Source organism: Paenibacillus gallinarum (assembly GCF_014836635.1).
Lineage (GTDB): Bacteria > Bacillota > Bacilli > Paenibacillales > Paenibacillaceae > Paenibacillus > Paenibacillus gallinarum.
Map to the genome: position 1 here is coordinate 57672 of NZ_JACSQL010000004.1, position 57671 is coordinate 115342.

The window sequence follows — 57671 nt, forward strand, 5'->3', positions numbered from 1 at the left end:
TTACGATCTTCCGTAACCGACATTGCCGCAATAATGACATCAATTTGTCCATCCTTTAACAGGGGGATTTGTGTGCTGGAAGTAACCTCTTTTAATTCTACTTTTGTTTCATCCCCGAGAATTTTTTTAGCGAGTGTTCTTGCCATGTCAATATCGAGCCCTTCTACCTTGCCCGATTTAGAATCTTTTAGTCCGAACAGGCGCGTATCGAATCGAACCCCAGCAATTACTTTCCCGCGCTCTTGAATAACTTCGATAGTGTCAAATACTTCTGCTGGATCAACAGTTTCATCAGATAAATCCGAGTTATTGCATCCTGAGAGAAGTATGGTAAAAGAAGAAAGCAGGAACAAGAACAGCAATTTTGTCGCTATTTTGTTCATTACCATGAAACTCAGCTCCTTATGTTTAGGCTGGATACTCAGAAAATAAGCCGGCTTAGGAACCGGCGGAATAATTTTTGTGTTTAAAAAGGTACATAATCCAAATAGGAAATATATAGTAAATACAACTAAGATAATACAACACCTTTTGGGATCAGAGCAATGCTTATGTCAAGTAAGATCAAACATAGATGGTTGCTCCCTTTCGTTTATAAGTGGGAATATTCAGGGATGAGTTATGAACGAATTCATATAGGGTAATTTGTAACAAGTGAAACTGTTTAGCAGAAAGAAGGGGAACAAATGATTAAAATTGTACTGGTTCGCCATGGTCAAAGTGAATGGAATTTGGAGAATCGTTTTACAGGCTGGACCGATGTCGATTTGTCGGAAGCCGGGCTTGAAGAGGCGAGGCAGGCAGGACTCATTCTGAAGCAAAATGGGTATGTATTTGATGAAGCATATACATCATATCTCAAGCGCGCGATTCGCACATTAGGAATTATTCTTCATGAAATGGATATGATGTGGATCCCTGTCTATAAGACATGGAAACTGAATGAACGGCACTATGGAGCTTTACAAGGACTTAATAAAGCAGAAACAGCCGTAAAGTATGGAGAGAAGCAGGTATTATCCTGGCGTCGATCTATTGATGTGCGTCCTCCTGAGCTTTCCCTGGATGATCCTAGATATGAAGCCTCCCTTCCACAGTACCGAGCGATGAAGGAAGGAGAATATCCGCGCACCGAAAATTTACTTGATACCGAGGAGCGGGTGCTGGATTACTGGAAGGAACGGATTACACCAGGTCTCAGCTCGGGCAAGCATATTATTATTGCAGCTCATGGAAATACGCTGCGTTCTTTAATTCAGCATTTAGATCACCTTGAAGGAGATAGTCTTATCGATCTGAATATTCCAACCGGAATACCGCTGGTTTATGAACTGGATGAAGAGCTAAAGCCAATTCGTCATTACTATCTGGGTATGGAAGGACCTCTCCCAGCGGGAATTATTCCAAAACATATAAGTAAAGAGAGTACAACGAAAGGACCTCCAGCATAATAATGAGGTTCTTTTAAAAGTGGACAAGGTAGAGCGGACCATATAAAATGGAGCTTATCCTATTTTTATTCATGATATAAATCAGGGTAGGATCATATAGAATGGAGGGACTTACATGAACCGTTATTTGTTCGAATATGAACTAATATCTACTGGATTCATAAGTGAATTCAGCTGGGTTGCCGAATCAGAAGAGAAGGCAAGAGATGCGATTCGTGATCGGATTGCCGACCTCGAATTTACGGAAATAGAAGATGTAATTGTAGGGAATCTCCTGAAAATAATGGATGCCTCAGGCCATATTGAAGAGTGTGAAAGTTGTGCTTCTTAAGTCTTTATAACATGATTAAAGAGGAGGCTCTCTATAGAGGTCTCCTCTTTTGATATTTATCCTATTTTATCGTATTTATTTTTCATTCTTTTCTTGTTCATGTTGTTCTACTATTTCATGGATTTCAGACTCTAAGGCCTGAACCGTGTTTTTATCGAGGTTCTGCAATGGTTGTGGATGAAACCACTGTATCTCCCCATTATGTACCAAACCTTTGTAATCCTCACCTTGTACATGAATACATATTTTATGACGCTCATGCGGAGTATCCTCAAATACAGGTGTGATTTCTATATCCTGAATATCATTTAAAACGAGATAATGCTGCATAAAGGAATGTACTGTTGCTTCAATACGTTCTACTGTACTTTCATCAAGTAATTGTATAGGGCTAGGGTTAAGCCATTGAATTTCTTCATTATGATAATGTCCTTTGAATTCTTGTTCTTTCACCTTAAAAGTGAATGCCAGACGCTCATGCAAACGGTTTTCGAATACTTTCTCTACCTCAAAATCTTCAATTTTATTATCAGGCATAATAATATTCCCCTCTCAATGAAAATTCATGTAATCACTTAACACCAAATGCTGATCAACGAATCGCCGTGAATCAGATAATTAGGATGGAATAGAAAATAAAAATCTTGTTCACCAATACGTTTATTTCTTCATGTCTCACTTGCTTACAAATTCATATTACCTTTGCTAAATGAGAATAAAGAAAGAGCAACATTAGAATTTAATGAGAAAAGAAGGAAAGTCTTCTTAAGAATTCTTTCTTGAGCTTATTATAGGGTTCCCCCCTTCGCACGTCTAGTGAAAGCGTTGTCTTTTTGGATAAATCGTACTTTACATACATAAAAGAAGATGGGGACTGAGGGCTAAAGTAGGATTATTAATTTCGTATAGAGCTGAAAGTAACATCGTTTTAGTGAGCTTGAATATAGCAGGTTTGGAATATAACGATTGTGGTGATAAGATGAATACTAACCTTAGCATATCGTGGAATATTTTGAGTAAATAATGTCAGTAAATGAAAGTTAAGATATATATACAAAGGAGTCTAGAAATATGGTTAAACAGACAAAAAAAGCAGCAACATGGTCCTTGGTCATTATGGGAGCGGGGTTTGCTGCCTCCTTGCCTTTTCATGGAAGCATAACCGGGAAGATTTTCATTGGGGCGTTTGAAGCGGGCCTCGTGGGGGGATTGGCAGACTGGTTTGCAGTCACCGCATTATTTCGCCATCCTCTCGGTTTAAAGATCCCGCACACTGCACTGCTTCCCAAAAATCGGGATAAGATGACTGATGGCTTGGTATCCGCTGTAGAGAATAATTTACTGAACAAAGAAAGTATCTCCGCTAAAATATCAGGGATGCCGATCAGTGAAATGATCCTTGAAATGGCCGAGAAAGAACTGCATTCAAAGGGAACGAAGGATGCAATTGATATTCTCGCTAAACGGATTGTAGCTACGCTGCCTCTTGAACGTATTGCTCCACTCGTGGCAAACGAAATGAAACGTCAGATGGGACAAGTGGACGTATCTTCATTGCTAGCCAAAGCAGAACAGCAGATTACCAGCAAAGGCTACGATAAAATTGCACTTGATTACGGACTGGACCAAGCTGAAGCATGGCTTATGAAACCGGAAGCATTATATACACTTGGCGAAGTCGGTATGAAGGCTCTGAACTCGGTGCAAGTGAACGGGCTTATGCAATTTGCCATGAATGCACTTATGGGTTATCTCAATGAAGAGCGTCTTGGCGGAATTCTTCAGCGTTTCTTATACGAACAGGTTCAGGATCTGAAATATGAGGGACATCCCAATCGTCATCAGGTATTAGCCGGTATACGGGGACAGCTGGTCAGACTGGCTCATTCAGACAAAGTGGTCTCAGGGCTGAGTGATTGGAAAGACTCGCTTCTTGAAAATTGGGATGCGGAGATGACCGTGTTACATAAAATGCAGGAGCTACGCGATCAGGCACTTGTATATATGGAAGATGGAAAATATGTATCAGAGCACGTTCTCCCTATCATTGAATCCCTTATTTCCGAAGTGAAGGCTAATGATGAATGGATACAGCGTATTAATCAGAAAATCGTAAACAGTGTCACAAACCTAGTAGAACGCAACCATTCCAAAATCGGAACACTGGTAAGAGAAAATGTAGATCGAATGGATAATGAAACGTTGATCGAAATGATCGAAGATAAGGTGGGACAGGATCTGCAGTGGATTCGGATTAATGGGGCAGTTACCGGATTCTTGATTGGTGTTGTACTCACCGTTCTTCAAATCCTTCTTGTATGAGGAAGGGGCTCATATAATGCGCCTATGGCATGAAGACTTAATTGGAAAACTTCCCAGAGCTCAGCTGCTCGGTCAGCATCGTGAGTGCTGTGCGCTCCGCGGAAAAGGCTGGGGGAAGAAGCACGCTACCGTAAATTATGTTTTTGAATATCACCCCATGAAATTAGTTAGATATCATCTGCTAATTATTGAAGAAATGAAAAACCGGGGGTACAACGTCGATATTCTATGGGAAGACCCGCTGTATCGTGGAAAGCAGAGCGAGCGATGGGAAGAAGAATTCATTGCTTCACTTGATGAATATGGCCGTTACGACGAACATGACGATGCCTATATGGAAGAATGTACGCAGAACCTGGCTTCAAAAGGGATTCATATTATTATAGCGGAAAAGGATCAAGGATCGGCTATATAGATAACAATAAAGAAAGCAGATCTCATCGAATGGTAGAGGTCTGCTTTTGTTGTATTCTTTTATGAGTTATCGGGGGAAATCTCGTTCCACTAGTCCTTGTTCGATGGCATAACGGGTAAGCTGAACCCGATTCTCAAGTTGTAGTTTTTGTAAAATGTTTTTCAAATGATTTTTAACGGTTTGATCGGATATCCCAAGTGCATCGGCTATTTCTCGGTTCGTTTTTCCAGAAGCCACCCAGTTCAATATTTCTCTTTCTCTATTTGTTAAGGGTGGGCGGTTATCGTCCGTTTTCATCGTTTTGGGGAATTCCTGCAGAATCTGATAGGCAAGTTCCTGACTGAACGGGGCTTCATCGCATACAGTGGCTCTTAGGTATTCCAGCCAGGTCGAGGAAGAGAGATTCTTAAATAGGTAGCCTTGAGCGCCTTGTTTAAGTGCTTCGAACAGATGGGTCACATCATCCGAGACGGTTACCATCACGATGATGACATAGGGATAGCGCTGCTTGATCAGCCTCGTTGCCTCCAAACCGTCCATACCGGGCATTCTGATATCCATCAGAATTAAGTCAGGCATCCATTCCTCAGTAAGCCGGAGTGCTTCTTCACCGCTGGTAGCCTTCCCTACAATTTCAAATGAGGGGTCCTCAGATAAAATAGCCTCGATCGCTGCCCGCGCATGAGCAGAGTCATCTACGATGAGTACTCGTGTATTGTTCATGAATCAGGTCCTCCTTTCATTATGGTCATACACGTCCCGCCATGTTCTTGGTTATAAAAAGCAAAATCCCAGCCCATTTCAGCGGCCCGATCTTTCGTAATCCGGAGGCCATATCGGTCCGGTCTACCCCAAGGGTCACCTTTATACCCTAATCCGTCATCCATAATGGATACGGCCCACGATGCCTTATTTCCTTGGCCCGTAATTTGAATAAAACCTGCGTTGGCATGTTTGCGGACATTGAGAACGGCTTCCCTAATACAAGCGATCAGTTCAATTTGTTCTTTCGTGGTTAAGTCCTCATCGGGTATATTCCAGCTGATCTTGGATTCCAGACGACTGGTGTAAATCAGATCCTCAATCTGTCTAAGCATCTGCTGAGGGTGTGCAGGAAGATCACCGGGATCGGGCGGAATCTTGAGCTGAGCAATGGCTTGTCTCACATAATGATGAATCTCATGCACTGTTTTTCTTGCATCTCGCAGTTCACCTTGATGAGCAGAACCAGACAAATTGCGGTCCGCTTTATCCATTTGTACTGATAATAAAAATAAAGATTGTGCAATCCCATCATGCAATTCTCTTGCCATTTGTTCTCTAGCCTCAAGAGCAGACTTTGCTGCTTTTTCTTTCTCTAACTCTGCCTGAGCACGTTCCATGACCTGAAATAATTTATTTAACAGGGTTACGCTGACCAGATAAATAATGAAAGGTGTCAGCCAATTGCCAGCCTCCATTGAGAGATAGGGCATAAGAAACTGATGTCTAATGTATTCCCATAAACCGACCGTAATCGTTGGGATGATAAGAATCATCCATTTAATATGTTTATAGCTCATGAGCAGCTGCACTCCTTATCACAGGGGAAATCAAAGTAAAAACACTAACTATTTTTATTATACCTTCTAATTGAAGGAAAGGGATTAGTTTCAGCCATCGGAGAAGGGGTAAATAGAAACATGGTGCGTGATTTCAAGTATATGGAAGGATGTGTATGAAAAAAAGGCGGTAGGGGAGAGTCAACCTTGCTCACTTCCCGTTATGCTGTATTCTTACGCAGAATGCAATTTTCCTTTGTACCCCGTCCTTCTGTATACTTATGGTAATATCGATGTTGCTAATAACGAGGTGCTTTAAACCAAAGTTCTTCTCATCTCAGCAGCTATGAGCGTTACTAAATTAGAGTAATTAAAAGGAGTGTATGTAGAAACATGAGTCTAGCAGTGTTGGAACGTCGCAGTGAACTACTGAAGAAAAATATTGAACAATTGCTAATTCGGGAAAATCAAAAGGGCATTACAAGACAGCAAAGCATGTTTTTACAACAAATGATTAAAGAACTCTATCAAACTTCACATGAGTTGAACACGGAAAGACGCTAAGCTAAATACCTACTAATACAAAAGGAACCCGGGTCCATCGACTTCTGGCGATTGCAGAAGCTGATGGATCCGGGTTCTATTCTTTTTATACCATATAAGGAGCGGTCTCTTCCTGCAAAGTTAGATCGTTTTTTGGTGACTGGCCAAGGATATAGGCAATAAAGATCTCGACTAGCTCTGGATCAAACTGAGTCCCGGCACAAGCTCGAAGCTCAATAATACCTTCTTGCAGTGTTTTTGTTTTCTGGTAAGGCCGTTCTGTAGTCATGGCATCAAAAGAATCAAGAACGGTGAGCATCCGGCATAGTTTAGGGATTTCTTTCCCTTTCAGTCCATGAGGATAACCTTTACCATCAAATCGTTCGTGATGAAGCTCGATATAAGGGATTAAATCTCTAAAACGTGGATCGGTAAGTGCAATTTTCTTTCCCCAGGTAACATGTTGTTTGATGGTCTCCCACTCTTCAGGAGTAAGTTTTCCTTCTTTATTCAAAACGCCCCACGGAATCTCAAGTTTCCCGATGTCATGAATCAGTGCACCAAGAACAAATTCTCTTTTTTCTTCTTTGTCTAATGATAGAATATTGCTCATATCTAATGCATATTTGTACACTCTTTTTGAGTGCTTGAATGTATCTATATCTTTGTACATAAATAAATTGAGTTGTTGCTCGATGTAATTTACTTCATGAGACAAATCTAGTTCGTCTTCCATTATTAAGTCACAGCCATAAGTATGTACGGTGTTTTTTCCTTGTTTCTTAGCGTAGTACAGTGCTTTATCGGCATGGTCTACAAGTTGCGATTTATCATATAGGTCTATACTGTACTGAGCGATTCCAGCTGAAAAAGATAAGCATTTATGTGGAAAAACTTCTACACCATCAAAAGGAGTATCGTTTAGTTTTTTTCTCATCTTATCAACAAAATGTCGAGCCTTTTCGTAGTCATATCCCGGCATAAGAAGAGTGAACTCTTCACCACCATAACGGGAAGCCACAATTGATGTGTCTTTTGTTTCTTCTTTCAACATAGAACCAAGAAAACTGATGAGCAGGTCACCTTTTAAATGACCGAAGCTGTCATTGTATTTTTTAAAATCATCAATATCGATCATGGCTAGTGAAAGAGGCCTGTCATTAACTTTAGCTTCTATAATATGATAATCAAGCGAACTTTCAAAAAAACTATGATTATAGAGTGCGGTCCGCTGATCAATATTAGAACGATTCAGTATCTGATGATACATAGAGAATAATAGACGGAAAGCATGCGATAACATAATACCCAAACTAAGAAATAGAATGAGACCGAGTGTTCCATTGTTTACGATTAAGACACATAACACAAGAGAGAGGATTAACATGCATAGGTATACAAGTACGGTATCCTTAACAAATCCTTTTAAGGTGTTTATTAGATCCTTACGGTATAAAAGATAATAGTATAGAAAAAGTCCGAGAGTGTTAACTATAAAATATACAGCAAGAGAGACGATGTATGAGGTTAAGTTAAGTGAATCTACAGTGCCAAGACTGCCACCCAGTAATAGAAAGACCTTATAACAAAGAGAAATCATAATAGAATAAAGGGCAAAGTTGGTACATTGTTTCCACCATGGTATGCCTCTCTTATAGATTGCGTATAACAAGGAGCAAATCAGTAGTACGGACAGAGTAAATTGACTTCCGTAGATAAAGACACATGCTAGATAAATGGAAGAATCAAAAGACATTAAATTTCCTTCTGGAGGAAGCCGGAACATAAGGCTGTTCAGTATTAAAGTAGCTCCCACCATAACGTAGAGCTGAACCCACTGCTCGCTGGAATAATGAAAAAAAGCCCATCCATTGATGTTTTGGAAGGTCAAAAACCCACCTAAGCATAGAATAACGATATACCACATACTAACATCTAATTTCTTGATTTTTGAATAGAGATTTGTCATGAGACTAATTTCTCCTATATCTTCGTCTTATTGTATTATTTTATCATGACATTAATCATTTTCATTATATAAATAAAAAAACAGGCTTATTCGCCTGTTTTAGTAGTGAACTGCTTGTCTAGTTATTAGCCAAGGGAGAAACCAGAAGTAAGTGCAACAACAACAGAAGCTACGATAACCGCATTCATGATGATGCGAGCAATGTTAGTATTTTTCATAGTATGTATCCTCCTTAAAAATTAGTTAGATGTATGTAAACTAGGTGCGAGATCTTGATTTTCATTATCCTTTTTTGGAACCATGATACTCTGAATGTACAAGAAAATGCCAAGGTTCATAACGACATCTCCGATACTAATGACCTGAGTTCGTGGATAAGGATTAGAGAGAGGAATAATATCCCCAAGAAACGACAATCTTGTAGAGGCATCCAGCATATAGTGCTTGTACACTGCATCGCCGCTAGATAGGAGTTCTGTATAATATGGCCCCAATACTTGTGCTGCATCGAGTGATACAGGCATCCGGCCGCCATTGACAGCCATCACAAGAAAATTGAGAAAAACACCGATGAGAATGATCGTAAAGCCTTTATTCTGTCGATTCATCCATAGAAACGCCATACCAATAACGTAAATGGACATAAAGAAATATCCTGAAGCAGGTGCTAACCAGGAGGCATCTCCTTGGAAGCGGAAAATAAGAAACTGAATGAGTAGAAGGATCGGAAAGATAAGTCCGCCCTTTAACTTAATCTGACCAAACTGCATGAGACCATTCTTTAGACCGCCTCTAAACAATCCGACGAGAAGTCCAAGAATTATACCATCATAGACCATGTGTTAATCTCCGTATATCATATTTTTTCCAGTCAGATAGATATATTCGACTAGTAGATACAAATTCCTTCTTTTTTTCAAAATTTTTTTAGTTAATTTGTCTGATACTAAAATTAATGTTTGCATGTTAAGGAACTAATAAAGAATTACTAAGGAGTTACTCAAATCCACCTTGTAAATAGTTATAAAAAGGTACATCGACCCACAGTTTATAACTAGATATATCGGCATCCGGGGCGAGTTTTTTAAGAGTAGCGGATACTTTTCCTGCATTTTCTTTCAAAGTAAACGATTGAGCATAGTAATTTCCTTTAGCTATTTTGTTATTTACGATGACTTCATAGTTCGAAAGTGCAGTTGTTGAGTAGTATAGCGGCTGCCACCAAGATCCATACAGAAGATCCTTCTGTTCGTCACTATTTTTCTTGGCATAAGTAAGCACTATATTATTGAATCGGTTTTTATCATCAGTATTGTTAAATTCTAGTTCAAGATCGTATTCCTTCGCATAAGCAATGTAGTTGCCATTTGCTATTTGCTCTACTTTATAATTGTCGGTTTCCTTTGGCTCGCCCCACTCTTTTAAATAGATGAATGCCGATGTTTTGGGCTCAAGCTGAATGTCGGCCTGAATCCCTTCGCTGCGCAAAAGTCCGATTAACTGCTTCGCATGCTTAATGTCATCATGACCATACGTAAGTTTTAATGAATCTATAAAATTAGAGTTAAACCTAGCATCTTTCAGGTTATAACCAGTAACTTCATTGTTCTCCAGTGCTTCATTTACGATTGCACGAAGATCGGGGGCAGAGATCAAATCTGATGTGTTATAAGCATCGCTAAGCTTGGAATAGATGTCTGCATCGCTGGATTTACCAATGCTATGTTTATAATTTCCGTTTAATTCGAGTACTTGTCCAAGTAGAGCCGCTGCATATTCACTCGAAGCTTGTTTGGCTGTTACTGTTTCTTTATATAAGGAAGATGGGAGGAGACCTGTATCCACCGCGGCAGCAATCTCGGAGCCGGCTTTACCTTGAATGCGAGAAGGTGAAAACCCCAGTTTTTTAAGAGAAGCTTCTACTTTAGCTGATGGATAAGTATAGCTAAGTTCCTGGATTCCTGCTGCTTTCACTGCAATGTACAGCGCTGTCACTGGAGTGAGTTTCGCATCCGCATGAACTGTAGTTGTTGTGATGATCCCGGCTTTGTAGAGTTTGGCCGCTGATGGATAGAGCGGATCAGAGGAATCGATATCTGTAAACACAGGGTTGTCGCTCTCTACATTTATAGGAAGGACTTTTGCCACCGCTTCGATAAAATCGCCCTTTGTTGGTTCTGTTCCAAACGCAATCCCGTACTTGTTACTGAGAAATTGCACATAACCTTCGATCGTGTCTGCTCCAGCATACTGACTTACCGTAGATGTGGATGCTGCCTTGGTGACTGGGATGGAAGCGAAGACGGATGTAGAGGGAAGTATCGAAAGAGCTACACTTGCTGCAACGACCGTTTGTAATAGAACTTTTTTCATAAGACCACTCCTCAAGTTGGGTTAAATACGTTATAATCCTACTAAACCTACCATTTATGTATGTTTAATCTTCTAAATTTAGGGATCATCTTACCACTAGGTTCAGAATGGTGTCAATTAAACATTCGCATTAAATTGAATAACTCCAGTATTAATTTACAATTTTTAACGATATACATAGTAAAACCCGAAAGATTTATTGACATACATCGACAACGTTCGTATTATTGAAATATGAAAATAGGAAAAGGGGATTAGGTCACTATGAAAAGAGCTCTTTCGTTTGTGTTGATTATTTCAATGCTTTCCATTTTATTAGCTGCCTGCGGCAGTGATAGCAGTGGAGATAAAGATGGGTCTGAAGGCGCATCCGCTTCTGAGCAAGATTCAAAAAAAGCAGTTCTTGTACTTCCTGAAAAAATTGGTGTCAATCCTTTCTTCGTACAGATGGATGAAGGTTTCAAAAAAGCAGGGGAAGAATTCGGGATCGAAGTAAAGACGATCGAATCGACAGACCCGGCAGCATTTGAACAAAATCTTCGTGCTGCTGTAGCAGAGGATTATGACCTTATCATGACGGCTACCTTCCAAGCGGAGGATGCTCTTACCAAAGTGGCTGCTGAAAATCCACAAAAGTCCTTTGCCATCGTAGATACGGTTATTGATCTGCCTAATGTTCGAAGTGTTGGATTTAAAGAATATGAAGGTGCTTACCTTCTTGGGGCAGCAGCGGGCCTCGCAACCAAAACAAATATTGTCGGCATGATTGCCGCTCAAGATATTCCTTTGATTAAGAAGTACACAGAAGGATTTAGAGAAGGACTTACTTCGGTTAACCCGGATGCTAAATTCTTAATTAACTATGCAGGTGGATTTAATGACGTTGCCAAAGCAAAAGAACTGGCGATTGTTCAAGCGGATCAAGGAGCTGACTTTATTGCTGGAGCTTCTGCAGTAGGTGACCTTGGTGTATTTGAAGCAGCGAAAGAAAAAGGCTTCTACACTTCCGGTCAAGATACAGATCGTACGGTAGAAGACCCAGAACATATTGTTCTTTCACAACTTAAATCAACAGACTCCGTTGCTTATGAAGAGTTGAAGGCTTTTGCAAATGGATCGTTTGAGTTCGGCTATGTAAGTTATGGTCTGAAAGAAGACGGCGTGGGACTTACTTTTGTAACCAGAGATAGTGAATCCCCGCTTAGTCCATTCATTGGTCAAGAAGTGGTTGATAAAGTGAAAGCAATCAGAGATCAGATTGTATCTGGGGAGATTGTAGTCACTGATCCGCTTCAAAGTAACTAAGTAATGATGATTTTCTGATCAACTTACAAACGTAAGAAGTGCTTTACTACAGCTATGTTAGAGCTCGGATTAATTGTTAGTTCTTCAAGATTTGGCCGGCTGCCCAACACAGGTAGTCGGTTTTTTCTTCATTAAGAGGAGAAGGGGGAAGGATACGCGTGCTGTTAGAAATGAGTGGAATAACAAAAAAGTATGGAACACTTACAGCAAATAGAGAAGTTAACTTTGACTTAAAAGCAGGCGAGGTACATGCACTTGTTGGGGAGAACGGTGCAGGGAAAACCACGCTGATGCGTATTCTCTACGGGATGGAAGAACCGACCTCAGGAAGTATTCGGGTAAACGGCAAGGAAGTGAGTTTTTCAACTCCTTCTCAAGCTATCGCCAATGGGATCGGCATGGTCCATCAACATTTTATGTTATTCCCGTCCTTTACGATTGCTGAGAATATTGTGATCGGTCGTGAACCATCGAAAGCTGGCGGTGTCTTTGATCGAAATGCAGCTGCAAAAATCGTCATGGAACTCGGAGAAAAATATGGCATGCCGGTGGACCCTGGGAAAAAAGTGGGTGATTGCTCTCTTGGTATGCAGCAGCGCGTTGAAATTTTGAAAGTATTGTACCAGGGTGCAGATATCATTATTCTCGATGAGCCTTCTGCCGTGCTTACTCCGCTGGAAGTAAAGGAGCTTCTCATCAACGTTCGTGCTCTAACGAAGCTTGGTAAAAGTTTTATCCTTATCACGCATAAATTGCAGGAAGTCATGGAGGTGTCTGACCGCATCACGGTACTTCGAGATGGGGTGGTGACGGGAACACTAGAGGCAAAAGATACAGATGTTGAACAGCTATCAAGACTTATGGTAGGAAGAGAATTGGTGCGCATGGTGAAAAAGCCTTTTCAGCCTGGGGATGCAGTGCTTGAGATCGAAGGAGTATCGATTAAAGGTTCCAAAGAACAAACATCACTTCGAGATATTAACCTCACGGTTCACGCAGGTGAAGTCATCGGAGTTGCAGGGATCTCCGGAAACGGACAATCGGAGCTGATCCAAGCGATTGCCGGACTCAGACCGGTTAGTGAAGGATCAATTCGCTTAGCAGGTCAAGAAATCACCCGGCTGTCTGTCCGCAAAATCAGGGAAACAGGCCTTGCCCATATACCGGAAGACCGCTATATGTGGGGAGCTGCGAAAGATGCAACTGTTCTTGACAATGGAATGATGGGTCACCATCATAGTCTGCAGAACAAATGGGTTATATCCTCTCGTAAGGTACGCAAGAAAGTAGAAGAATGGATTCAGCGCTTTGGAGTAAAGACAGGTTCTGTAGAGACAAAAGCACAGTATCTCTCCGGAGGAAACCTGCAAAAGTTGATTGCTGCTCGGGAATTTGCTCATGAAGCTCCGTTCCTCATCGCTGCTGAACCGACCCGCGGAGTTGATATTGGGGCAATGGAGACGATTCATAAGGAACTGCTCCATCAGCGGGATCAAGGGGCTGCGATCTTACTTGTATCTTCCGAGTTGTCCGAAATATTGCAACTCTCCGATCGGGTTGTTGTCATGTACGAGGGGGAAATCGCAGGGGAGCTTGTTACTGAGAATGCGACCGAAGAGAGTATCAGCTTACTGATGGCAGGAGGGAAACAAGAGGCATGAGCATGTTGAAAAATAATTTGAAAAGTTTAATCCAGCCGCTGCTTGCCGTAATGATCGGCCTGCTTGCTGGAGCAGTTGCCATCCTGATTGTAGGCGGTAATGTATTTGAGACTTACGGAGAAATGTGGAAAGGTGCCTTTGGCAGTTTCTACTTCTTCACTAATACATTGTCACGAGCCACACCGATCATTCTGATTGGACTTGGGGTTGCCCTTGCTTTTAAAGCCGGATTTTTTAATATGGGGGCTGAAGGGCAAATGCTGCTGGGGGCTTTAGCTTCAGCACTTACTGCGCTCTACTTGCCAGGTCCTGGCTGGTTTGTCACGATTGTTTCCATTCTTGCCGGTGCGATTGTCGGCGGAATCTGGTCTCTTTTTGCAGGCTGGCTGGATGCCAGGTTCGGTATGAACTTATTGATTACCACACTGCTGCTTAATTACATAGCTACTTTATTTGCTGGATATATGGTTGCGTATCCACTCAAGGATACAACGGGATCCGCGGCAATGGCACAAACGCCTATGGTTGATCAAAGTATATGGCTGCCAAAACTGTTCCAAGGCATGGGTCTTCATGCAGGATTTATTATTGCAATCATTGCTGCCGTCGTCATTTACTTCTTTATGCAAAAAACAGTACCGGGGTATGAGATTCGGATGCTCGGAAGTAATCCTTCCTTTGCTGCTTTTGGCGGTGTAAAAAGAATACGAATGATGATGTTGTCCATGGTTGTCAGCGGTGCGCTGGCGGGTATCGCAGGTGCTGGAGAAGTTCTAGGTACCCAGTATCGGTATATTGACGGATCACTGAGCAGTGCGAGTTATGCATGGAGCGGAATTATGGCGACTTTACTTGCTGGATCACATCCGCTCGGTACGGCTTTCTCTGCGATCCTACTATCCGCTCTTCAAACCGGATCTATGGGTGTGGAACGGAATACCGAGGTGCCGCTCGAGGTAGGAAGTGTAATTCAGGCAGTACTAACTCTTTTTGTATCTGCGAGAATCGGCTATAGCTTCTTAAAACGGAGAAAGGGGAACAAAACAAATGGAACAGCTTCTTGATGCAGCCTTATTTAATGCAACCTTGCGTTCGATTACACCGATCTTGCTTGCTGCGCTCGGAGCAGCGTTATGTTCCCGCGTTGGTTTATTTAATGTAGGTTTGGAAGGACTCGTTTTGATTGGATCCTTTTCTTCTATAGTAGGCAATTATTTATTTCATAACGTTGTACTCGCTATTATCTTTGCCATTCTCATTGTCTCGTTCTTCTCGCTCGTGTTTGCTTATGTCAGTATTAATCTAAAAGCAAATGAGATCGTTGTCGGTTTGTCCATCAACTTTCTGGCAGCGGGACTGACGACCTTTTCTTTACGAGCTATTTTTGATGTCAAAGGTGCTTACTACGATAAGGATATGATTGGTTTGCCAAAATGGGATATTCCGTTCATTCAAGATATTCCTTGGCTTGGTGATGTTATATCCGGTCATACACCGCTTGTTTATTTCGCTATCATTCTTGTTTTCATTCTCCATTTCTATTTATTTAAAACGGTATCCGGCTTTCGGCTGCGTTCCGTTGGGGAGAATCCGATTGCTGCGCAAAGTCTCGGTATTCCCGTTCGTCGCACCCAATACCTTGCTGTACTGATGTGCGGCGTCCTCTGTGCACTTGCCGGCGCACAGTTGTCACTTGGACAAGTGACAATGTTTACAGAAGGAATGACCGCAGGACGTGGATTTATCGCTCTTGTTGCTACAATGCTGGGTCAATCTAGTCCAATCCTTGTAATGGCATCAAGTATATTGTTTGGTTTTATGGAGGCACTGGGGATTCGCCTGCAAGGCTTCTCGCTTCCATCCCATTTTACCAATATGCTTCCTTATGTGATTACACTCGTAGCGATGTTCTTCTTCAAGAACAAGAGTTATGCTGAGGATGCACAGAAAGCGGGCGGAAGTTCGAGGTAACAAGCACAGGAAGGAGCAACACCATATGAAAAGCAAAGCAAAACGTCTAAAAGGAACGAAATCACCGAAGGTAAATATTGATGAATCTTTAGCTCATCGTCTGCCGCCGGGACAGGTCCTGACCGAGAAATTCCCTATACTGCATGAGGGAGAAGTTCCGGAGTATGACATGAGTACGTGGGATTTGCGTGTATACGGGGAAGTGGAGGAAGAAGTGAGCTTCTCTTATGAAGACCTTTTACAGCTTCCGATGACAAACACGGTGAGTGATATTCACTGTGTTACTCGCTGGTCTAAATTTGATACGGCCTGGGAAGGCATCCGGTTTACTGACTTTATGAAGCATTTCAAAATCAAACCGGAAGCAAAATACGTTATGATTCACGCAGATCAAGATTATGAGACGAATCTGCCGATTGAAGCACTCCTGCGGGATGATGTGCTACTCGCTTTTAAATATGATGGCAAAGATTTAACACCAAAGCACGGTTGGCCGCTGCGCCTTGTGGTTCCTGAGTTTTATTTCTGGAAGAGTGCCAAGTGGATTCGCGGCTTTGAGTTTATGACAGAAGATCGTCATGGATTCTGGGAACGGAACGGATTTCATAATACAGCTGATCCATTTCAGGAGCAGCGTTTCTCAGATGAGGAACTGCCGATTCCAGAAGATGAGTGGATGAAGAAGGAGTTTGATTAATATGTTACTGCCCATTTTACAGATTCATTCCGAGGATATGCCGCCCTACGCAATTGTATGTGGAGATCCATTCCGTGCAGAAAAAATAGCCGATAAGCTGACCGGAGCAAGAGAACTTGCATTCAGCCGGGAATACCGTACATTTGTGGGGGAGTATGAAGGCGTTCCTATCGCTGTAGTAAGTCATGGAGTGGGTTGCCCAGGAGCAGCGGTTTGTTTTGAAGAACTGATTCGCGCCGGCGTGACAACCCTGATTCGAGTAGGAACGGCGGGTTCTTATACTGCGGATGTACCTGCAGGCAGTCTTGTGGTAAGTACAGCGGCGATTCGCACAGATGGTCTTACAAGACAGCTTGTACCGGATGGTTTCCCTGCGGTAGCAGATCACGAGGTAACACACGCTCTATATAGCGCTGCTACTGCGATGAAAGGTGTGGTTCGAAAAGGGATGACCGTCACCGTAGATGCTTTCTTTAACGGAGTTGAGGAAATTCCACATAAAAAATTCAAACAGGCAGGTGCGCTTGCCGCAGAGATGGAAATAGCCGCTTTGTTTGTTATCAGTTCTCTTCGGGGTGCGCGGGCGGGAGCGATTGTAGCGATTGACGGTTTTGCCGACCAAGATCTTGCTGCCGAGTATGATCCGCATACGAATGTGGTGAGTGATGCGGTAGAGCGTGAGATGGAAGCTGCGCTGAAAGCGATGGTAACTCTTGCTCAGCAAGATACGGAAACCGAAAATGTCCATTAGTAGTAGATGAAATTTAGCCAGTAGAGATTACCGGCTTAGAGTATAGATAAGAGGGGCATTGGAATGAATACAATTCCGATGCCCCTCTTTTTTTATTTTATATGAATAAAATAGTCCGATTTCCCCTGCAGCAGATCGGCCTGTTCCCCATGGTATGTATCAGCAAGCAAAGCAGCAACATCACAAAGATATGATTTAAAGATCTGCAATACTACAATTTATCATCTATTTCTTCAATAAAAGAGTTTAGAATAAGGATTTGATCCTCTAGGCTCTTTTTATGTTGAAGCAAAATAGCGTTCGTATCTATACTTTCATATTCTAAGTTTATATTTGAGATATTTTCTCTTATATCTTGAATAGGCATTCCCAGCCGTCTAAAACACTTTACTAGTTTCAAGATTTCAATGTCTTTATCATCAAATACACGAACTCCGTTTGTATTTCTTTTTAATGTAGGTAATAACTTTATTTTTTCATAGTACCTAATTGAGCTTGCTGGTATTTGGGAATACTCGCTAGCCTTCTGAATTGAATACATAATTCCCTCCTTGACTTAAAGTAAGGTTTAACCAATACAATCATATTATCATACAAATAGGAGTGAACATAATGGCAAATATTTTAGTTGTTGTAACCAATGTATCCAAATACCCAGATCTAGAGCGTGCAACGGGATTATGGTTAGGGGAAGCAGTTCATTTCGCGGATAAAATGGAGAAGGAAGGACATAAAATCGATTATGTTAGTCCTAACGGAGGCTATACTTCTATCGATCCACATAGTTTAGAGAAAGACTCAATGACGGAACTAGACTGGAAATATTATCAAAACAATCATTTCTTAAATAAGTTAGGAACGACTCTAGCTGCAGAAGATATTAATCCGGAAGATTATGATGTTATCTACTATACAGGTGGACATGGCGTAATGTGGGATTTCCCTGATAATGAAAAATTGCAAAACGTTGCTATGAAAATATATGAAAATGGTGGCATTGTATCCGCAGTGTGCCATGGCTCTATTGGTTTAGTGAACATTAAAAATGAGGCTGGAGAGTATTTAATTGCCAATAAAAAAGTTACAGGCTTTGCTAATAGTGAAGAAAGAGCTATCGAATTGGACAAAGTAGTTCCGTTTCTAACAGAAGATGAACTTGTTAAAAGAGGGGCTAATTATGTAAAAGGAAATGACTGGGCACCATTCGTTGTGGTCGATGGTCATCTTGTAACTGGGCAAAATCCAGCTTCGGGTGGAGAAGTCGCAGAAGAAGTAATTAAATTGTTGAATTCAAAACGTTAATGAATACTAGGGACCTTCTTTGGGAGCCAAGTATGGTAAATAGAAGGCATTGGGAATATTATTCCCAATGCCTTTTGTCATTTTCATTTCTTTTCAGTAATACCATTTCAAGTTGGTCACGCAAGTGGATGATTGTTTCGTTAGCATGATTGTCACCCTTTTTTTGTTGTAACGGCATATGACCTTTGTCAATTTGCTTAGAGAATGTCTCAATTCCTAAAGAAGCTACTCCTTAGGAGGAGGAGTTGTATGATCTACTTTGTAATCTAGATAAGCGCCTGAACCTTTTATTATCGTTGTATCTGCCAAGCGAACGTCAAACTCCCAATGTAAAAGTTGATTTTCCGGTGTCATGGTAATCGTAGTTGGATGTAATTTCGTATCTAACTTGTGCTGAATCGTTAACGATGAAGTGATTTGAATGGCCAGCAACATGATGATGACAATGAGGGGCATTATATGATATGTAAATGATAATTTCGATAAATAAAGAATGAAGCCAAGTAATAATACGAATATTATAATAGCTTCCATACTTTCAGGAATCACATCTAGCTCAATTTCATCGCTAGTAATCGGATATAATAAGTTAATTCCGTTTCCTAGATAATCAATAAGATGGTGGCTCATAAAAACCGTTAACATACTGATCCATAACCCTTTTAGCAGGTTAATTCTTAACAAAGAGTATAAGAGCAAAGCAAATAGTAATCCTATCAAAGGTATCAAGATGATGCTGTGCAGCCATAGATCGCCAAAGAATTTGGTTACATCAGGTATGATTCCAATGATGCCTCCCGACAGGATAATAATTACTTTTTCTTTGTTATTCGTAGGTTTAAAAAAGAGGGTATAGAGATAAGACCCTATAATGATATGCATGAAAGTATGAATGAACATATAAGTACCTCACATTAGATTTTTTATATAGATAAGCAGCGTGTGTAACTTGTGATTTTTTTATAAATATAGAATAACTTCTATTATATGTAAATAAAAAGCGTGTTTTATATAATTCGATTCATCGTTGACATACCCCATGGGGGTATAATACAATAGCTTTAGAGAGACGAAGGAGGTCATGGGAATGGAAGAGTCCAAGGTAGACCATACTCCCAATGAGGAACTAACGAATAAAACGGTGGATTGTTGTTCGCGACAAGGGGCTCTTGCAGTCAGCGCATGTCATGATGCTCATTCGCCTCAAGGCAACGACGGACCAAGACATAGTCATCACTCAGACGAGATGAAGAATATTCTTACTTCACGTCTGAATCGGATTGAAGGACAGGTTCGAGGAATCAAGGGTATGATCGAACGCGATACGTATTGTGATGATGTACTTACGCAGATTGCAGCAGTACAATCTGCACTGAATGGGGTTGGCAAGCTTTTGCTGGAAGGTCATATGAAGAGTTGTGTTATTGAACGCATCCAGGCCGGAGACTCCGAAGTGATTGATGAACTGCTGGTTACGGTTAAGAAGTTAATGAAGTAATGCGATTTATAAACTGTTTTTTGTCTAATGTATAGCTCTACACCAACCTTAAGGAGGAAAACATTATGAGTAACGTAACATTGAATGTAAAAGGAATGTCTTGTGGCCACTGTGTAAAAGCAGTAGAAGGTGCTCTTGAAAGTGTTGGCGCGAAAGGGAATGTGGATCTTGATGCAGGTAAGGTAAGTATCGAATACGACGAGCAAAAAGTGACAGTAGATCAAATGAAACAAGCGATTGAAGATCAAGGGTATGACGTAGTTTAATTGACTTTGAAAATGAACATAGTAAAGAAACGCTCAGGCATCTAATGTTGATCGTTTCTGCTCTATTTTTATCATCATATAAAGAGCAGTCAGATAAAGGCTGCTTTTTTTACCTCACGTATATACCCCTGAGGGGTATAAAGGAGATGGATTGTAATGAATGAATCGTCAGAAGCAAATCGCACGAATAATAAAAAAACCAAACTGAATATAACGGGCATGACTTGTGCTGCATGTGCGACCCGAATTGAGAAAGGGCTATCGCGCATGGAAGGGGTTAAGGAAGCGAATGTGAATCTGGCGCTGGAACAAGCGTCGGTTACATATGACCCGGCAGCCGTTGGTGTAAATGATCTGAAGAATAAAATCGATTCCCTAGGATACGGAACTGCTGTCGAGAGTGTGGATCTGAACATCACGGGAATGACCTGTGCCGCCTGTGCAACCCGGATTGAAAAAGGACTTAGCCGAATGCCTGGGGTTACGAAGGCGAACGTGAACTTGGCGCTAGAAACAGCACATATTGAATATGCTTCCGGTACAGCAAGCTCTTCTGATTTTGTGAAAAAGGTGGAGCAGCTAGGCTATGGCGCTCTTCCGCAGCAAGCGAAGGAAGATATAGCAGATCTTCGTCAGAAAGAGCTGGAGCGTAAAAAATGGAAGTGGATCATTTCTGCAATCCTGTCCATCCCATTACTGTGGGCCATGGTAGGTCATTTCTCGTTCACCTCATGGATATATGTACCTGATCTGTTCATGAATCCTTGGTTCCAGTGGATTCTTGCAACGCCAATCCAGTTTGTGATTGGGTGGCAATTTTATAGAGGTGCCTATGGTGCTCTTCGAAACAAGAGTGCCAATATGGACGTTCTCGTCGCTCTCGGAACCTCGGCAGCGTACTTCTACAGCCTTTATTTGAGTATTGCGTGGACAATAGAGGGCGGACATCATGGTGCTGAGCTGTACTATGAGACAAGTGCCATCTTAATTACCCTCGTTCTCGTCGGAAAATGGTTCGAGAGTGTTGCAAAAGGCCGTTCATCTCAGGCAATCCGCAGTTTGATGGAACTAGCGCCTAGAACAGCTCTTGTCATACGTGACGGGGAAGAGAAGACGATTCCAGCATCAGAGGTGGTTGCGGGCGATTTATTTATCGTTAAACCCGGGGAGAAGTTTCCGGTTGATGGAGTCGTTGAGAAAGGTTCCTCTTCAGTGGATGAGTCGATGCTGAGCGGGGAGAGTCTTCCTGTTGATAAGAAACCAGGGGACAATGTATCTGGTGCTACTATTAACAAAAACGGTGCTCTCACTGTTCGGGCAACAAAAGTCGGAGCGGATACAGCTCTAGCTCAAATTATTAAAGTGGTGGAAGAAGCGCAAGGCTCAAAGGCACCAATTCAACGGATTGCTGACCTTATTTCCGGTATTTTTGTACCGATTGTCGTTGCTATTGCGGTGCTAACCTTTGCGGTTTGGTTCTTCTTCGTTGAACAAGGACAATTTGCTAATGCTCTTGAAAAAGCCATTGCGGTACTCGTTATTGCATGTCCGTGTGCGCTTGGTCTGGCTACGCCAACTTCCATTATGGCTGGTTCAGGCAGAGCGGCTGAATATGGGATTTTGTTTAAAGGTGGAGAACATTTAGAGCATGCACAAGAAATAGAGATTGTTGTGCTCGACAAAACAGGAACGGTAACGGAAGGAAAACCACAATTAACAGATGTTATGACTCGCGATGATCTAGCGGAAGAGGAACTGCTATCCCTTGTTGCCGCTGCCGAGAACGCTTCGGAGCATCCGCTAGCACAGGCGATCGTGCAGGGAATTGGGGCTAAAGGCATTCGTTTTCCAGAAGCAGAACATTTTGAGAATATTCCTGGCTACGGGGTAAAAGCTAAGGTTAATGGTAAAGAGCTGCTTATCGGAACACGCCGATTATTAGAACAGCATCAAGTTGATAGTAGGATGGCAGACCAAGGTATGCAGCAACTAGAGGAAAAAGGAAAAACAGCAATGCTGGTGTCTATCGATGGTAAGTGGGCAGGAACCGTTGCTGTCGCTGATACGATTAAACCAACTTCCCGTGCTGCTGTGCAGCGTCTAAAAGAAATGGGTATTGAAGTGGTTATGATGACAGGTGATAACAAGCGGACTGCAGAAGCGGTTGCTAAGGAAGCGGGTATTGATCATGTACTGGCTGAAGTACTTCCCGAAGGCAAAGCAGAAGAAGTAAAAAAACTTCAGCAGACGGGTAAAAAAGTAGCGATGGCGGGTGACGGCATCAATGATGCACCTGCCCTTGTTACGGCAGATACAGGCATGGCGATGGGAACAGGAACTGATGTAGCGATGGAAGCAGCGGATGTTACGCTAATGCGCGGTGATCTGAACAGCATCCCTGATGCAATTATGATGAGTCGCCGTACGATGGGGAATATCAAACAAAATCTGTTCTGGGCTCTCGGTTATAATGTGATTGGCATTCCTATTGCGGCAATTGGACTGCTTGCTCCATGGCTTGCGGGAGCGGCAATGGCACTAAGTTCGGTATCGGTTGTACTGAATGCACTGCGGTTACAGCGAGTGAAGCTATAAGCCAGTGGAAGCTATAACTGAGTACCGAGGTAGAGGCTTAATGATGATGGAACAGTGAGATTCTTAGGATGTAGAAAAAAGATATCCTGGCTGGCTTTTTGAGCGAGTGCAGGATATCTTTTTTTGTTATAGGATGTATGAAATAATGAGTCTTAACAGGAAAGAACGGAGGAGATCATATGGTATCAGCACAATCCAAATCCTATCTATCGTTTATCCGATCGCTTCCGATCAAGGATCAGTACTCAAAACAAGATTTATTAGTAGAGGAACTATTAATAGCAAGGGAAGGGCAAGTAGAAATGTATTATGCTCCCCATAATGAGTACATTAATCAGCATGCGAAGATTGTGATCGTAGGCATAACGCCTGGCTGGACGCAGATGGAACTTGCTTATCAAGCGGCTGTACAGGCTTTCCATAGAGGGGAGACAGATGAAGAAGCATGTAAGGCAGCGAAAATTGCTGCCCGGTTCGCTGGATCGATGCGTACAAATATTATCAGCATGCTTGAAGAATTGGAGTTACCCCATTATTTTGGTATCGAAAAAGCAAGTGACTTATTTGACGCAAAGACTACTCTTTTACATACAACGTCCTTACTGCGATACCCGGTTTTTCTCGATAAACAGAACTACAACGGACATTTGCCACCATTAACGAATAATGAATTTTTGTATAAAAAAGCAACTGAATCCTTTCCACAAGAAATAAGCATGCTGGACGGGCCCCTGATTATTCCGTTAGGGAAGTCAGTTGAGAAGGTGCTACGTCAGCTGGTTCATCAAAACAAGATCCAAGCTGGGAATTTTTTATGGGGATTTCCTCATCCTTCAGGTGCGAATGGACATCGACACAAGCAGTTCGAAACCGCAAAGCCTGAAATGATACGAACGCTTCGTTATCTTCAAATGAAGTAAAGTATCGCCCATACAGTTTATCCAGAGCTACGATATGTAAGTGAGCAAGTGCTGAATAAACATCCGATGAGCAAGCGTTGTTTCTAAGCCTGCGGATTGAACCATACTGAATTCTCTTTCCATCTGGTGCTCTTTTAAATGGATTTGAGCTACTTCTCTGTACTTGATTTCTTTTTGTACAATCCATTCTGACAACAAAGCAATCCCAAGACCGGAGACAACTGCTTCTTTCACACCTTGGCTGCTGCAAAAGGAATAAGTCTGTTTAACACGAAGCCCCTGCTCCGCAATGAACTGATCGCTGAAAGCCCGTGTCCCTGAACCGGATTCCCTGAGCACCCATATTTGGTCTTGAAGCTGCTTAGGTTCGATTACACGTTCTCTTGCCAGTGGATGATCAGAAGGGGCGATTAAAATCATTTGGTCTTTCATAAAAGGGGTAACCGTAGACCATTCCGCAGCACTCACTTTTCCTTCTACTAGGCCAATATCCAAAATACCTTCGCGAATTCCTCGCATAATTTCTTCTGTATTTCGAATCGTTACTTCGATGTTGACATGGGGATATTGTTTCGCATAATCCGCAATCATGCCGGGGAGAATATACTCACCAATCGTAAAGCTGGCACCTAGCCGAATCTGACCAGTGACTTCGTGTTGAAGAAGCCGGATGGACTGTTTTGCTCCATCATACAGGTGCATCATTTGTTTTGCGTGCTTATACAGAATTTCTCCTGCTTCTGTTAAGCGGACCTGTTTCGAAGAACGATGAAGCAGCTTAGCTCCCATCTCATTCTCCAAATTACGGATGTGAAGACTGACTCCAGGCTGAGATAGGTTAAGCGATTCAGCTGCTTTAGAGAAGTGACGCAGCTCTGCAACAGTAACGAATACCCGTAAAGTATCTGTAATCATCATTATTCTCCTTTGATAATTGTTTTGCTATGAGACATGAGAGAAGTCGATCGTTCGTTATTTCAATCATAAGTATTTGTAATGATTGGCATAGCATATCGGTATTTCACTCGCGAAACACGATCAACTATAGTAAAGACATGAGAACACGCAGAAGTCATCTAGGTTAAACAAGGAGTGTTTGAAAATGAGCAAATCTATGGCTGCACCCCAAAGAGGGCCGAATAAACAAGGCTTCTTCCTAGGGATTGGTATTACACTTGCTATCGCGCTTGTCGCAAGATTTTTAGCAATGCTTCCTTTTTTAAGTATTATGGGCCAGCTTGTACTTGCGATCTTGCTGGGGATGATTTACAGGGCATTCTTCCCTATTCCTGAGAACGCCTCAGGCGGCATATCATTCTCCAGTAAAAAGCTGCTTCGATACGGAATTATTCTGTTGGGAGTAAGACTTAACTTGGCAGACGTAATTGAAGCGGGACCGAAAGTACTGGCCATCGCCATTATCAATATTATTTTTGCTATCGTGGTGGTCTATGTACTGACGAGAGTATTCAAAGTAGATCAGAAGCTGGGTATTCTAACGGCTTGCGGTACAGCCATCTGCGGGGCAGCTGCGGTGGTCGCTATTTCTCCACAGTTAAAGGCAAGTGATGAAGATACAGCCATAAGCGCGGCAACGGTCGCAATCCTTGGCACCATTTTCACTTTACTCTATACGCTATTGTACCCTGTACTTGGATTAACTGCATCTGGATACGGCATCTTCTCTGGTGCAACGCTTCACGAAATCGCTCATGTCATTGCCGCAGCAGATCCGGGCGGACAAAGTGCAGTCGATCTGGCGGTTATCGTTAAATTGTCCCGCGTTGCTATGCTTGTTCCGATTGCTATCGTGATTGGGATGTGGAGTGCTCGTAAGGAGCGCATTGAACATGGCGGCAGCGCAAAAATGAGTGTTCGTGATATCCCTATTCCTTGGTTCATTGTTGGTTTCTTGGTTATGAGCGGTATAAATACACTGGGTATTATCCCACCTGCTATGGTTTCTGGTATCATTACGATTTCTTATCTTTTGATTGGTATGGCGATGGCCGGTCTTGGACTCGGTGTTCAGTTTTCTACATTTAGAAAAAAAGGACTACCTTCGTTTATTGCAGGCGGTATCGGTTCGATTCTGTTATCCCTTCTTGGTTTTGCACTCGTACATTTATTCGGACTTGCATAAGGTAAAAGACAAAAGCCCTTGGGAATCATTGATCCTCAAGGGCTTTTATATTCTCTATAAATTCATCATAAGGTATCTCTTCCATAGCTGAAGAATTCGGTGCAGATCCGATGGAAGACACAAGATTATCTGCTGAAACCACGTATACATTCTGGGTTTCTCCTGCTAGATTATACGTATCTAATTTTTCTGTTTTCTTCAAAAAAAGCACGACTCTATCTTCTGCCTCAAAGGGAAGATCGGTCAGATTTACTGTCTCACTTCGGTTAATTTTCAGTGCACTTGGCACCTCATTTACATGAGAGATCATGATTTTCTCTACATCACCTTGCAGACCAAGTCCATCCCGATTTGGATTTGTTATTTTCAGCTCCGCAATCAGATCCGCTTCTTTAATCAAATCTTGTAACCAAAGTTCCTGGTCCGAAAATCTCAATTTGGATTGCTCCTCTTTAGATGACGAATCCGCTATCTCCTCATGTTGTTTAGCGTTTCTATTCGTTTCCTTCTGAGTCATGGAGTAGGCCTCGCTATCCGTTGATTCCGCTGTGGACTCGGCAGATGGGCCAGCTTCGCTCATACTGATCATTTCTGGCTGGCTGGGTGTAAGTTCCGTACCGGGCAGAAACCACCATACTGCGGCTATAAGACTGCTGCATATAGCGACCGTCGGCAGGATGCGTTTAAGCCAAACGGTTTGTTTTTTGGGAGCCGGATTCTGTGAAATACGCTGCACCGACTGCATTACTCGCCGTTTGTGCTCTTCTGTGAAAGGTTCATCTGCAAAAGGATCTTCCTTAACCCGTTTTTCCCACTCTTCATGATGTTTTTTTGTCATTCTGCCCGCCTCCCTAGTTCTTTTTGTACCTTTTCCTTTGCTCTGGAAAGACGCGATTTAACTGTACCCTCAGATATATGGAGGATATTTGCGATCTCATGAATTTTCATTTCATATTTTAAGGCAAGAATGAGTACTTCCCGCGATTTGACAGATAAGCTCATAATAATCTCCCATATCGAATTCTCATAGTGTTGTTCCATGACGATCGATTCGGCAGAAGGGGCTATTCGGCTATTCGGGGATAAAGCACTGCTTCCCGCTGTTTTTTCATCATCTATCGAGTAAAGTTTACTGCCGAGGCTCTGACGAAAGAAACGAGATCTCCGGTAGGAATGAACTGTATTTCGTGTGATGGTGATCAGCCATGTTTTGAGAGAAGCTTCACCCCGGTAGGTGTGAATTCCTTGATAGGCCTTAATAAAAACCTCTTGCGAAATATCATCGGCATGGTCCCGGCTTCCGGTCAGAAAAAAAGCATAATTCCATACGTCGTTACCATAGTCGTCCATGATTTGATATAAAGTATCGTTATCCAGCGTAACTGCATGTTTAAGATCGCTGTAATCCAAGCTTGCTCACCTCACTACTCTATAGACTACACGAAGTCGAAATAAGTTCCTAGATTCAAAGATGTTCCTCAACACTCTACTTATGTAATTCATGCTAAAATAAATTAATGGAGCAGGAAATGATTTTCAAAATAATATCTGCTGCCTGTAAAGAGGGGTTAGAGATAGAACATGATCATAACTGGGTAATGTACTTAGTACATCTCTGTAATGATCACATCAAGGAAGGAGAAAAGGCATCATGAAGAAATACGGTCTTATGTTAGGCGTGTTATTGATCCTGATTCTTTCTGCATGTTCGCAGAAGGAAGAATTACCGCCATATGCGGATAGCTTGACAGGGAGTAGTGAAGTGCTGATTCGAAAGGAAGAGGCATCTAGGACTATCACGGATGAACAAGAATTATCGGATATGATTGTTCTCTTAAACCAGGGCAAGGCAATCGAGCCGCCTGAGGAAGCACAAGGGATTAACCCTGCGACTGCAAAAGAAGCGGTTCTTATGCATTTTCCAAAAGTAGATCTTGTATATATTGGGGATGGTCATGTACTGAGTGGGCTTGATGGCACGTACTATGAGATTCCAGAAGACATTGAAGATTACCTGAAAGTTAAATAGAAGGAGTGAGTGAGAAATGAACGATACAATTAATTTATTGATGAATCACAAGTCAATTCGTAAATACAAATATGAACCCGTGACAGAGGAACAGCTAGAAACGATCATAGCGGCAGGACAGATGGCCTCGTCTTCAAGTAACGTACAAGCTTATAGTGTTATAGCAGTTACGGATTCCGAGCTGAAAGCAAAAGTGGCAGGTTTTGCGGGGAACCAAGCTTATATAAACGAGTGCCCTGTTTTCCTCGTGTGGTGCGCAGATATGTACAGACTTCGTGAAACGGCTGCAACACAGGCTGCAGGGGTAGAAACCTACGAAAATACCATGGAGAATTTTGTGGTGTCCACCATTGATGTAGCGCTCGCCGCTCAGAATGCTGCTGTTGCTGCGGAATCTCTGGGACTGGGTGTTGTGTACATCGGGGGAGTCCGTAATAACATCGAAGAACTCTCTGAAGTGCTGGGACTTCCTGAACTCGTTTACCCTGTATTTGGTATGTGCCTTGGTGTACCGGATCAGGATCCTGTGCTTCGTCCGTGTCTTCCGTTGAAAGCTGTTTTGCATAGAAACGGCTATGACAAAGAGCAGTCCCTTGCCGGAGTAAAAGAGTATGATGAGACCTTATCTGCTTATATGCGTGAACGATCTAATGGGAAGCAGTCTGCTACCTGGTCTGAGATGATGACGAAACGACTGACGGAGCCTGCTCGTCTTCAGCTTAAATCATTCCTTGATGGTAAAGGGTTTATGAAACGCTAGTATCGAATTTAATTTGTTATACGAATAAAAAAGGAGAGCCCCTCGCATTGAATTGCGAGGGGCTCTCCACGTATGTAGAGCGAGTATTAGCGTACGTAAACTATGAATATAGGTTGTAAAACTGTTTCGTGTTCTTATAAAACAGTTCTGCCGCGATTTCAAGCTTAACCCCAGTGACATCACACCAGGCACGAATCACGTCTTTTACCATCCGGGGATGGGTTTTATGAGCAGCAAAAGGCCCCTCAAAAGGCCATGGACCATCGGTCTCTGCCATGATTTGATTATGCGGATATTTGCTTGCGAGATCTTGAATTTCTTTTTCATATACAAGATCGGGTGTGAAAGAAATATAATACCCATTCTCGGCCATTCTGCGGATCGTATCATCGGACCCCTTAAACCAGTGGAAATGGGCTTTCTTTACTTGATGCTTCTCCAGCAAATCACAGGCAAGATCAGCATCCTCATAAACGGCATGGAGAATAATTGGTTTGTCATGCTTCTTGGCAAAGATAATAAACTGTTCCAGCATGGAGATATAAGGGTCCATATCAAAAGGCTGTCCTGCCTTTTCCGCTTCCATCCGTGAATAGTAGGGTAGTCCAACCTCCCCAACAGCGATCATGGAATCCGTGTGATTCTCCATCCAGTCCAGCAGTTCATTCAGCTGTTCTGTACTTGGAATGGATTGCTCTGGATGATATCCATAGGCAGGATAGATTAATTCAGGCGCAGCGGCAGCAGCTCTCTCTATTTTCTGGCAAGAGGCGAGCTGAGTAGATACCGCAATTACTGATTTTACTCCATTTGGAGCAAGAGACAATCGTAGCGGCTGTATATCATCCTCATACTGATCGAGGTGAATATGTGCATCAATAACCGGACATCCAAAATCTTCGGTTTGCTGCAAGTGTTCTTCACCTCCTTGTCTAGATTACAACGGGCGGCTTCGTTCTTTTTCCGCGCGTAACCAGCCTGACATCTGTCTCTTTAATGCAAGAAAGTCAGGGCTCTCGGTAATTTGTTCTTGTCTTGGTCTTGCAAAAGGAACCCGAATCTCATGAAGAACGGTAGCAGGCCGGCTGGAAAATACATAGATTCGATCAGATAGTAATAAGGCTTCTTCAATATTATGAGTAATAAAAAGCACCGATCGGCGGTACTGTTCCCATATACCGAGCAGCCATTCCTGCATCTCGCTTCTAGTGAGCGCATCGAGCGCACTAAACGGCTCATCAAGCAGCATGAGCTCCTGAGGACTTAGTAGCGCGCGTACGAAAGCGGCCCTCTGCTGCATCCCGCCAGAGAGCATATGGGGATAGGCATTTTCGAAACCATCAAGGCCCGCTTGTCTAATCCAGTGGAGGATCTCATCTTCGCTAAGCTTCTCGCTCTTAGCAGCATGCTCTCGAGGAGCGACCTCACTAGAAAGCTTGATATTATCTATGATTGTACGCCAAGGAAAAAGCGCCGGTTGCTGGGGCATATAGCTGATATGCCCTCGTTCTCCTGTTACCACTTCTCCATTCATGTGGATACTTCCTGCCCCGGGAGCAAGAAGACCGCCAATAATTTGAAATAGAGAGCTCTTGCCGCTGCCGGAAGGACCGACAATTGAGACGAATTCTCCCTTCTGAACCGTAAGTGAAATATCGTTAAGGACCTGGAGATTTTTCTTCTTCTCTCGGAAGGAGAGAGCGATCTCTCTGACTTCTAGAGCGGGTACATTCATGTGCAGTTATCTCCTTTCCATTCCGGAATGAATTGTTTATTTGCTGAAACTGCTGCAGAAATATTATTTCGTATTTGCTCCTCGCCAGCGGACAAGTATTTTTTCTAGCAGAGCGATCATCGCAAATAGGACTAGACTTAGCAGGACAATAATTGCCATCGCAACAAAAACTCGGTCGGTACGATAGGCAGACTTTTGAAGCATCATATAGTAACCGATACCGCGATCGGTTCCAATCCACTCCGCAATCACAGCACCCATAACGCTGTAGGTAGCCGCAATTTTCACGCCGGAAAAGACCGAAGGGAGCGCATGCGGAACTTCCAATTTCCTGAAAATTTGCGCTTTACTTGCTCCGGCCATTCGCATGTAGTTCATCATTCCCCGATCGGTCTGCGTCAGTCCATCCATGGTGGATATGGCAACAGGGAAGAAGCAAACCAGCGTAATGACGATGATTTTAGGAAGTAGCCCAAATCCAAACCAAATCATGAGCAGAGGAGCCAGAGCGATCGTCGGAATATTTTGACTGAGAATAAGCAGCGGATACAAAGCCGATTTCAAGAACGGGACCAGATGGAGCAGCATCGCCGTAAGAAGTCCGACACCTGTACCAATGAAGAATCCAAGTAAAGTCAGCTGCACCGTAGCCCAAGTATGCTCGGTGAGACTTGAAGCCTGTGCAATCGCTTCTTTCGTAATATCAGCAGGGCTCGGCAGAATCCACTTCTCAATATGAAAAAGCGGCACGGCAATTTGCCACACCGCTAAGAAGAGGATGACTGCCGTAAGAGGCGGCCATACGCTTTTCCACCAAGAACTCATGGGCGATATTTCTCCGTAAGACCTTCCATACTGATTCCGCTAGGATAATGAGCAATCTTAATCTGAGAGATCACACTCGGACTGCCTGCTTCAATCAGTACTTCATGCATTTGACGGACTACCTCAAGCAGCTCAGGTAGTTCTCCTTCCAGTGTGGTTTCCAGCGGATTAACCTGATATTTAAGTCCGGACTGCTGAATAACTTCAATAGCTTTGTCTACATAAGGAATGGAATCTTCTCCATTCGGTGTTTTCGGTATGACCTGAATGCTGAGTAGTGTTTTTGCCATGGTGAATCACCTTCTCTTTCCTTCATCAGTGGTAATAACCAGATTATTCAGTTGGTAAAAATTCATTTGTGTAGGCTTTTTCTACTTCCAGCGGCTGATCGAGAAGCCCATGCTCTACCATCCAGTCAGAGTAGTTTTGCCATACTTCTGCCTTTTGTTCACCCCAGCGAGAAGCATCATCCTGATATTTTGGGCTCAGCCATTTCTGACTGGCCAGCACAAGATCTTTATCGAGATCGGGAACAGCTGCGCTTAGAATACCGGCTGCCTCTTCTGGATGTTCAATCGCATACTCGTAACCTTTGGTGGTTGCACGCATAAATGCTTTTACAAGTTCCGGTTCTTCGTTAATCGTCTTTTCATTCGAGATCAGAACCGGTGTGTAGTAGTCGAGCTTTTCCGAATAATCTTTGACATAGAACATATCAATAGCCTCACCGCGCAGTTCTGCTTCAATTCCGGTCCATCCATAGAAGATCCATGCAAAATCAATGTCACGCTTGATCGCTGTAAAGAAATCCGCATCGCCCATGTTCACATTAGACACCTTATCTACATCGCCGCCTTCGAGACTCATAATCGTATCAAGAACAGCAGAATCGATCGGAGAGCCCCAGCCGCCGTAAGTTTTACCTTCAAAATCTTTAGGTGACTTGATGTTCCGATCAGCCGGAGCAGCAAAGCCAGATGTATTGTGCTGAATTACCGCCGCGATGGACACAATAGGTACTCCTTGGGTACGAGCCTGAGTTACACCTTCCTGATAACTTACTCCAAAAGGCACTTCACCAGAAGCGACCATGGTATCTGCACCCGCTTGTCCAGGCTGAATAATCTCAACATTCAACCCTTCTTCTTGATAAAATCCTTGGTCTACTGCCACATAAAGACCGGTATGATTCGTGTTGGGGGTCCAATCCAGTACTACCTTAATATCGCGGAGTGATGCACCCTCTGTGTTTTCTCCTGCCCCGCCTTGCGCTCCCGAGCTGCCATTTCCGGCATTTCCACAGGCGGTAACGATGGTGAGCATGGCAAGCAGCAAGAACACGCCTATTTTTTTCTGCAATATTTCCCTCTCCTTTAGATATCTTAGATGTTCTTTAGAATGCACCTGAAAGCTACCTTTTCATCATAAAAAAAGCATCCCGAATCGGGATGCTCTGTACGTAAGGGAATGGGTATACTTCTACATGAAGTAGTTAGCCCAAAAATATATTTCTCCATTCCTACGCTGGCATTATCCAGATCAGGTTACAGGGTACGTATCTGCACGTTATTCACGGATACTATCTCAGCCGGCTTAACCAGCACCCCTTGAGTACATTATAAAGTTAAGGTGTTACAACCATGTATTATAGTCCTATATCACAGGCATGTCCAGATGATAGCAACAAGCAGAACAGGTTCATTGAATAAAAAGGTTGCGAATGGGGGAAAGCTACATTATAATAATGCCAACTAAAAATCGGTTAAAATGCCAGTGAAGAGATTCCAACTCGGAGGTATTTTCGTTAAGGGAATATGGAAATTCCCTAAGTTAATCGGCACCGCCCGTTATCGTGGAACCAAAGTGATTGAAATGTGCACGGATCCGTATTCATTTCGATAAATTGGGTGGCACCGCGAGCATATAGAGCGCTCCTCGTCCCAAGGGATGAGGGCGCTCTTTGTCTTTTTTTATAAAAATAACGACAGGGATGTGAGCGGTATGCTGGATATAAACTGGATACGAGAGCACGCAGATGAGGTAGAGGAAGCTACAAGGCTGAAGAATATGAGCCTATCGGTAAAAGAGCTTATAGACACAGATGACAGAAGAAGAGAGCTCATTACTAAAGTTGAGAAGCTGCGTGGGCAGCGAAATAAAGGATCGCAAAAAGTCGGTCAGCTTATGAAAGAAGGACGAAAGGAAGAAGCAGAGCAGCTGAAGGCGGAGATTCGAGAACTGGGCGGCAGCATTGAACAAATAGAGAAGGAGCTGTCTGAAACCGAGAAAGAATATGAAAGACAAATGATGCTTGTTCCAAATATCGTCTCGGAGGACACCCCGATTGGTAAGTCGGATGAAGATAATGTACTCGTGCGGCAAGTAGGTGAAGTAAGGGAAAGGGAATTTGCCATCAAGGATCATATCCAGCTAGGGGAACTGCATGATCTGTTTGATGTCCCTCGCGGAGTGAAAGTCGGCGGTTCGAGAAGTTATTATTTAAAAGGAGACGGCGTACTATTGCACCGGGCCGTTCAGCAGCTGGCGCTGGATATCGTGATGAAGCACGGATTTATACCGATGGATGTACCGATTGTGGTACGCGAAGAGGCTCTTATCAATACCGGTTTCTTTCCTACAGGACGTGATCAGACCTATGCGCTGGAAGAAGAGGATAAGTTCCTCGTCGGCACTTCGGAAGTTCCGTTGATCTCGTATTATGCCGGAGAAGTGGTCGACGTAACAGAGCCGATTCGTCTTGCTGCTGTATCGACGAGTTTCCGCAGCGAGGTTGGGTCGGCCGGACGGGATGTCAGAGGACTATATCGTGTCCATCAGTTTGCTAAAGTAGAGATGGTTGTTCTAACAGAAGCAAATGACGATGTGTCGGAGAGAGTTCATCAGGAAATTACAAGTTATGCCGAACAGCTGCTAGAGGCGCTAGAGCTGCCATACCGAGTCATGGCTGTCTGTACGGGAGACATGTCGCAGAAAACGTACAAACAATACGATATTGAGACCTGGATGCCAAGCAGGCAAGCTTATGGAGAGACCCATTCGTCGTCGAATTTGCATGACTTCCAGGCGCGTCGTTCGAACATTCGCTACCGGGATCAAGATGGAAAATTAAAATATGTGCATACGCTTAACAATACAGCAGTAGCCTCGCCAAGAATCCTAATTCCGCTGCTGGAGAATCATCAGCTGGAGGATGGCAGTATCTATATTCCTAAGGCACTTCGGCCTTATATGGGAGGCAGAGACATCATTACCTGTACGGCAGTGCAAGGGTAAAATACGGTTCAACTTTCGAGAGACGGGTACACTATAGTAACAGATTATTTTTACTATAATTACAAACTTCGCTCTTGAAAGGAGACAAATACAATGAATAAAACAGATCTTGAACGTGCAATCATAGCGGGCATAGAAAATAATCATTTTGGTTCCTTGGCAACCGTAGAGGGAGGGAAACCAAAATTAAGATACATGGCTGTTTTTAATGATGGTCTAAACATTCATATGGCAACAAACCGCTGCACTCATAAGGTGGAGGAACTGGAGGATAACCCGAATGTTAGCTTACTGATGGGTTACGAAGCCGGAGGTACCAAAGATATACTTGAGATTGAAGGAACCGCGAGTGTAACGAAGGACGGCGGTCTGCGTAAGAAACTGTGGAATGATGAGTTTAGCAAATGGTTTAGTGGGCCGGAAGATCCGAACTACGTCATTCTGGATATCACCCCAAACCGGATTGAATATACAGGAAAAGGGCAAGAAAAACAGGTATGGGAAGCATAAATATCACATGACCATGCCAAGCTTGATGTTTTTAGAAAGAAGGGCGATCGCATAGATCGCTCTTCTTTCTTTTTTTGTATAAAAGTCCCTTGAAGGTTGCTATTTTAGTTAAAATTACACTTTTATACCAAGAATAAATAGTTTAGAATATCTGTCAGAAGTATATTATTTCCAGTACTATTGGGATAAAAATTTGGAGGGGTTCTTTTGAGATCACGTAAACCATTATTAGCAGGTCTGACTACCGCAGCTTTACTGTTTCAATTATTCGCCATTCCAGGACAACCTGTCTCTGCTGCGGATGCAGCAAAAGTGAAACTTCGTATTCTGGAGACAACGGATATTCACGTAAATCTGCTGGATTATGATTACTACAGTGATCAGGAAATTGAAACGTATGGTTTGGCAAGAACCGCTACTCTCATTAAACAAGCTCGGAGTGAAGCGACCAATAGTCTTTTGTTTGATAATGGTGATCTTATTCAAGGCAATCCGCTCGGTGATTATGTAGCCAAAGTGAAGCCGCTGAAGGGTGCTGAAGTCCACCCTGTATATAAAGCAATGAATCTGCTCGATTATGATGCAGCAACGCTTGGAAACCATGAGTTCAACTATGGTCTTGATTTCTTGAATCAAACGCTTAAAGGCGCTGATTTTCCTTATGTGAACGCCAATATTTATAAAGATGATGGCGATAAGGACGAAAGCAATGACGTGAACTATTTTAAACCCTATGAAATGATTGAGAAGAAAGTAAAGGATGAATCCGGTAAGGAACATACACTGAAAGTGGGCGTGATTGGACTCGTTACGCCGCAGATTATGCAGTGGGATAGTTCTTCTCTTACTGGTAAAGTCATTGCCAAAGATATTGTAAAAACGGCAGCAAAGTTTGTTCCTGAAATGAAGGAAAAAGGGGCAGATATTATTGTTGCCCTTGCTCATACCGGTTACGACCAGAATCCGCCAGCAGATATGGCAGAGAATGCGGTTCTTCCGCTGAGTGAAGTGGATGGTATTGATGCCATTCTGTTCGGACATGCCCACAAGATCTTCCCTGGAAGTGCATTTGCAGATCAAAAGGGAGTGAATCTTGAAAAAGGGACGATTAATGGTGTTGCCGCTGTAGAACCTGGTGCTTGGGGAGATAACCTTGGGGTTATTGATTTACAACTGGAGCAGGTAGATGGGAAATGGAAAGTGGTAGATTCAAAATCGGTATCGAGCCCAATTTATGATGCAGCGAATAAAAAAGCAATCGTCGAAGCAGACAAAGAGATCGTAGCTGCCGTAGCGGACGAGCATAAAGCCACAGTGGATTATGTACGCGGGCCGGTAGGAACGACAACGGCGCCGATAACGAGCTATTTTGCACTTGTACAAGATGATCCTTCTATTCAGATCGTAACGAATGCGCAGAAATGGTATATCGAGAACAAACTGAAAGGCACTAAATACGAAGGTACTCCGGTATTGTCTGCAGGTGCTCCTTTTAAAGCAGGCGGCCGTATGGGTGCTGATTACTACACGGATATCCCTACAGGAACGATTGCAATTAAGAATGTAGCAGATCTCTATGTGTACCCGAATACTCTACATGCAGTTGAAGTAAACGGATCAGAGATTAAAGAATGGCTCGAATGGTCTGCAGGACAGTTCAATCAGATCGATCCGAGTAAGACAGGAGAACAAGAGCTGGTTAATCTTGATTTTCCGACGTATAACTTTGACGTCATTGACGGTGTAACCTACGAAATTGATGTAACCCAGCCGAGTAAATATGATCCAAAAGGAAATATAGTCAATGCGGCAGCAAGCCGCATCAAGAACCTTCAATTTGAAGGGAAAGCGATCGACTTGCAGAAGAAATTTATCGTAGCAACAAATAATTACCGTGCAGGATCTTCTAAACTTGCGAATCCAGATGGAAAACGAATTGTCCTCGCTGCACCCGATGAGAGCCGCCAAGTCATCATCGATTATATAACGGAGAACAAAACGATTAATCCATCTGCGGATGGAAACTGGTCATTCGCAGCAGTAAGCGGAAATCCGGAAGTTATTTTTAACACAGCGACAGAAGCGAAAAAATTAGTTGAATCAGATCCAGAGCTGAGTAAAGTGATGACGTATCTTGGTGAAGGAAAAGATGGATTCGGTAAGTATGCATTGAATCTGGCAGGTGATGTAGCGGCTGCACCGGGACCAACACCGACTCCTACGCCAACGCCGACACCAACACCGGAGAAACCAGCGACCCCGGTACAACCGTCTAAGCCGGAGAAGCCGTCCAAACCGGAAGCAAGCAAAGATAAAGTGCACGTGGTGAAAAAAGGGGATAACCTGTACCGTATTGGCTTAAAGTATGGTGTGGATTGGAATGCGATTGTAAAAGCAAACAAGATTAGCAATGTATACACGCTGCAAGTAGGTCAACAATTGATCATTCCAGCGTCCTGATGATAGACTGATCGTGATTATTCTATATAGCCACTAAAAAGCCTTGCCCTTCACCCGAGTATAACTCGATTGGGGCAAGGCTTTTTTTGCGGGGAAGTATAGCGAGGGAGCCTTCCTGAGTAGATCTAGATAGATAAGTCATTAAATCGTGAGATTTTTATTACACTTCTTGCGTCAGGGTCGTTACATAAATGCCTAGCGGCGTACTTGCGCTGCCCGCCGTCATATATTTGAAGGAATAAGTGCTTGCACCTGGTGGAACAGTGACATCCGCAATGGGACTTGTCTGTGTATTATTGCGAAGAAGGGGAATACCGTAGGTTTTACCATCAATGAATGCTGCCCCAGCAAAGGCACCTCCGCGAGGGTTCACCCGAATACGAACGACAGCCTCTCGGCTAGATTCATTTAGAATCGGGATATTTACTTGATAGACGGCTCCGAATTGTCCGCGATTTGTCATGGATGCAGGAAGCGTGCTGCTATCCGCAGTGAAGAGAAGGTCGGCAGGCAGTTCTCCCGTGAGTTTCGTACCGGCACAGGTGCGATAGTTAGCACTTTGTCCCACTCGATATACAGGGGTAGTTGCATCCGTCTCAGAGAAGGTCCAGCTGCCGCGAGGGTGCGCTTGAGGTGCAGGACGAGGAGCAATAGGGGTGGAAGTAATCTCGCGAAGATCCTTATCTTCTACTTTCGAGACGACGGTTCGAATCTCGTAATTCTGGCCGCCCTTGCCGCTCGCGTGTTCCACAGTGAATTCGTATATGAACCCTGCAAGCACGTCATCTTCCACGATAAACTCCTCAATAAGAGAAACTCTTTTACCAAATTTATAAGGATCTACAGGTTTAATTCGATCCAGAGTACCGCCTACACATGACTTCGCAAGACATTGACCGACATCAATAATCCAGTGTCCTGTGGAGGGACTTAGCTTCAGATCTCTTTCGATGTGACGAACCTCGATCTGCTCCTCATCTTTGTTTTCAATCGTAACCCCAATTCGGACGGGAGCACCCGTACGATTGTAGTGCCATCCAAAGATGCGGTGTTTCATCGATCGTTTGGAAGTGACTACCACATCATGCCAAAGTGTCGAAAACGGCTCTGTCAAAATCTCTTGTGTCAGTGTCTCTGGATTATCACTAAGCATTAATCTGCGCTCGTCACCCGCTTTTGCTGAAGCAATATCAATATTAATGTTCCCCGGTACCACCAGTGTTTCAACAGCCAAATTTTCTTGTTTGCAGCTCATATTTATTCCTCCTCTTTCTTCTCTCATTTTTTGTTGTTCACTAATATAGGAGTTGAGAAGAGTGAAAATACAACCTGTTATAAAAACTTATTTTTTCCTCGAGTAGTGAACTCTCTTCCGTAGCTGACGGTTTCCTTATCTAACTGTACCTGGAGAGCGGGTGGATGAATCAGTAACTGTATGAAGGTCGAAAGACCTAGACAAGAAAGAGTAGGAATAACTACTTTTAAATTTAGGACTTGGAAGAAAAAGGTGGAGGGATTATAATAGCAACAAAGAGGGAACAGATGTTCCTATAATTAGAAAAAAGAGGTGTTAGTTATGAGTAGTTCCGTCCACTATTATCAAAAAGAACTCAAACGAATTGCGTGGCGTCTTCAGTACCGTGTCCGTGCCGAACGCCAAAGAGAGCTTCCGCTAAAGCAAGAGCTGCTATTAATCTCGACCTTATCTCCTGAGCAGGAGATCGAATCAAAACTGTTCATTGAGTATATTCTCGGACTGATTCCTTCGGATACGGGACAAAAGGTCATTCGTTTATTTTATTTGGAGGATCAAAGTGAGGCAGAGATTGCAAAAGAACTGAATATTAGTCAGCAGGCGGTGAACAAATGGAGAAGAAAAACAATTCAGAGTCTATCGGAGAGAATGAGTTCTTGAGGCTTGTTCATGATGTACAGCAAGGAGATACGGCCGCAATGGAAGAGTTACTAGATATGTTTGAATCTGATATGCGGCTGTTAAGCAAATATATTCCGATGCCTGAAGAAGATGCTCTGCAGAGTATGAAGCTTGAATTTATTACACTCATTAAGAACAAAGTGCTGGATCAGAAGGGGTCATCAAATGAGGGAGAGTAGAAAACGAAGGTACCCGCTGTCTATAAAGACTGCGGGTACTGTGCTGTTTTTCATGAGTAGGTGTGAGTAGAAATTATATCGTCCGCTTAAGAGAGATGATGCATGGACGATTCTCTAACAATCAGCCGATGAGGAATGATGTGGCGTTTACTGAACAAGGATTTATCCTCATCTTGTATGGCCTGAATGAGTGCTTGTGAGGCGACATATCCTAGATGATAGATGCCGATATCTACACTGCTTAGCGGTGGGCTATACAGCTCTGACAGGGGATTGTTATTAAAGCTGACAATACATAGATCAGAAGGGACTTTGAATCCAAGCTCGTTCAGACCGCGAAGAACTCCGAAGCTGACTACATCATCAATGACAACGAGCGCGGTAGGTCGTTCGGGTAAATTCATAAAGAATGACATTGCTCGGTATCCGCTCTCCTGCAAGAAATCATCTTCCACAATCCAATCTGATTTAACTGCTAGTCCTGCTTCTTTCATGGCTTGATGATAGCCTTTTAAGCGATCTTTCGATACCATTAAGTTTTTTGGGCCGCTTACAAAACCGATCCTTTCATGCCCGAACGAAATCAGATGACGAGTAGCATCATAGGCTGCTTGTATATTATTCGTATCGACGGAAAGGAGGTCAGGATATTGCTCATTTCTTCCAACCAGTACAAAAGGAAAATTCTCCTGATATAAAAATTCGACAACAGGGTCATTTTGCCTGGAATAGAGTAAGATCGCGCCATCTACACGTCCGCCATATACCAGCCTTTGAACAGCGTTGACTTCTTCCTGTTCATTCGCACCGGAACTAATGACAATATCATACCCTGAGCGATTCGCCTGAGTGACAATTCCTCGAATCAGTTCCATAAAAAAGGTATTAAGGAATAACTCTTCTGCCGGTTTAGGCAGAATCACCCCAATGCTCTTGGTTGTTTTGGATACAAGACTTTTTGCCATGATATTGGGATGATAACCAAGTTCCTGCATAATATCGCGCACTTTACTAGCTGTTTTGTGACTGATACGAGGGTGTCCAGAAAGCACACGGGATACAGTGGAAGGAGATACACCTGCCAGTTTTGCTACGTCTTTGATCGTTACCGCCACTTACTTTCACTCCCTTAATGAAACCGTTTGCGTTGTATCGATATGGTAATCCATAATTTACCGCTTTGTAAATGAAGAATTTTGTGAGTTTATTGCCATTATGGCATTGTTCTAACGGAAAACTATACTGTTTTTTAGGTTTTTCAGTAAAATAAACTACGTTGTATCAACATTTAACTTATAAAGCAGAGAAATTAAAAGGTAGACATTGTAATAAAGAGTAAATAATGGTTTTTATATAGAGAATGGCTTAATATAGACGAATTTGAACTGTGCAAACGTTTTAACAAAATGGTTTTGTCGGTTATGATTAATTTGATAATAAAGCGCTTACCTACCAATATTTACATGAATTTAGAATACATACACTGATGACTTAGCCGATGAAAGCAGAAATTTACGAATCAAGACAAACGTTTGCACAATGGAGAACATCGTTGATTCTGATTTCTGAAAGGCAGTGAAGAAACAGAGAATCTCTGCCGGATTCGAAAAAGTTCAGTGGGGTTTTGTTGCTGTGTATATACAGTGACAAAGAGGGTGTATGCGCAGCAAAAAAAGGGGAAGGGATGATTTCAAATGAAAAAAGGGAAAAAATTCAGCTTCATGTCACTCTCACTTGCAATGACGGTTTTGCTTGCTGCATGCGGCAGTGGAGGTAACGGTACTTCCACCAATACAGGAGAGACAGGAACTCCCCCGGATAATGAAGCACCTCCTGCAGAAGTCGAAGAACTTACGCCGGAAGAAGGAGCCATGCTTACGATTTGGGACGGCGGAGATCAAAAAGGTTTTGTAGAACAGGCAGCCGCTGCTTTTGAAGAGAAGTATGGAGTCAAAGTATCTTACACGGAGCTAGGTGCGGATAAAGCGATGACACAAATAGTTACGGATGGACCGGCTGGTGTTGGTGCTGACATATTTGCTGGTGTCCACGATCAAATAGGGCAAGGGGTAACCGCGGGTGTTATTATGCCGAATGACTGGTTTGAAGAAGATATTAGAGCAAGAAACAGTGAAGTTGCTGTAAACGCTTTAACTTATGAAGATATTCTATATGGATATCCGAAGTCTGTAGAGACGACAGCTGTATTTTACAATAAAGATCTGATTGACGCAGTCCCAGCCAATTGGGATGGAGTGAAGGAATTTGCAGCTACATTTAACGATACGAAAGCCAACAAGTTCGCCATAATGTGGGATGTAGGGAACGGTTATAGTTCTTATCCTTTCTTCGGGGGATACGGTGCTTATGTCTTCGGTAATGAGGGTACCGACCCGACCGATATCGGTCTGAATAGTGAACAAGGCGTAGAAGCAGCTACCTTCCTTCAGTCACTAAAAGAACTCATGCCGCTTAAATCTTCTGATGTTAATGGTGATATTCGTAAATCCTTATTCACTTCGGGTAAACTCGCTATGAACATTAGCGGTCCTTGGGATGTAGGTTCTCTGAAAGAAGGCGTAACGAATCTGGGTGTAGGTGTATATCCTGCTCTTCCTAATGGCGATCCGATGAAACCTTTCTCTGGTGTGAAAAGCTATTTTGTAAATGCCTACACAAAATATCCTAATGCAGCAAAAATGTTTGCTGATTTTATTACCAATACAGAAAACCAAACGAAGAACTTTGAAATGACAGGGGCACTTCCGTCGAATACAGAAGCAGCGGCAAGTGAAGCTGTGAAAAACGATGAGATTGCTTCGGCCTTCCTTGCCCAATTTGAGAACTCGATTCCGATGCCTTCCATTCCTGCAATGAAACAGTTATGGTCCCCAATGGAAGCCGCACTGTCTGACTTGTGGAATAACGGTAAGGACCCTAAAGCAGTGATGGATAACGTTGTAGAACAAATGAAGAGTAACATTCAGACCGGATCTTAAGAAGTTACAAATTTATCGTTTTAATGAGTTATGAATTTGATTCACATAGCAGATAAAAAGAAGCCACCGACGGGACTTGATTTCTCCGGAGGTGGTTCATCACCATTTTGCGGAAGGAAGGGCTGGGAACATACGATGAGTAAAGGACAATCCCCCACCATGATGTCAACCGGCAAACCGCAATCAGCCGGAGCTAGCCATGCCCGTAACGGGACCATACTTTCAGCATTGTTTATGGGACTTGGACAATTCTATCACCGTCAGTGGGTGAAAGGTGCCATTTTCATGCTTGCTGAGGTCATTAGTATTTATCTCATCATTGCACAGTTCGGAGCGAACCTATGGGGACTCGTAACACTGGGTGATACACCTTCTCGAATGGAGAAGGTAGGAAGACTCTATCAGAACGTCCCTGGAGACCATTCTATTTTTATGATGATTTACGGACTTGCTGCATTGATCTATATCGTGCTGTTCGTATTATTTTATATTGGTAACATCCGGGATGCTCGGAGAATCGGTCAGCTTCGAGATGAAGGGAAAGAAGCACCTTCTTTTCGGAATACCACTAAGCATCTCCTTGATAAAGGATTTCCTTATTTACTGCTTTCGCTACCAACAGTCGGCGTACTCTTTTTCACGATTCTTCCGATTCTGTTCATGATTCTAATGGCATTTACCAATTACTCTGCACCGGATCATATTCCGCCAAAAAACCTGGTAGACTGGGTTGGATTTGAGACATTCAAAAGCCTCTTTACCCTGAAAGCCTGGAGTAAAACCTTCTATGGTGTTTTGACCTGGACTATTATATGGGCTGTCGTAGCTACAGTCACTACATATTTTGGCGGTATACTCGTCGCACTCCTGATTCAGCAGCATGGTATTCGCTTCAAAACGATGTGGCGTACTATTTTTATTCTTCCTTATGCAATTCCGCAATTCATCTCTTTACTTATTATGAAAAATATTCTGAACTCTCAATTTGGGCCCATTAATCAGTATCTCGGTATGCTAGGGCTAGGGCAAGTTCCATGGCTTAATGATCCTTTTATGGCGAAGGTGACCGTCATTCTCGTCAACATGTGGATCGGGATTCCAGTATCTATGATTCTGGTGCTCGGGGTATTAACGGCCATTCCAAAAGATTTATATGAAGCTGCTGAAGTAGACGGGGCTTCCGGAATCCAGAAATTCCGCAACATTACGATGCCTTTTGTTCTGTTCCAGACTGCACCAATCCTGATTATGCAGTTTGCTGGGAATATCAATAACTTTAACGTGATCTTCCTATTAACAGGCGGTGCTCCTGCGAATGGTGATTATGCGTTTGCCGGAAGTACGGATTTACTCGTTACTTGGCTGTACAAACTGACGCTTGATAATCAAAGATATAACTTCGCCTCTGCGATCGGAATTCTTATTTTCTTAATCATTGCCTCGTTCTCAATCTACAACTATCGTAGAAGCCGTTCGTTTAAAGAGGAGGATATGATTCAATGAAAAGAAAAAAGAGAATTAAGCTTACTTTCAGCTATATTTTGCTGATACTCATCGCGATTGTTTGTATTTATCCCGCTTTGTGGATTGTGATGTCTTCCTTTAAGGTAGGGGACTCATTGTATAGTGAGACCATCATTCCTGAAAAATTCACTATACAGCATTATGTAAATCTCTTTCAGCCTCAGGCGGATAAGGATTTCCCCTTCTTGAAGTGGTACGGAAATACACTGAAGATCGCAGTCACAAGTATGATACTTGGAACGATCATTCAAGTGCTCACGGCATATGCGATGTCTCGTTTCCGTTTTAAGGGACGTAAAACAGCGATGTCTGTCATTCTTATTCTAGGTATGTTCCCTGGATTTATGAGCATGATCGCGGTATACGTTATGTTGTTGCAGATGAACCTGCTTGATTCGCCGCTCGCGCTGATTCTGGTATACACATCTGGTGCGGCACTCGGAATGTTCGTAGCCAAGGGATTCTTCGATACCATCCCTAGAGCGCTCGAAGAGTCGGCTTTACTCGATGGAGCAAGTCATATGCGAATCTTTGTTAGCATTATTCTGCCGCTCTCGAGACCCATCATTACGTATATCTCACTAATGACATTCAGCGGTGCGTGGGTAGACTTTATTTTTGCAAGGCTTATTCTTCGGTCACGCGAAAATTGGACACTCGCTGTTGGACTTTATGAACTCGTAAACAGTTATTCCAGTACGGAATTCACTTTGTTTGCTGCCGGTTCCGTTCTCGTTGCCGTACCAATCACACTTCTCTATATGTTCTTGCAGCGCTTCCTCGTTGATGGGCTGACAGCAGGCGCAACGAAAGGGTGATACCTATTCTTAAGGATAAGTTCGCTTGGAAGAAATGGATGGGTGCAAGTATATTAATATGCTCATTTTGCTTCACAGTGGCCTGCAGTGATACAGCCGAGAATGGGGACAGAACCGATCCTCAGAAGCAGCAAGAAACAGATCATACACAGGGGCTGGCAGATCCGCCTGCTTCTAACGGTTCTGATTCTGCAGCAGTTATCGATGAACAGCCAGGCCGGGTATATTATGAAATCTTTGTTCGATCTTTTTATGACTCAGATGGCGATGGCATTGGAGATTTAAACGGCGTTACAGAGAAGCTCGATTATTTAAATGATGGGAAACCCGGAGGTGACGATCTCGGGGTAGAAGGAATATGGCTTATGCCCATTAACCCGTCGCCTAGTTATCACGGATATGATGTCACGGACTATTACGAGGTTAATCCTGAATATGGAACGATGGAAGATTTACAACAACTATTAGAAGAAGCACACAAGCGTGGGATGAAAGTCATCATGGATCTGGTCGTTAACCATACCAGCACAGAACATCCTTGGTTTATGGAATCCGCCTCATCTTTAGACAACGCTCATCGCGCTTGGTATAGATGGGCAGAAGATCTAAATGTAGATCCATCTGGACTCAGTGCAGCAGGCAGTGGTCCGGCATGGCATGAGAAGAACGGAAATCATTATCTTGGAACCTTCTGGAGCGGTATGCCGGATCTGAACTTTGATCAGGAAGTTGTTCGCGAAGAGATGATGAAAATCGGGAAATTTTGGCTTGAACAAGGTTTTGACGGATTCCGTCTGGATGCAGCAAAACACATTTACGAGGATTTACAGAGTGACCGCAGTCCCGAAACCACTTCTAAAAATGTAGCATGGTGGCAGGAATTTCGAGCAGCGATGAATGAAGTGAAAGAAGATGCTTATATCGTAGGGGAAGTGTGGGAGAACTCCCCGGTATCCATTGCTCCTTATTTAGAAAATGCTTTTGATTCCGGCTTTAACTTTGGACTGGCTGATCAAATCATTGGGACAGTAAGCAGTGAGCAAAACGGCGGATTTTTGATTCAATGGGTCCGCAATTATGAGCTTTTCACCGAGAAATCACAAGGTGAATTTGTGGATGCGATATTCCTTGCTAACCATGATCAGAATCGTGTGATGAGTCAGCTCAGCGGGAATAAAGACCATGCACGTATGGCCGCAGCTATCCTGCTGACGCTACCGGGTAATCCATTCCTTTATTATGGGGAAGAGATTGGGATGAAGGGATCGAAACCGGATGAAGAAATCCGGGAGCCTATGCTGTGGAGTAAAAGCAGTGAAGGCAGCAAGGGACAAACGACTTGGGAGACGGCAAAACATAATCTGGATGATGATTCTGTGAATGTAGAAGTTCAGCTTACGGACCCGGCATCGCTTTTATCCCAGTATCGAAATCTAATTGAGTGGAGAACAGGAACAGCAGCGTTGCAAGATGGTGCGGTAGAAGACTATTCTGTAGAGGATGATCAGGTTCTTTCTTATATAAGAGCAACAGCAAGTGAGAAAGTGCTAGTTGTTCATAATCTATCAGGTGAAGCGAAAGAAGTAAGCTTGTCTGAAAAAGAGCCTCATTTCTCTGCACTATTACATCAGACGGATGATCGAGCTAGTTTCCAGAACGGTACAGTAAGCCTTCCTCCGTATAGTACAGTTATATTGAAGTAAGAAAAACCTTGTCTCCACGCTTGGAGGCAAGGTTTTTTGTGATGATTAGAAACACTGGATATATAAAATTTGCCATGTAGGAAATGCTTGAATGATTGGATAGGGCTGCGTTTGCAGGAACACAGTAACCGCAGGATTAGTGAAGAGTACAATCCCTAAACGAACAGTGAGATTAAATGGGTTAGGCCCTGTAATGATGACAGCCCAGCGATTTGTACAGAATGGGAGCGACCAAGGGAACCGTGCGCTTCGATATTCGGCGAGCTGAGATTCTGAGTCCGTCTCGGTAAGTTCTACCTCGTTATCTTCCTCCCTGGGACCACCAAGACCCGGCAAAATATTCCCGAGGATATTGCCGGGATTTGAAAGTCCACCAGGACCCAAAAGGCCGCCTATTCCTGGTGTTGGACCTATGGGACCAAATGGGCCTCCGCCTGGAAATCCGGGGAACCCGCCTGGCCCACCGCCTGGCCCGCCGCCCGGTCCACCACCGGGACCGCCACCCGGCCCACCGCCGGGACCACCACCAGGGAACCCGCCAGGAAAACCACCCCCACCCGGTATCTGCCAAGGTGATCCGCCGGGGCCCATTTGCTGACCGGATTGTGCTACAAGCGTTTGAGCTTGCGTTGGATTAGAAGTTAACAATTGATAATGCTGTAAAGCTTGGTATGGCGGGGAAGACAGCGAACCTAAAAGATTCGCAGGAACCGCCTGCGTTGCACCCGGTGTAGCAGTTAAACTCCCGATATTTATGGATCCTAATAAAGATTGGAGCGGAGCACTTCCTCCCTGACCAGGTGTCAGTGGAGTAGGTGAAGGAAAGGTGGAAAAAGACAAAACAATCAACTCCCATTCCGAATGTTGGTTCATAGCCTATGGTCATATATATGAACTGCGAATGGGATGGGTGCATCAGGATGTAATGAAGTTCCAAAATGCAGACGCAGCCGGTGAAAGATTTTTTCTTCTATATAAATACGTGCAAAGTCTAGTATCGTTTTCTTCCAGACCTGGAATGGGCATCGAGATGATATTGGCTGAGGTAGAAGAGAGCATACTCGCAGGTAGAAAGGTGAACGCATTTCCTAAAGAAACGGTCCTCAGCGCTGCTTGCGGCGTAGCGGCAGATACCCTTTTCCACAAATGAATATTTGTTCGTTCCGTAAATTGTTCCGTATATTTGCCAAGTAACCCATGGCTTTCATAGTCAACGAATAAGATTTGAGACAGATCGCTTGGTTTTACAGAATCGCTCATTAATAGAGGATGATTTTTTGCCGAAACAAGTACGAGCTGATCTTGCTGCAATAATACATAATCACTCGATTCTGGTTCCTGAGGGAGGGGCTGTTTTTCGGTACGTGCAAGTAAAAAAGAATCTTCTGCGTTCTCTTCTCCAGACGAATCTCCAATTAAGCTGCTTCTCACTGTAATTCCTGGATATTCTGATGCGAAATGACTCATCACTTCAGGCAAAACATTTTCAGCTGCAAGCGAATCGGTATGGATTAGAACATCCCCTTGTCCAAGCGAACTGAATTGCTGAACCGTTCGTTTGACTGTATCGGTAAGCGCAAGAATTTGTTTGGCATGAGGGAGGATAGCCCTTCCTGCATCGGTTAACATCATTCTTCCTTGTTGAGCACTATATATGGGAACACCCATGTCTTTCTCTAAGCTTTTCATATGGAAAGAAACCGTTGGCTGCTTCATTTGAAGTTCTCTAGCGACATCCGTTACTTTATTGTAACGATCAATGAGAACGAGAATTTGAAATTTGATTACATTCACATTCATTGGGTGGTACCTCACTTCTGTTCATTCATTTTACAAACGATATATATAGGATAGGAAACGATCAAAGAGGACAACCTCTAGTATAAACAAGCTATATGATCCTTCTGTTATAGAATAATTATATCAACTCATAGAAAAAATATATACATATTTAATAGCACGTTTACAAAACATAAATTTTATATTGATGCACTAGCTTTACAATAAAAACATAGTCAAACGTGGTAAACAAATAAACGCCACACACAATTTGGGGGAGGACAACCTAACATGTTCAAGAAAGCGAAAAAATTTCCTTTACTTATGACAACACTCGCAATGACTGTCGTACTGGCCGCTTGCGGTTCTGGCTCAGATACGGCTGGTTCTACAGATAATAAATTAAGCGGATCTATTCTTGCTGTTGGATCTTCAGCGCTTCAACCGTTGGTTGATCAAGCTGGACAAGATTTTATGGAAGTAGAAGGAAATGAAGAGATTACCGTACAAGTACAAGGCGGCGGTAGTGGAACAGGACTTACTCAAGTTGCTGACAAACAAGCCGATATCGGTAACTCCGATGTATTCGCAGAAGAAAAATTGGATGCTGAACAAGCGAAAACCTTGGTTGACCATCAAGTTGCAGTTGTAGGAATGTCTGTTGTAGCGAATAAAGATGTAGGTGTTAATGACCTGACTCAACAACAATTGGTTGATATCTTCACTGGTAAAATAACGAACTGGAAGGAAGTTGGCGGAGCAGATCAAAAAATTGTTATCGTTAACCGTCCAGCAAGTTCAGGAACTCGTGCTACTTTTGAAAAGTATGCTCTAGGTCAAAGTGCTCCTGAATTACAAGGATCTATTCAAGAAGATTCCTCCGGTACCGTTAAAAAAATCATTACTGAAACACCAGGTGCGATCGGATACCTAGCTCTGTCTTACCTTGATGATAGTATTACGGCCATTAAATACAATGGGGTAGAAGCTACCGTGGAGAACATTCAAACGGGTGAATATGCGGTATGGGCTTATGAACATATGTATACAAATGGCGAGCCGAATGAAGTGGTAAAAGCTTTCCTTGACTACATGCTGTCTGATGACATTCAAAAAACGTATGTAGTAGACCTTGGTTACATCCCTGTTAGCGATATGCAAGTTGTGCGTGACGCGGAAGGTAATATTACCGAGAAATAAGATAGAGTACATTTGTTAAACAATGAGATATAGATCGATAAGAGGCGGGCTGAATTGTTGCTCGACCTCTTTCGTTCGGTTTTTAGATGAGATACAGAATTATACTAAAATGATTTAAAAAGGATGGTTCTTGATGAGTGTAGCGAACACGGATCATGCGCACAAACCTCGCCCGAAACGGGAAAAGCATTATTATGAAGATTGGATCGGTAAAATATATACGTCCATCTGTGTAGTCTTTCTTATTGTAGTTATTATATCGATTGTCTTTTTTGTTGCTTCCAAAGGCTTAACTACTTTTATGAAAGATGGAGTGAGTCCACTAGAGTTCTTTACATCCGGAACTTGGAATCCGACAGGTGATGAACCTGCCTATGGCGCACTTCCGTTTATCGTAGGTTCCTTTACAGTAACGATTCTTGCTGCACTGATTGCAAGTCCTTTAGCATTATGTGCCGCTTTATTCATGACTGAGATTGTACCAGGTAAAGGAAAGCGAATCCTGCAGCCAGCCATTGAACTCTTGTCTGGTATTCCTTCTGTTGTTTATGGATTTGTTGGACTTACCGTCATTGTTCCACTGATCCGTTCGATCTTTGGAGGTACTGGGGTCGGTATTTTAGCAGGCTGTCTTGTGTTATCTGTCATGATTCTTCCCACGATTACAAGTATTATGGCAGATGCCATTACTTCTCTGCCTGGTGGTCTTAGAGAATCTTCCTATGCACTGGGTGCAACTCGCTGGCAAACCATAACAGGTGTAGTCATTCCTACGGTACTTCCTGCGCTCTTAACAGGAGTTGTTCTCGGAATGGCACGGGCTTTCGGTGAAGCACTTGCTGTACAGATGGTGATTGGTAATGCACCGCATGTTCCGAATTCACTTTTGGAATCTGCATCAACACTCACCAGTGTAATTACACTTAGCATGGGGAATACAGCTTCAGGTTCTGTTCATAATAACGCGCTGTGGAGTATGGCGCTTGTGCTTCTTCTTATGACCTTTATCTTTGTATTACTTGTTCGCTTGCTTGAAAGGAGAAATCGGGTATGATGAAGCCGAAAACAGTCGATCGAATTGCTACTGGGGTTATCGTTACCTTTGCACTTGCGATTGTGGCCATCCTGGTAGGTCTTCTTGGATTTATTATTTTCCGAGGAATTGGACATATCAGTTGGGATTTCCTAACTAGCAAACCACAAAATTTGCGGGCAGGTGGCGGGATTGGACCACAGCTATTTAACTCTATATACCTTCTCATCCTTACTCTGATTATTACGATCCCGCTTGGATGGGGAGCCGGAATTTATATGGCTGAATATGCGAAACCAGGTAGAATTACAAACATGATTCGCTTGGTCGTTGAGGTATTATCCTCCTTTCCGTCCATCGTTATCGGTCTTTTCGGTTTGCTTGTTCTCGTAAATACGTTTGGTTTTGGATTTTCTCTTCTGTCAGGTGCACTTGCACTTGCCGTATTCAACCTGCCGCTTATGGTTCGGACAACGGAGCAAGCTTTCCGTTCGGTTCCTAAAGCACAAAAAGAGGCTGGACTTGCTCTTGGTTTATCGAAGTGGAAGATTATCACTTCCATCCTGCTTCCTGTAGCTTTGCCAGCCATGATTACAGGAACGATTCTTGCAGCGGGCCGGATCTTTGGTGAAGCAGCTGCTCTGATGTTTACTGCAGGAATGAGTAGTCCGCCGCTCGACTTTACGAACTGGAATCCATTCAGTGAGAGATCTCCGCTGAATCCGATGCGCCCTGCAGAGACACTTGCCGTACACATCTGGAAAGTAAATAGTGAGCAGCTTAAACCGGATGCTGCTGAGATCGCAGCGGGTGCTTCTGCTGTTCTCGTGATTATGGTTCTGCTATTTAACTTATTCGCTCGCTGGCTTGGACGTTTTGTATATCGCCGGATGACTGCTGCGAAACGCATGAACTAATTTTTTTTTGTATATAGGGAGGTACAGCTGTAATGGCACAACAACCATTTAGTACAGAGGATCTAAGTGTTTTTTACGGGGAAAAAGAAGCGGTAAAAAAAATCAGTATGGAGTTTCCTGAGAATACGGTAACGGCACTGATTGGTCCTTCGGGATGCGGGAAATCCACCTTTCTTCGTTCATTAAATCGCATGAACGATGAGATTGCGGGTGCTAGAGTTACAGGTCATATATGGATGAACGGAAAAGATCTGAATGCACCGGGAACTGACGTAATTAAACTACGCCAACAAATCGGAATGGTGTGGCAGAAGCCGAATCCTTTTCACAAATCGATTTATAACAATATTGCGTTCGGACCTAAGTATCGTGGAGTGAAGAATAAGAAGCAACTCGATGAGATTGTGGAAAAAAGTCTGCGCCGTGCAGCGCTATGGGATGAGGTAAAAGATCGGCTTAAAGATTCAGCCCTTGCACTATCTGGTGGACAGCAGCAACGTCTATGTATTGCCCGTGCATTATCGGTTGAGCCGCAAATTCTTCTGCTCGATGAACCTGCATCTGCACTCGATCCGGTATCGACAGGGAAGATTGAGGAACTTATCACCGAACTTAAAAAAGAATTACGTATCGTCATCGTGACTCATAACATGCAGCAGGCAGCACGGATTTCAGATTATACCTCCTACTTCTACATGGGAAATCTGATTGAACGTGATGTAACGGAGAAAATTTTCTCCAATCCGACGAATCAGTCCACTCAAGAATATATTATGGGACGTTTCGGTTAAGAGTAGATTTTAATAGCTAACAATTTCAAATGGATAGTAAGACATGGCAAGGCCAAGGTTACCTTGAATAGGTGACCTTGGCCTTGTTGCCATATCATCTATATGATAAATTTTCATTCGTGATTAGTTCTTTCGAGCTCTAGCTTGTTCGAAAGAAGTTAGCACTCTTTATCAGCGTTGCCTCTCCCTTTATTCCGTAAAATGTCATAATCTGTTATATTTAGAAATGATTATTTACAAAAAAAAGGAAAGAGGCATTCATGATGTTACATAAACGTTATTCCCACTGGTGGGGAAAAGGGTTGCTGCTTGGCAGTATCGGTATATCCCGAATTGGGGATTTTATCTATCTTATTGCAATCAATATTCTCATTCTAAATATGACCGGTTCACCAGCTGCTGTCGCTGGACTTTGGATTATTGCTCCGCTTGCATCCATACTTACGAAATTTTGGTCTGGAAGTATTGTTGACCGCTATGATCAAAGAAAACTTATGATACTCACAGATGTCATTCGGGCAGTGCTTGTAGCCTTGCTGCCTTTATTATCTGATCTATGGATGATATACGGCTGCTTAATGTTTGTCAGCATGGCTTCATCTATTTTTCATCCTGCTTCACAGGCCTACATTGTTAGACTAATACCGGAAGAAGACCGGAAGCAGTTTAATGCTTTTCAAGGGTTGACCTCTTCTGGTGCTTTTCTGATCGGGCCTGCCATAATGGGAGTTATGCTTATGTATACAACACCTGATATGGCCATCTATTTGAATGCAGCTTCTTTTTTAATCTCGGCTGTGATTCTATTTTTTCTACCTAAACTTGATGTGAAGAAGACGGATTCTACTGGCAGTAGAAGTTTAACGATACGGATGGTTGTGAGTGACTGGGCAGAGGTGCTAGGATTCACTCGTATCGCATTTTATGTAATGTTTATATATAGCTTTTATCATTTGATTTTGCTGATAGGGATGGCTCTGGATTCTCAGGAAGTAGTGTTTATCATTCAAGTATTGGATTTATCGGAGCTGGAATATGGATTGATCATCAGTTTAACAGGGGCAGGCAGTGTTGCAGGAGCTTTTGTCAATTCTTTGCTGGTAAAATGGCTGCCACTGAAGCATATGATGGGAGGCGGGATGCTTCTTGTATCACTGGGATATTTGATTTTCTCGGTATCTGATTCTTTCACGGTGGCCACCCTGGGTTTTGTTCTGCTTGGATTCTTTTCTTCTTTTTCCAATACCGGAATGATTACTTTTTATCAAAATAATGTACCTGCTGAGTTGATGGGCAGAATCACGAGTGTATTTGGAATCCTGATTAGCTTACTGCAGATTATAGCTATTATTGTTTTTGGGGTTGTTGCTGAATTGTTTTCACTTAGGCTTTTATATTTGTCCATCTCAGTAGTGCTTATCGTTCTTTCTCTCGTGTTATGGGCAGCGAGTCTTAAGAAATCGGCAATCTCATATTACGAAGAAAAAGTGAACGTGAACCATTCAAGTTGATGCTGCATAGAACGGGTACGCAGCGGGGACAGTAGGGGGAATAAGTAAGAATATACGGATAATTACTTATATAGATCCCTTCGTTTGATGGATGTTAGAGTTATTATTGACACCGCCAACTTGTTTCGATTAATCTGAGTATTGCTATATTGGTAAGTAGCGAAACATTCAAATACCAAGGACAGAGAAGAGTGATATGCCCTTCTTCTGTCCTTTTTTGCGGGAGATTGCAGGGCATGCTTGCAGTCTTCACGTGTAATACATGCACACATGGGGGAGTACAACATGAGATTTAAAGACGTTTTTTCTATCATCGGGCCAGCAATGACGGGTCCATCGAGTTCCCATACAGCAGGAGCTGTTAAGCTTGGACGTATTGCTCGTCAGTGGCTTGGGGAACAACCAGTCGAAGCAAAAATGACGTTATATGGCTCTTTTGCAGATACATATCAAGGTCATGGTACTGATTTGGCTCTTATAAGTGGTCTAATGGATATGGCTACCGATGATCCCCGTATACCTGATGCAGAAGAATGGGCTGAGAAGCTTGGCATGCAGTATGAGATTGTGACAAGCGGACTTCCTGCTGCCCATCCCAATACAGTGAAATTTGAATTAAAGGTAAACGATCAGTCCTGTTCCATGATGGGAGCTTCAATTGGAGGAGGCAGCGTAGTCGTATCTCATTTAAATGATTTCCGAGTACAGCTGACGGGGGATTTCCCCGCACTTGTCCTTCGCCATATCGATAAAGCAGGGGTCATTGCTTCTGTTACTTCCATCATCAGTGAGTCGGGAGTTAACATTGGCTTTATGCAGGTAGACCGAAAAGCAAGAGAGGGCGAAGCATTAACTGCGATGGAGCTGGATACCGTTCCTTGTCCTGAGGTGCTGACGAAACTTATTCAGCTTCCAAATATTCTGGATTGTAAAGTAATTGATTTGAAAAAGGGGCTAATATAAGGATGCGTTTTAAACATCTAAGAGAACTTCATGCTATTTGTACCGAAGAAAATAAGACACTTGGCACCTTAATGATTGAAGAACAAGTAAAGGAAACAGGCACTTCTGAGACAGAAGTGGTTCAACAAATGGCTGATTATTACGAGATTATGAAACAAGCCGTTCATAAAGGGATGACGGAAGATACAACTTCCCGCAGCGGTCTCACTGGCGGGGATGGTCAGCGTGTTCGAGACTATTTGCAAAATAATCAAAGTTGTTCGGGAGATGCTTCCACTCTTGCCATGGCATATGCACTCGGCGTATCCGAAGTGAATGCATCTATGGGGCGAATTGTTGCGACTCCTACAGCCGGCTCGGCTGGAATTATTCCCGGTGTGTTTCTTAGTGCACAGGAACGGTTTGGCTGGAGCGATGAGCATATGGTGAATGGACTGTTTTGTGCCGGTGCGATTGGATATGTGATTGCGAATAACTCCTTTATTTCAGGCGCAGAAGGAGGTTGTCAGGCTGAAGTGGGTTCAGCCATTGGAATGGCAGCCGGTGCAATGGTTGAGCTGCGCGGAGGAACTCCTGAGCAGGTTGTCCATGCGGTAGGGATTGCACTGAAAAACACACTGGGGCTGATCTGTGATCCGGTAGCAGGACTTGTTGAGATCCCATGTATTGTTCGTAATGGCTTAGGTGCGGTAACTGCACTGGCGGCGGCAGATATGGCACTGGCAGGTGTAAGAAGTGCAATACCTTCTGATGAAGTGATCGATGTGATGCTGGAGGTGGGCAGTGCAATGCCAAGTCGCCACCGGGAAACAGCGCAAGGCGGTCTTGCTCAAACGCCGACAGGACGGAAGATTACCGAAAATTTAGCTAAGCCAAAGAAAACAACGCAAGACACGGAATTTAGCTCCAAAGAAAAATAATAAATATGGATGACGAAAAAAGCCGGAAAACGAAACGATGAGAGTTTCGCCTTCCGGCTTTCTATATATAGAATTGTTTTGATTTTGATTGCAAAGATGATTATTTGTTCATCAGTTCTCCAAGCAATTTGATCGAGTGGAGTCTCGCCTGATGATCATAGATCGGTGTAGTCATCATGAATTCGTCTGCACCCGTTTGAGCAAGGAAACGTTCGAGTTGTTCCCGAACACTGTCTTGGTTGCCAATCACCGAATAGCTAAGCTGGTTTTGAACGATCGCTTTCTCTTGCATGTTCCAATCGAGTTCGTCCACCGGCGGCTGCATGAGTCCAAAACGTCCGCGGATCATATTTAGGAATTGTCTCTTATGTGAAGTGGATAAGTAATGAGCCTCTTCATCCGTATCAGCAACAAAAGCGTTTAGAGCAACCATAGCATAAGGTTTATCCAGCACTTCAGATGGTCTGAAGCTTGACCGGTAAATATCAAGCGCAGGCAGTAAGTAATCTGGAGCGAAATGGCTCGCAAAAGAGAAAGGGAGACCTTTTCGTCCGGCAAGTTCTGCACTGAAACCACTTGAACCAAGCAGCCAAATCGGAATATCTAAATCACGTCCAGGATAGGCATGCACTTGCATAGACGAACTGGATGTCGGATGGAAGTAATTTTGTAGTTCTTCAAGACGCTGCGGGAAATCTTGTCCGTCACTGCCAGGTCCTCGGCGCAGTGCGCGAGAAGTCAGCTGATCAGAGCCGGGAGCACGGCCAAGTCCAAGATCAATCCGTCCAGGAAATAGAGATTCGAGTGTACCGAACTGTTCGGCAATCACAAGTGGAGCGTGATTAGGGAGCATTACGCCTCCGGAGCCGACGCGAATTCGTTTGGTTCCGCCAGCGATATGGCCGATGACAACCGAAGTAGCTGAGCTTGCGATCCCCGGCATGTTGTGATGCTCTGCAAGCCAGAATCGGTTATAACCCAATTCATCAGCTAGTTTTGCAATATCCAGGGAATTTTGCAGTGCCGTCTGGATGTTAGAGCCTTCCGTAACAGTGGCTAGGTCAAGGATAGAGAAAGGAATATCTTTTAACGATTTGCTTTGTGTTTGTGATTCAGTGTTCATGTGTGTACCTCCTGTACGCTAGGATTGTTTCTTCCTATATATAAGTCATTTGTGAATATGTAAATCGTAATCTTACTATTATAACATAAAATATAGATATATATATGTATGTGTGACAGTAGGGTAAAGTAGAAGATTTTATATTGGTAATTTTATGGAGGGATATAGACACCTTACACATCTAATAGGGTGAAATGAATATAACTAATTAAATAAAAGGGTCTTAGGAACGAAAAAAGTCGTCAGTTCTCTCTTGCTACAAAAGAGCTGACGACTTTTTTGATCTATTTCTGTTTTATTTTGAATCAATGATTTGAATCTCTTTTGCAGTAATAGTAGGAGGCATGGTATCCAATTGTTCGTTTTCGACCTTGAAGCGAATTATGGAACCCACCTTTATATCTTGGATATTAACATCAGTTTCGCTGACTTTTTTTAGGTCTAGCCAAAATAGATCATATTTTTGAGATCTAATGATGTCTTGAGACGATTGCTCAGTTATCTTGTTTAAATTAGACGCTATTTCAGGATTATCCAAATCTTCAGTGATTAATATTTGTTTGACAGTAGTTTTTTCTTGCTTACCTAATACGATGGCTTCCATTGTA

At 43.0% G+C, this 57671-nt stretch carries 58 protein-coding genes and 1 riboswitch (2 of these 59 cut by a window edge); of the genes, 35 read left to right on the forward strand and 23 right to left on the reverse strand.

The window, feature by feature from the left end:
* Positions 1–389: the 5' end (the start) of a transporter substrate-binding domain-containing protein gene (locus H9647_RS11280; RefSeq protein ID WP_191799903.1), read on the reverse strand. 436 nt of this gene lie to the left of the window's left edge; only the first 389 of its 825 coding nucleotides appear in the window; its start codon is at positions 387–389; the stop codon falls past the left edge of the window.
* A gap of 297 nt (positions 390–686) precedes the next feature.
* Here H9647_RS11280 and gpmA point away from each other — a divergent pair, with 297 nt between their 5' ends.
* Positions 687–1451: a 2,3-diphosphoglycerate-dependent phosphoglycerate mutase gene (gene gpmA, locus H9647_RS11285; protein ID WP_191799905.1), complete on the forward strand. Its 765-nt coding sequence runs from the start codon at positions 687–689 to the stop codon at positions 1449–1451.
* A 115-nt stretch (positions 1452–1566) separates the two neighbouring features.
* Positions 1567–1782, forward strand: a complete 216-nt coding sequence (locus H9647_RS11290; RefSeq protein ID WP_160035944.1) for a hypothetical protein — start codon at positions 1567–1569, stop codon at positions 1780–1782.
* Positions 1783–1857: 75 nt separating this feature from the next.
* Here H9647_RS11290 and H9647_RS11295 read toward each other — a convergent pair whose 3' ends face one another.
* A complete protein-coding gene (locus H9647_RS11295) occupies positions 1858–2319 on the reverse strand; it encodes a hypothetical protein (protein WP_191799907.1) in 462 nt (153 codons plus the stop codon).
* Between the two features lie 534 nt (positions 2320–2853).
* Between H9647_RS11295 and H9647_RS11300 the strand changes: the two genes are divergently transcribed.
* Both H9647_RS11300 and H9647_RS11305 read left to right on the forward strand, forming a co-directional pair.
* Positions 2854–4104: a DUF445 domain-containing protein gene (locus H9647_RS11300; RefSeq protein WP_191799909.1), complete on the forward strand. Its 1251-nt coding sequence runs from the start codon at positions 2854–2856 to the stop codon at positions 4102–4104.
* A 16-nt stretch (positions 4105–4120) separates the two neighbouring features.
* Entirely contained in the window at positions 4121–4519 is a 399-nt protein-coding gene (locus tag H9647_RS11305; protein ID WP_191799911.1) for a TIGR02328 family protein, read from the forward strand.
* A gap of 66 nt (positions 4520–4585) precedes the next feature.
* On the opposite strand, the gene H9647_RS11310 is transcribed toward H9647_RS11305, so the two are convergent.
* Together H9647_RS11310 and H9647_RS11315 are read right to left on the reverse strand one after the other, a co-directional pair.
* Entirely contained in the window at positions 4586–5242 is a 657-nt protein-coding gene (locus H9647_RS11310; protein WP_191799913.1) for a response regulator, read from the reverse strand.
* Positions 5239–6081, reverse strand: a complete 843-nt coding sequence (locus H9647_RS11315; protein ID WP_191799915.1) for a sensor histidine kinase — start codon at positions 6079–6081, stop codon at positions 5239–5241. The genes H9647_RS11310 and H9647_RS11315 overlap by 4 nt, the downstream gene beginning before the upstream one ends.
* Positions 6082–6453: 372 nt before the next feature.
* Between H9647_RS11315 and H9647_RS11320 the strand changes: the two genes are divergently transcribed.
* The gene (locus H9647_RS11320; protein WP_191799918.1) at positions 6454–6624 is read left to right on the forward strand and encodes a hypothetical protein; all 171 of its coding nucleotides are present in this window, start codon (positions 6454–6456) and stop codon (positions 6622–6624) included.
* An 85-nt stretch (positions 6625–6709) separates the two neighbouring features.
* On the opposite strand, the gene H9647_RS11325 is transcribed toward H9647_RS11320, so the two are convergent.
* From H9647_RS11325 to H9647_RS11335, 3 genes are all read right to left on the reverse strand, one after another.
* Positions 6710–8572, reverse strand: a complete 1863-nt coding sequence (locus H9647_RS11325; protein ID WP_191799920.1) for a bifunctional diguanylate cyclase/phosphohydrolase — start codon at positions 8570–8572, stop codon at positions 6710–6712.
* Between the two features lie 239 nt (positions 8573–8811).
* Complete coding sequence (locus H9647_RS11330) at positions 8812–9411, reverse strand: DUF5317 domain-containing protein (RefSeq protein WP_191799922.1); 600 nt, start codon at positions 9409–9411, stop codon at positions 8812–8814.
* A 157-nt stretch (positions 9412–9568) separates the two neighbouring features.
* Positions 9569–10945 carry a hypothetical protein gene (locus tag H9647_RS11335; RefSeq protein ID WP_191799924.1) on the reverse strand — a complete coding sequence of 459 codons (1377 nt, stop codon included), beginning with the start codon at positions 10943–10945 and terminating at the stop codon, positions 9569–9571.
* Between the two features lie 264 nt (positions 10946–11209).
* Between H9647_RS11335 and H9647_RS11340 the strand changes: the two genes are divergently transcribed.
* The 6 genes from H9647_RS11340 to H9647_RS11365 all read left to right on the forward strand — a co-directional run bounded on the left by H9647_RS11340 (position 11210) and on the right by H9647_RS11365 (position 17330).
* Positions 11210–12250, forward strand: a complete 1041-nt coding sequence (locus H9647_RS11340; RefSeq protein ID WP_191799926.1) for a BMP family lipoprotein — start codon at positions 11210–11212, stop codon at positions 12248–12250.
* A 158-nt stretch (positions 12251–12408) separates the two neighbouring features.
* A complete protein-coding gene (locus tag H9647_RS11345; RefSeq protein WP_191799927.1) occupies positions 12409–13911 on the forward strand; it encodes an ABC transporter ATP-binding protein in 1503 nt (500 codons plus the stop codon).
* Positions 13908–14975 carry an ABC transporter permease gene (locus H9647_RS11350; RefSeq protein WP_191799929.1) on the forward strand — a complete coding sequence of 356 codons (1068 nt, stop codon included), beginning with the start codon at positions 13908–13910 and terminating at the stop codon, positions 14973–14975. Before H9647_RS11345 ends, H9647_RS11350 begins: the two co-directional genes overlap by 4 nt.
* On the forward strand, positions 14959–15882 hold the full coding sequence (locus H9647_RS11355) for an ABC transporter permease (protein ID WP_191799931.1): 924 nt from the start codon (positions 14959–14961) through the stop codon (positions 15880–15882). The genes H9647_RS11350 and H9647_RS11355 overlap by 17 nt, the downstream gene beginning before the upstream one ends.
* 25 nt (positions 15883–15907) lie before the next feature.
* A complete protein-coding gene (locus H9647_RS11360) occupies positions 15908–16579 on the forward strand; it encodes a sulfite oxidase-like oxidoreductase (RefSeq protein WP_191799933.1) in 672 nt (223 codons plus the stop codon).
* A gap of 1 nt (position 16580) precedes the next feature.
* Complete coding sequence (locus tag H9647_RS11365) at positions 16581–17330, forward strand: nucleoside phosphorylase (protein WP_191799935.1); 750 nt, start codon at positions 16581–16583, stop codon at positions 17328–17330.
* A 211-nt stretch (positions 17331–17541) separates the two neighbouring features.
* Here H9647_RS11365 and H9647_RS11370 read toward each other — a convergent pair whose 3' ends face one another.
* Positions 17542–17871 (reverse strand): MerR family transcriptional regulator, encoded by a 330-nt coding sequence (locus H9647_RS11370; RefSeq protein WP_191799937.1) that lies wholly within the window; start codon positions 17869–17871, stop codon positions 17542–17544.
* A gap of 71 nt (positions 17872–17942) precedes the next feature.
* Between H9647_RS11370 and H9647_RS11375 the strand changes: the two genes are divergently transcribed.
* Entirely contained in the window at positions 17943–18632 is a 690-nt protein-coding gene (locus H9647_RS11375; RefSeq protein ID WP_191799940.1) for a type 1 glutamine amidotransferase domain-containing protein, read from the forward strand.
* A 225-nt stretch (positions 18633–18857) separates the two neighbouring features.
* On the opposite strand, the gene H9647_RS11380 is transcribed toward H9647_RS11375, so the two are convergent.
* Entirely contained in the window at positions 18858–19532 is a 675-nt protein-coding gene (locus tag H9647_RS11380; RefSeq protein WP_191799942.1) for a metal-dependent hydrolase, read from the reverse strand.
* 187 nt (positions 19533–19719) lie between these two features.
* Between H9647_RS11380 and H9647_RS26150 the strand changes: the two genes are divergently transcribed.
* The 4 genes from H9647_RS26150 to H9647_RS11400 all read left to right on the forward strand — a co-directional run bounded on the left by H9647_RS26150 (position 19720) and on the right by H9647_RS11400 (position 23911).
* Complete coding sequence (locus tag H9647_RS26150; RefSeq protein WP_191799944.1) at positions 19720–20130, forward strand: metal-sensitive transcriptional regulator; 411 nt, start codon at positions 19720–19722, stop codon at positions 20128–20130.
* Positions 20131–20195: 65 nt separating this feature from the next.
* The gene (copZ, locus tag H9647_RS11390) at positions 20196–20396 is read left to right on the forward strand and encodes a copper chaperone CopZ (protein ID WP_191799946.1); all 201 of its coding nucleotides are present in this window, start codon (positions 20196–20198) and stop codon (positions 20394–20396) included.
* Positions 20397–20552: 156 nt separating this feature from the next.
* Complete coding sequence (locus tag H9647_RS11395; protein WP_191799948.1) at positions 20553–22991, forward strand: heavy metal translocating P-type ATPase; 2439 nt, start codon at positions 20553–20555, stop codon at positions 22989–22991.
* Between the two features lie 179 nt (positions 22992–23170).
* Complete coding sequence (locus H9647_RS11400) at positions 23171–23911, forward strand: hypothetical protein (protein ID WP_225229236.1); 741 nt, start codon at positions 23171–23173, stop codon at positions 23909–23911.
* Between the two features lie 27 nt (positions 23912–23938).
* Here H9647_RS11400 and H9647_RS11405 read toward each other — a convergent pair whose 3' ends face one another.
* Positions 23939–24826: a LysR family transcriptional regulator gene (locus H9647_RS11405; RefSeq protein WP_191799950.1), complete on the reverse strand. Its 888-nt coding sequence runs from the start codon at positions 24824–24826 to the stop codon at positions 23939–23941.
* A gap of 199 nt (positions 24827–25025) precedes the next feature.
* Here H9647_RS11405 and H9647_RS11410 point away from each other — a divergent pair, with 199 nt between their 5' ends.
* Positions 25026–26054: a YeiH family protein gene (locus H9647_RS11410; protein WP_225229255.1), complete on the forward strand. Its 1029-nt coding sequence runs from the start codon at positions 25026–25028 to the stop codon at positions 26052–26054.
* Positions 26055–26079: 25 nt separating this feature from the next.
* On the opposite strand, the gene H9647_RS11415 is transcribed toward H9647_RS11410, so the two are convergent.
* Entirely contained in the window at positions 26080–26892 is an 813-nt protein-coding gene (locus H9647_RS11415; protein WP_191799955.1) for a hypothetical protein, read from the reverse strand.
* Positions 26889–27464, reverse strand: coding sequence for an RNA polymerase sigma factor (locus tag H9647_RS11420; RefSeq protein WP_225229237.1), 576 nt, complete (start codon positions 27462–27464; stop codon positions 26889–26891). Before H9647_RS11420 ends, H9647_RS11415 begins: the two co-directional genes overlap by 4 nt.
* A 241-nt stretch (positions 27465–27705) precedes the next feature.
* On the opposite strand from H9647_RS11420, the gene H9647_RS11425 reads away from it, so the two are divergent.
* Complete coding sequence (locus H9647_RS11425; protein WP_191799957.1) at positions 27706–28083, forward strand: hypothetical protein; 378 nt, start codon at positions 27706–27708, stop codon at positions 28081–28083.
* 16 nt (positions 28084–28099) lie between these two features.
* On the forward strand, positions 28100–28843 hold the full coding sequence (nfsA, locus tag H9647_RS11430) for an oxygen-insensitive NADPH nitroreductase (RefSeq protein ID WP_191799959.1): 744 nt from the start codon (positions 28100–28102) through the stop codon (positions 28841–28843).
* Between the two features lie 100 nt (positions 28844–28943).
* Here the strand turns inward: nfsA and H9647_RS11435 are convergent, their stop codons facing one another.
* The 5 genes from H9647_RS11435 to H9647_RS11455 form a co-directional block, all read right to left on the reverse strand.
* Positions 28944–29756: a TatD family hydrolase gene (locus H9647_RS11435; protein WP_191799961.1), complete on the reverse strand. Its 813-nt coding sequence runs from the start codon at positions 29754–29756 to the stop codon at positions 28944–28946.
* A 24-nt stretch (positions 29757–29780) separates the two neighbouring features.
* The gene (locus H9647_RS11440) at positions 29781–30578 is read right to left on the reverse strand and encodes an ABC transporter ATP-binding protein (protein WP_191799963.1); all 798 of its coding nucleotides are present in this window, start codon (positions 30576–30578) and stop codon (positions 29781–29783) included.
* A gap of 63 nt (positions 30579–30641) precedes the next feature.
* Entirely contained in the window at positions 30642–31403 is a 762-nt protein-coding gene (locus tag H9647_RS11445) for an ABC transporter permease (RefSeq protein ID WP_191799965.1), read from the reverse strand.
* A complete protein-coding gene (locus H9647_RS11450; RefSeq protein WP_191799967.1) occupies positions 31400–31693 on the reverse strand; it encodes a thiamine-binding protein in 294 nt (97 codons plus the stop codon). The genes H9647_RS11445 and H9647_RS11450 overlap by 4 nt, the downstream gene beginning before the upstream one ends.
* A gap of 43 nt (positions 31694–31736) precedes the next feature.
* A complete protein-coding gene (locus H9647_RS11455; RefSeq protein WP_404822619.1) occupies positions 31737–32762 on the reverse strand; it encodes an ABC transporter substrate-binding protein in 1026 nt (341 codons plus the stop codon).
* 140 nt (positions 32763–32902) lie between these two features.
* A riboswitch (TPP riboswitch) is annotated at positions 32903–33021 on the reverse strand.
* A gap of 383 nt (positions 33022–33404) precedes the next feature.
* Here H9647_RS11455 and serS point away from each other — a divergent pair.
* From serS to H9647_RS11470, 3 genes are all read left to right on the forward strand, one after another.
* The gene (gene serS, locus H9647_RS11460) at positions 33405–34697 is read left to right on the forward strand and encodes a serine--tRNA ligase (protein ID WP_191799969.1); all 1293 of its coding nucleotides are present in this window, start codon (positions 33405–33407) and stop codon (positions 34695–34697) included.
* Between the two features lie 93 nt (positions 34698–34790).
* The gene (locus H9647_RS11465) at positions 34791–35207 is read left to right on the forward strand and encodes a pyridoxamine 5'-phosphate oxidase family protein (protein ID WP_191799971.1); all 417 of its coding nucleotides are present in this window, start codon (positions 34791–34793) and stop codon (positions 35205–35207) included.
* A 207-nt stretch (positions 35208–35414) separates the two neighbouring features.
* A complete protein-coding gene (locus H9647_RS11470; RefSeq protein ID WP_191799973.1) occupies positions 35415–37667 on the forward strand; it encodes a bifunctional 2',3'-cyclic-nucleotide 2'-phosphodiesterase/3'-nucleotidase in 2253 nt (750 codons plus the stop codon).
* 160 nt (positions 37668–37827) lie between these two features.
* Here the strand turns inward: H9647_RS11470 and H9647_RS11475 are convergent, their stop codons facing one another.
* Positions 37828–38922, reverse strand: coding sequence for a hypothetical protein (locus H9647_RS11475; RefSeq protein WP_225229238.1), 1095 nt, complete (start codon positions 38920–38922; stop codon positions 37828–37830).
* Positions 38923–39243: 321 nt separating this feature from the next.
* Here H9647_RS11475 and H9647_RS11480 point away from each other — a divergent pair, with 321 nt between their 5' ends.
* Together H9647_RS11480 and H9647_RS11485 are read left to right on the forward strand one after the other, a co-directional pair.
* Positions 39244–39582 carry an RNA polymerase sigma factor gene (locus tag H9647_RS11480; protein ID WP_191799975.1) on the forward strand — a complete coding sequence of 113 codons (339 nt, stop codon included), beginning with the start codon at positions 39244–39246 and terminating at the stop codon, positions 39580–39582.
* Positions 39579–39782, forward strand: coding sequence for a helix-turn-helix domain-containing protein (locus H9647_RS11485; protein WP_225229239.1), 204 nt, complete (start codon positions 39579–39581; stop codon positions 39780–39782). Before H9647_RS11480 ends, H9647_RS11485 begins: the two co-directional genes overlap by 4 nt.
* Positions 39783–39868: 86 nt before the next feature.
* Here the strand turns inward: H9647_RS11485 and H9647_RS11490 are convergent, their stop codons facing one another.
* Positions 39869–40897: a LacI family DNA-binding transcriptional regulator gene (locus H9647_RS11490; RefSeq protein WP_191799979.1), complete on the reverse strand. Its 1029-nt coding sequence runs from the start codon at positions 40895–40897 to the stop codon at positions 39869–39871.
* Positions 40898–41476: 579 nt separating this feature from the next.
* On the opposite strand from H9647_RS11490, the gene H9647_RS11495 reads away from it, so the two are divergent.
* The 4 genes from H9647_RS11495 (at position 41477) to H9647_RS11510 (ending at position 46826) form a co-directional block, all read left to right on the forward strand.
* Complete coding sequence (locus H9647_RS11495; protein ID WP_191799981.1) at positions 41477–42781, forward strand: sugar ABC transporter substrate-binding protein; 1305 nt, start codon at positions 41477–41479, stop codon at positions 42779–42781.
* A gap of 162 nt (positions 42782–42943) precedes the next feature.
* Positions 42944–44284: a carbohydrate ABC transporter permease gene (locus H9647_RS11500; RefSeq protein WP_191800329.1), complete on the forward strand. Its 1341-nt coding sequence runs from the start codon at positions 42944–42946 to the stop codon at positions 44282–44284.
* The gene (locus H9647_RS11505; protein ID WP_191799983.1) at positions 44281–45123 is read left to right on the forward strand and encodes a sugar ABC transporter permease; all 843 of its coding nucleotides are present in this window, start codon (positions 44281–44283) and stop codon (positions 45121–45123) included. Before H9647_RS11500 ends, H9647_RS11505 begins: the two co-directional genes overlap by 4 nt.
* Positions 45124–45200: 77 nt before the next feature.
* Positions 45201–46826 carry an alpha-amylase family glycosyl hydrolase gene (locus H9647_RS11510; RefSeq protein ID WP_318245295.1) on the forward strand — a complete coding sequence of 542 codons (1626 nt, stop codon included), beginning with the start codon at positions 45201–45203 and terminating at the stop codon, positions 46824–46826.
* 45 nt (positions 46827–46871) lie between these two features.
* Here the strand turns inward: H9647_RS11510 and H9647_RS11515 are convergent, their stop codons facing one another.
* Entirely contained in the window at positions 46872–47666 is a 795-nt protein-coding gene (locus H9647_RS11515; RefSeq protein ID WP_191799985.1) for a hypothetical protein, read from the reverse strand.
* A gap of 75 nt (positions 47667–47741) precedes the next feature.
* Positions 47742–48626 (reverse strand): LysR family transcriptional regulator, encoded by an 885-nt coding sequence (locus H9647_RS11520; protein ID WP_191799987.1) that lies wholly within the window; start codon positions 48624–48626, stop codon positions 47742–47744.
* Between the two features lie 270 nt (positions 48627–48896).
* On the opposite strand from H9647_RS11520, the gene H9647_RS11525 reads away from it, so the two are divergent.
* The 7 genes from H9647_RS11525 (at position 48897) to sdaAA (ending at position 55940) form a co-directional block, all read left to right on the forward strand.
* Positions 48897–49805, forward strand: a complete 909-nt coding sequence (locus H9647_RS11525; protein WP_191799988.1) for a phosphate ABC transporter substrate-binding protein PstS family protein — start codon at positions 48897–48899, stop codon at positions 49803–49805.
* A 133-nt stretch (positions 49806–49938) separates the two neighbouring features.
* Complete coding sequence (gene pstC / locus H9647_RS11530) at positions 49939–50859, forward strand: phosphate ABC transporter permease subunit PstC (protein WP_191799990.1); 921 nt, start codon at positions 49939–49941, stop codon at positions 50857–50859.
* Entirely contained in the window at positions 50859–51755 is an 897-nt protein-coding gene (pstA, locus tag H9647_RS11535; protein ID WP_191800333.1) for a phosphate ABC transporter permease PstA, read from the forward strand. Before pstC ends, pstA begins: the two co-directional genes overlap by 1 nt.
* Positions 51756–51787: 32 nt before the next feature.
* Entirely contained in the window at positions 51788–52546 is a 759-nt protein-coding gene (gene pstB / locus H9647_RS11540; protein ID WP_191799992.1) for a phosphate ABC transporter ATP-binding protein PstB, read from the forward strand.
* A 260-nt stretch (positions 52547–52806) separates the two neighbouring features.
* A complete protein-coding gene (locus tag H9647_RS11545; protein ID WP_191799994.1) occupies positions 52807–54057 on the forward strand; it encodes an MFS transporter in 1251 nt (416 codons plus the stop codon).
* 285 nt (positions 54058–54342) lie between these two features.
* Positions 54343–55020, forward strand: a complete 678-nt coding sequence (gene sdaAB / locus H9647_RS11550) for an L-serine ammonia-lyase, iron-sulfur-dependent subunit beta (RefSeq protein ID WP_191799996.1) — start codon at positions 54343–54345, stop codon at positions 55018–55020.
* A 2-nt stretch (positions 55021–55022) separates the two neighbouring features.
* On the forward strand, positions 55023–55940 hold the full coding sequence (gene sdaAA, locus H9647_RS11555; protein WP_191799998.1) for an L-serine ammonia-lyase, iron-sulfur-dependent, subunit alpha: 918 nt from the start codon (positions 55023–55025) through the stop codon (positions 55938–55940).
* A 100-nt stretch (positions 55941–56040) separates the two neighbouring features.
* Here the strand turns inward: sdaAA and H9647_RS11560 are convergent, their stop codons facing one another.
* On the reverse strand, positions 56041–57063 hold the full coding sequence (locus H9647_RS11560; RefSeq protein ID WP_191800000.1) for an LLM class flavin-dependent oxidoreductase: 1023 nt from the start codon (positions 57061–57063) through the stop codon (positions 56041–56043).
* Between the two features lie 295 nt (positions 57064–57358).
* Positions 57359–57671, reverse strand: partial view of a hypothetical protein gene (locus H9647_RS11565; protein ID WP_191800001.1) — the 3' portion only. The gene runs 110 nt beyond the window's last position; only the last 313 of its 423 coding nucleotides appear in the window; its start codon lies beyond the right edge, outside the window — the gene reads right to left on this strand; it ends in the stop codon at positions 57359–57361.

Excerpts from the sequence above, each read along its gene's own strand:
- H9647_RS11350 (WP_191799929.1), top strand. The coding sequence starts at position 13,908 with ATGAGCATGTTGAAAAATAATTTGAAAAGTTTAATCCAGCCGCTGCTT.
- H9647_RS11425 (WP_191799957.1), top strand. The coding sequence starts at position 27,706 with ATGAAGAAATACGGTCTTATGTTAGGCGTGTTATTGATCCTGATTCTT.
- H9647_RS11505 (WP_191799983.1), top strand. The coding sequence starts at position 44,281 with ATGAAAAGAAAAAAGAGAATTAAGCTTACTTTCAGCTATATTTTGCTG.
- sdaAA (WP_191799998.1), top strand. The coding sequence starts at position 55,023 with ATGCGTTTTAAACATCTAAGAGAACTTCATGCTATTTGTACCGAAGAA.
- H9647_RS11340 (WP_191799926.1), top strand. The coding sequence starts at position 11,210 with ATGAAAAGAGCTCTTTCGTTTGTGTTGATTATTTCAATGCTTTCCATT.
- H9647_RS11410 (WP_225229255.1), top strand. The coding sequence starts at position 25,026 with ATGGCTGCACCCCAAAGAGGGCCGAATAAACAAGGCTTCTTCCTAGGG.
- H9647_RS11325 (WP_191799920.1), bottom strand. The coding sequence starts at position 8,572 with ATGACAAATCTCTATTCAAAAATCAAGAAATTAGATGTTAGTATGTGG.
- H9647_RS11295 (WP_191799907.1), bottom strand. The coding sequence starts at position 2,319 with ATGCCTGATAATAAAATTGAAGATTTTGAGGTAGAGAAAGTATTCGAA.
- H9647_RS11440 (WP_191799963.1), bottom strand. The coding sequence starts at position 30,578 with ATGAATGTACCCGCTCTAGAAGTCAGAGAGATCGCTCTCTCCTTCCGA.
- H9647_RS11465 (WP_191799971.1), top strand. The coding sequence starts at position 34,791 with ATGAATAAAACAGATCTTGAACGTGCAATCATAGCGGGCATAGAAAAT.
- H9647_RS11310 (WP_191799913.1), bottom strand. The coding sequence starts at position 5,242 with ATGAACAATACACGAGTACTCATCGTAGATGACTCTGCTCATGCGCGG.
- copZ (WP_191799946.1), top strand. The coding sequence starts at position 20,196 with ATGAGTAACGTAACATTGAATGTAAAAGGAATGTCTTGTGGCCACTGT.
- H9647_RS11360 (WP_191799933.1), top strand. The coding sequence starts at position 15,908 with ATGAAAAGCAAAGCAAAACGTCTAAAAGGAACGAAATCACCGAAGGTA.
- H9647_RS11315 (WP_191799915.1), bottom strand. The coding sequence starts at position 6,081 with ATGAGCTATAAACATATTAAATGGATGATTCTTATCATCCCAACGATT.
- H9647_RS11475 (WP_225229238.1), bottom strand. The coding sequence starts at position 38,922 with ATGAGCTGCAAACAAGAAAATTTGGCTGTTGAAACACTGGTGGTACCG.
- H9647_RS11525 (WP_191799988.1), top strand. The coding sequence starts at position 48,897 with ATGTTCAAGAAAGCGAAAAAATTTCCTTTACTTATGACAACACTCGCA.
- sdaAB (WP_191799996.1), top strand. The coding sequence starts at position 54,343 with ATGAGATTTAAAGACGTTTTTTCTATCATCGGGCCAGCAATGACGGGT.
- H9647_RS11450 (WP_191799967.1), bottom strand. The coding sequence starts at position 31,693 with ATGGCAAAAACACTACTCAGCATTCAGGTCATACCGAAAACACCGAAT.
- H9647_RS11560 (WP_191800000.1), bottom strand. The coding sequence starts at position 57,063 with ATGAACACTGAATCACAAACACAAAGCAAATCGTTAAAAGATATTCCT.
- serS (WP_191799969.1), top strand. The coding sequence starts at position 33,405 with ATGCTGGATATAAACTGGATACGAGAGCACGCAGATGAGGTAGAGGAA.
- H9647_RS11375 (WP_191799940.1), top strand. The coding sequence starts at position 17,943 with ATGGCAAATATTTTAGTTGTTGTAACCAATGTATCCAAATACCCAGAT.
- pstB (WP_191799992.1), top strand. The coding sequence starts at position 51,788 with ATGGCACAACAACCATTTAGTACAGAGGATCTAAGTGTTTTTTACGGG.
- H9647_RS11395 (WP_191799948.1), top strand. The coding sequence starts at position 20,553 with ATGAATGAATCGTCAGAAGCAAATCGCACGAATAATAAAAAAACCAAA.
- H9647_RS26150 (WP_191799944.1), top strand. The coding sequence starts at position 19,720 with ATGGAAGAGTCCAAGGTAGACCATACTCCCAATGAGGAACTAACGAAT.
- pstC (WP_191799990.1), top strand. The coding sequence starts at position 49,939 with ATGAGTGTAGCGAACACGGATCATGCGCACAAACCTCGCCCGAAACGG.
- H9647_RS11415 (WP_191799955.1), bottom strand. The coding sequence starts at position 26,892 with ATGACAAAAAAACATCATGAAGAGTGGGAAAAACGGGTTAAGGAAGAT.
- H9647_RS11335 (WP_191799924.1), bottom strand. The coding sequence starts at position 10,945 with ATGAAAAAAGTTCTATTACAAACGGTCGTTGCAGCAAGTGTAGCTCTT.
- H9647_RS11330 (WP_191799922.1), bottom strand. The coding sequence starts at position 9,411 with ATGGTCTATGATGGTATAATTCTTGGACTTCTCGTCGGATTGTTTAGA.
- H9647_RS11365 (WP_191799935.1), top strand. The coding sequence starts at position 16,581 with ATGTTACTGCCCATTTTACAGATTCATTCCGAGGATATGCCGCCCTAC.
- nfsA (WP_191799959.1), top strand. The coding sequence starts at position 28,100 with ATGAACGATACAATTAATTTATTGATGAATCACAAGTCAATTCGTAAA.
- H9647_RS11380 (WP_191799942.1), bottom strand. The coding sequence starts at position 19,532 with ATGTTCATTCATACTTTCATGCATATCATTATAGGGTCTTATCTCTAT.
- H9647_RS11305 (WP_191799911.1), top strand. The coding sequence starts at position 4,121 with ATGCGCCTATGGCATGAAGACTTAATTGGAAAACTTCCCAGAGCTCAG.
- H9647_RS11320 (WP_191799918.1), top strand. The coding sequence starts at position 6,454 with ATGAGTCTAGCAGTGTTGGAACGTCGCAGTGAACTACTGAAGAAAAAT.
- H9647_RS11495 (WP_191799981.1), top strand. The coding sequence starts at position 41,477 with ATGAAAAAAGGGAAAAAATTCAGCTTCATGTCACTCTCACTTGCAATG.
- gpmA (WP_191799905.1), top strand. The coding sequence starts at position 687 with ATGATTAAAATTGTACTGGTTCGCCATGGTCAAAGTGAATGGAATTTG.
- H9647_RS11520 (WP_191799987.1), bottom strand. The coding sequence starts at position 48,626 with ATGAATGTGAATGTAATCAAATTTCAAATTCTCGTTCTCATTGATCGT.
- H9647_RS11545 (WP_191799994.1), top strand. The coding sequence starts at position 52,807 with ATGATGTTACATAAACGTTATTCCCACTGGTGGGGAAAAGGGTTGCTG.
- H9647_RS11370 (WP_191799937.1), bottom strand. The coding sequence starts at position 17,871 with ATGTATTCAATTCAGAAGGCTAGCGAGTATTCCCAAATACCAGCAAGC.
- H9647_RS11405 (WP_191799950.1), bottom strand. The coding sequence starts at position 24,826 with ATGATTACAGATACTTTACGGGTATTCGTTACTGTTGCAGAGCTGCGT.
- H9647_RS11300 (WP_191799909.1), top strand. The coding sequence starts at position 2,854 with ATGGTTAAACAGACAAAAAAAGCAGCAACATGGTCCTTGGTCATTATG.
- H9647_RS11445 (WP_191799965.1), bottom strand. The coding sequence starts at position 31,403 with ATGAGTTCTTGGTGGAAAAGCGTATGGCCGCCTCTTACGGCAGTCATC.
- H9647_RS11290 (WP_160035944.1), top strand. The coding sequence starts at position 1,567 with ATGAACCGTTATTTGTTCGAATATGAACTAATATCTACTGGATTCATA.
- H9647_RS11480 (WP_191799975.1), top strand. The coding sequence starts at position 39,244 with ATGAGTAGTTCCGTCCACTATTATCAAAAAGAACTCAAACGAATTGCG.
- pstA (WP_191800333.1), top strand. The coding sequence starts at position 50,859 with ATGAAGCCGAAAACAGTCGATCGAATTGCTACTGGGGTTATCGTTACC.
- H9647_RS11355 (WP_191799931.1), top strand. The coding sequence starts at position 14,959 with ATGGAACAGCTTCTTGATGCAGCCTTATTTAATGCAACCTTGCGTTCG.
- H9647_RS11400 (WP_225229236.1), top strand. The coding sequence starts at position 23,171 with ATGGTATCAGCACAATCCAAATCCTATCTATCGTTTATCCGATCGCTT.
- H9647_RS11500 (WP_191800329.1), top strand. The coding sequence starts at position 42,944 with ATGTCAACCGGCAAACCGCAATCAGCCGGAGCTAGCCATGCCCGTAAC.